Here is a 56,116-nt window from a genome sequence, read left to right on the forward strand (position 1 = left end):
CGTCTGGGCCGCAAAAAAACACTGATCATGGGCTACTCTCTCTACCTGGTGGCCACTGGTATTACGCTGTTAACTGACAGTATTCATGTGTTTATTGCTGCACGTTTTGCCCAAGCAGTTTTTGGCTGTTTTGGAACCGCTGTCGCCCGGATGATGGCCAGGGATTATTACCGTGATCAAATGGAAGTGAAAATGCTGGCCTATATTGGCGGCTGCCTGACCATTGCTCCAATGGCTGCTCCTATTGCTGGCGGTTATCTTCAGGAGTATGCAGGCTGGCAATACAGTTTTTATGCGATGGCAGCCATGGCAGTGATTGCGATGATCGCTCTGATGCTCTTACCTGAGAAAAAGCAGGAAAAGACAGCTGATACAGCTACTCATACCTCTGTCATTGCCGGTTATAAAGCAGTACTTACAGACTCTCGCTACCTGCGTTTCACCATTGCTGCCGGTGCTGCATTTGCAGGAGCCTTTGTATTCGTCGCCGGTGGTTCATTCGTGCTTATCGGCCAGCTGGGTATCTCACCAGCCATTTATGGTTACCTTTTTGCTGTCGCTATTGCCAGCTATCTGTTGAGTGCTTCCATTGGGCCTAAATTAACGGCAAGCATGAGCAGGAATCAGAGTACGTTGATGGCAGGAACGCTTCTGGTTGTTGGAGCCATGGTATCTCTGGGCAGCGGCTTATTAACTGACGGCCAGTCGATTACCGGTTATGTTGCTGGTATTGCCATTTACGAATTAGGCCTCGGTCTGTTCATGCCACTCTGCCAGGCCAGAGCGACTGAACATATGAAGGAGAATATGGGCACGGCGGCTGGCCTTATTTTCTTTATTGAAATGTTGCTGGCTACTCTGATCAGTGCCCTGATTAGCTTCCTGCCAGAAGCTGGTACCCTGTCGTTGTCTGCCATTACGCTGGTCGCCGTCGCCATCTCCGGTTTCTGTCTGATGAAAACCAATGATGTAGCAGAAGCCACTCCACAGGCAGCCTGAATCTGTTAATATCGAGATGGGTATGGCCCCTGCCATACCCGTTTTTTTATAGAACTGTTTCAGGTCCTTGTCATTTATGAGCGATACCGTTTACATGGAGATGGCCCACTCCCTGGCCAAATTATCAAAGTGTGTGCGCCTTCAGGTAGGCTGCCTGCTGGTAAAGAATGGACGGGTACTCTCTACCGGTGTTAATGGCACACCTTCCGGCTACATCAACTGCAATGAAGCCGAGTACGAAGAGCACCACCCCTGGTCTCTCAGACATGAAATCCACGCTGAACTCAATGCCGTAATATGGGCAGCAAGACTGGGTACACCTATCGAAGGTGCCACCGCTTATGTAACCCACAGCCCCTGTGATCAGTGCACCAAAAATCTACTGGCAGCGGGTATTGCACGTATCGTTTATGATGTGCAATACGATCGCAACCCTCAGGAAGAGCTGTCACAGTTCTGTCGTGAAAATGGTGTTGCGATCGAACAGGTTTCTATCGATAAATAGACAGATAAAGTACCCAGAGTCCAACCACTGAAGCTAGAACTTCCGTTCTGGCTTTCTAGGTACAAATCCCGACCTTTCTGATACCATTGCCGACCAGAACGAATAATCATTGGTCTGCTATCCATGCTGCAAGCTACGCCACAACAAATAAAAGCCCTCACTGAACTACAACAACATCTGAAAAGAAAGATTCTGATTCTTGATGGTGCAATGGGTACGATGATTCAGGGCTACAAACTGGGGGAGGCGGATTACCGTGGTGAACGCTTTGCCAGTCACGCGTGTGATGTAAAGGGAAACAACGACCTGCTGGTGCTGACCCGTCCGGATATCATTCAACAGATTCACCGAGATTATCTCGTAGCCGGTGCAGATATACTCGAAACTAACACCTTCAATGCCACCACCATTGCCATGGCGGATTACCAGATGGAAGATCTGGTGCCAGAAATCAACCGGGAAGCGGCACGTCTGGCCCGTGAAGTGGCTGATGAGTTCACCAGAGCCAACCCTGACAAGCCCCGTTTTGTTGCAGGTGTTTTAGGCCCAACCAACCGTACCGCCTCCATCTCACCCGATGTCAATAATCCCGGCTATCGCAATACCAGTTTTAATGAACTGGTGACGGCCTATCAGCAAGCAGCCATGGCACTGATTGAAGGTGGTTCTGATATTCTGTTGATTGAAACGATTTTTGACACGCTGAATGCAAAGGCAGCTATCTATGCGGTCAAAGATCTGTTTGATCAGCTGGGCTTCTCTCTTCCCATCATGATTTCCGGGACGATTACCGACGCCTCCGGACGAACACTTTCCGGTCAGACGACAGAGGCCTTCTGGAACTCGATAGAACACGCACAGCCCATCTCCGTTGGATTAAACTGCGCACTAGGTGCCACGGAATTACGTCCCTATCTGGAAGAGCTGTCGAATTGTGCAGGCACCTGGATCAGTGCACACCCCAATGCCGGACTACCCAACGCATTTGGTGAGTATGATCAGACGCCTGAAGAGATGGCCGATATTGTAGGGGAGTTTGCCCAAGCTGGGCTGGTCAATATTATTGGTGGCTGCTGTGGTACATCGCCAGCTCATATCAAGGCAATTGCTGACAAAGTAGCCGACATTTCTCCCCGTGTGATCCCTGAAATTCCTGTCGCTTGTCGTTTGAGTGGCCTGGAGCCTTTCAACATCGACAACAACTCTCTGTTCGTCAACGTGGGTGAACGGTGTAACGTTACCGGCTCGGCACGATTCAAGCGCCTGATTATTGAAGAAGATTACGACACCGCCCTGGATGTCGCGCGAGATCAGGTAGAAAACGGTGCCCAGGTCATCGATATCAATATGGATGAGGGGATGCTCGATGCCAAAAGCGCCATGGTCACATTCCTCAACCTGGTCACATCAGAGCCTGACATCTCCAAGGTGCCGGTGATGGTCGACTCATCCAAATGGGAAGTCATTGAAGCCGGCCTGCAGTGTATCCAAGGCAAGGGCATTGTAAATTCCATCAGCATTAAGGAAGGGGAAGAAACCTTCCGCAAACAGGCACGTCTATGTCGAAACTATGGTGCAGCTGTTGTAGTCATGGCATTCGATGAACAGGGTCAGGCCGATACCGAAGCCCGAAAGATTGAAATCTGCCAACGTTCATACGACATTCTGGTGAACGACATTGGATTTCCACCTCAGGACATTATCTTTGACCCTAATATCTTTGCCGTCGCAACGGGAATCGATGAACACAATAATTACGCCGTAGACTTCATCAATGCGGTGCAATTTATCCGTGACAACCTGCCTCATGCCATGAGTTCGGGCGGTGTCAGTAATGTCTCCTTCTCGTTCCGGGGCAATAATCCGGTGCGGGAAGCGATTCATGCCGTTTTTCTGTATCACGCCATTAAAGCTGGCCTGACCATGGGTATTGTTAATGCTGGCCTGCTGGAAATCGTCGAAGAAATACCCAAAGAGCTCAGAGATAAAGTTGAGGACGTTATCCTCAACCGCTCCAATGATGCGACGGAAGCGTTACTTGCCATTGCAGAAAATTACCGCGCAGGTGGCACAGCTGAGAAAAAGGCAGAAGATCTTGCCTGGCGTGAATGGCCGGTCACGAGGCGGCTTGAGCACGCACTGGTCAAAGGAATTACCACCTACATTATTGAAGATACCGAAGCAGCACGAATTGCAGCCCGCCGCCCCATTGAGGTGATTGAAGGGCCGTTGATGGATGGTATGAATGTCGTCGGCGACCTCTTTGGGGCCGGTAAGATGTTTCTACCTCAAGTGGTAAAAAGTGCTCGCGTTATGAAGCAGGCAGTCGCGCACCTAATCCCTTTTATTGAAGAAGAAAAAGGTGGGTCTGCCCGATCAAATGGCAAAATACTGATGGCTACAGTTAAGGGTGATGTACACGATATCGGCAAAAACATTGTTGGTGTGGTTCTGGCCTGTAACAACTTCGAAGTCATCGACCTCGGTGTCATGGTACCCTGCGAAACCATCCTGAAAACAGCCATTGAGGAAAAGGTCGATATTATTGGACTCAGTGGCTTGATTACCCCATCACTCGACGAGATGGTCCATGTAGCCAGTGAAATGCAGCGTCAGGGCATAAACCTGCCTTTGATGATTGGCGGCGCAACCACGTCCAGAGCCCATACGGCCGTTAAAATCGAACCAAAATTTCAAGACAATCTTGCCATCTACGTTACCGATGCATCCCGAAGCGTGGGTATCTCGACCCGTTTGATGAGTGATACGCTCAAACCAGTACTGGTTGAAGAAACGCGTTCAGAGTATGAGAAGATTCGTATTCGTCATGAAAAGCGAAGCAATAAACGAGCGTTGTTGACCTATGCAGAAGCCGTAGATAATGCTTTCCAACCAAACTGGAAAAGCTATGAGCCGCCGAAGCCAGCCTTTACTGGTGTAAAAGTCTTTGAAGACTACCCTCTGTCTGAGCTCGTTAATTATATTGATTGGACTCCGTTCTTTATCACCTGGGATCTGGCAGGTAAATTCCCAGCCATTTTAAAAGATGAAATCGTGGGAGATGCAGCCACCAGCCTCTTTAATGATGCCAGACAAATGCTGGATAAGCTGATCAATGAGAAACTGATCAGCGCCAGAGCTGTTATTGGTTTCTGGCCTGCTAACCAAGTCAATCATAATGACATCACTCTCTACACTGACGATACTCGAACCGAGGCCAAAGCACAGTTACACCATCTACGACAGCAGGCTCCCAAGCCGGAAGATAAGCCCAACTACAGCCTGTCCGATTTCGTGGCTCCGGAGTCATCCGGACTGGCAGACTACGTCGGAGGGTTTATCACCACGGCAGGGATTGGTGCGGAGGAACTAGCCAAAACGTATGAAAATGCAGGTGATGACTACAACAGCATTATGGTTAAGGCTCTGGCGGACCGGCTGGCCGAAGCCTTTGCCGAGTGCATGCATGAGAGAGTCAGGAAAGAATACTGGGCTTATGCCTCTAATGAACAGCTCAGCAATGATGAGCTGATTAAAGAGAAATACACTGGTATTCGCCCGGCACCCGGCTATCCCGCTTGCCCGGATCATACTGAAAAAGCAACGTTGTTTACTCTGCTCAATGGCGAAGCAAATGCAGGTGTTTCACTCACCGAACATTTTGCCATGATGCCCGCAGCCAGTGTCAGTGGCTGGTATTTCTCTCATCCGGATGCCAAGTATTTTGGCCTGGGTAAAATAGATAAAGATCAGCTGAAAGCCTATGCTGAACGAAAGGGCTGGTCATTGGAAGAAGCTGAACGATGGCTCCGTCCCAACCTCGCTGACTGATCCAGAAAGGGGCTGAAGAGCCCCTTTTTACTGCAAAAATGCCACAATTTTAGACATCATTACTATTTGACTCATGATCCTGTGCGGTGCGGCACTCTGCACTTATGCTGTTTGTATTTCCGGTAAAATACCGTTAAGTCACAGACAGAACCTAATAAAAATGCATACAATTCTTGCTATTCATCATGAAAATAGCGTACTGCTATATAGGTGAATACCCGATTTTATTTTTCTCAGCCCTCATTTGCGATTTAAGACTGTTAGAAATGATGGAGTCAGTTTGAAGCAAAGGCTTGCCACAATACTTCAGTTAGGGTTCCCCATCATGCTGGCCATGCTCTCCCAGAGCATGATCAATCTGGTGGATGCTGCCCTGGTGGGACCATTGGGAGAAAATGCACTGGCAGCTGTCGGTGCCGGCAGCTATGCAAATTTTGTCGCCCTATCCCTGATGACCGGACTTTCTGCTGCCATTCAGGCTCAGGTTGCGCGTCGTGTCGGGGCCGGTCGCCTTGATGAGTGTGCTATGCCTACTAACCACGGACTTATCATCGCTTTTTGCTTTGCCATGCCACTCAGCATAATCCTGATGATTGCAGCCCCCTGGTTACTTGAATTATTCGCTCAAAATTCCCCAACCTTTAAGGGAGAAGCAACCAACTATTTTCAAATAAGGGTCATGGCGCTCACTGCTGCTGCAATGAACCTTTCCTTCCGTGGTTTCTGGAACGGTATTGGTGAGCCAAAAGGCTTCCTTAAGCTCCTGGTCTTTACTCATATCTGCAATGTCATTCTCAGCTATCTGTTAATTTATGGAAAGCTGGGACTACCCGCCCTTGGGGTAAAGGGGGCTGCTTTTGGCACATTCATTTCCATGTACCTTGGCGCTTTTCTCAATCTCTGGATTTTGAATAAAAAAGCCAGAAAATACGGTTTCCTGACCCGTTGGAAAAATTGGGCTGCGTTAAAACGTCTGGTATTTCTTGCCATTCCAGACTCCCTACAACAGACGTTATTCGCTCTGGGCATGATGATGCTTTTTGCCATTGTCGCCCAGTTGGGCATTAGTGAAATGGCCATAGCCCATGTGCTACTCAACATCTCACTGATGCTCATATTACCCGGCTTGGGACTGGGTATGGCGGCCAACACTCTGGTCAGTCAGAGCCTTGGAGCCCGTGAGCCGGAGGTTGCCTGGCGCTGGGGACAGGAAGTGATGTACACCGCCAGTGCAGTTTTACTGGTACTGAGCCTGCCTTTAATTTTTCTTCCAAAAGCAGTGCTTTCCCTGTTTCTCCACGATCCTGCACTACTGGCAATGGGCGCAATACCATTGCAATTGACAGGTATTGGTATCGTTCTGGATGCCCCATCGCTGGTATTTGTTCAGGCCTTGCTTGGAGCAGGAGCGAACCGAACGGTTCTGTGCATCCGATTCGTAGCCCAATGGCTCATCCTACTGCCACTCTGCTGGCTTATAGGCCCTATTCTTGGCCTAGGACTTACGGCTGTCTGGGCAGTGCCTACTCTTCAGCGAATCATTACCTCAGTCAGCTTTCTGGCCGTCTGGCATTCAAGGCGATGGAGTAAAATACAAGTGTAAGCTCACTATCAGATCGGCCTGCTTATGTCCTAGCCTTTGAAGATGCAGGGTTACTGGCTGAGTTCACTCATTGAATCGCCAGCTCGACCGGTCACATAGTTGATCCAAGCTCCCGGTACCCGAGGACATAAAGACTTCACTCTCTTGCCGCTTACCTGCACCTTCAAACTCTTTGGGGGATAGCGACATTACTGATATTAATAAATATCGAGGATGATCTTACAGGAGTCCGTTTCCAACCCTTTTTCACAGGTAATGACCACTGCTGACTCACAGGTTTGCAGTGTACCTGAGTACATAATGGTCAAAATATCATCCGAAGTACCCGGATTATCTTTCACAAGCTCTTCCTGAGTTTCACGAACACAGCGCTCATACGCATTCTGTACGGTGTCATTATCAGACATAATCGGAATTTCACCCAACACTACGCCTGGATCACTACCGCCGCAACCTGCCAGTGCAAGAGAAAGAACAAACAATCCAGTATAGGTAGACAGAGAATGGAAAGTAGGTTTATAGCATCGAGAAATGGATGATTTTTTTATTGTCATTTTTGCATGTCCCTGTATGCAACTCTTCCAACTTAAACTCCGATTGAAATGAAAAAACAAGATGACTAAGGCAACTTTGGACTGGAAGAGCATAAAAATAAAAAACAATATAATATCAGGCGGCACTTTGGGCAACATTTGATCAGTGCTTCCACTTAATCCTCAGTTAACCAGAAAAGTAAGTTCGCTTCTTTCTCCAGCCTCGATTTTTCGCCAATGCTCGTCAAAATTGATCAGGTCACGCAACGAATCACCGTCCTGCACCCTGGCAAGAACCAACCCTTCTTTGGCCTTGATATCTTCTGCAACAGGAATCAGACGGACAGCTTCTTCCAGGGTTAAAACCAGCAGGCCATCATCATCACCAAAAACTATCTCACCGGGGTGAACGGTTACCCCACCACACTCAACAATGACCTGGGTATGAAATGCCCTTTTTGATGTTCCAGACATCGGGGTAATAGAGTGCGCATAAACAGGAAAGTTAGTTTTCCTTACCGCAGCAGTGTCACGAACAGCGCCATCAATAACAAAGCCAGCAAGCCCCTTACGCATGGCCTCAGTTACAAATAACTCTCCAGCAACAGCCAGGCGACTGCCCTGTGTTTCAATAACAATGACATCACCAACATTTGCGTCATGAATGGATTTAAGAACAGTAAGGAAATCATTATGACAGTTTACTGTATAAGCACAGCCTATCAGCTTTAGGCCTGGCTGTACTGGCCGTATTGCCGAGCTGATAACTCTCAGGCGCTTATCCGCATCGGCAAGGTGAGCTGTACTCAAGTTGGCCAGCCGGGAACGTATCTCATTAATCTCCATGAAAAAAACCTCAGGCAATACCTGTCAGATGATTTTCTAAGAGCTTAGCCTGAATATGATAAATACCCATGAAATAGTATAAAAACTATTTAAAAACACAGTGCTTGGCAAAATCTGCAGCTTCGTTGGCAGTCCAATCCCCTTTTGGTTTCTCCTTCAAGTCATTACACCAGGCTTCACTGCCAACCTCAGGCGCACAGCCAACAATAAAAAGTGAGGTTAAAACCACCGCAAATAATCGCTTCATCGAACTCATCCTTTTCACGTATTACCAGTTACCTGAACAGAATACGCGTTATTAACAGCGGATTGCTAGGGCGTTTGTGGGCCACATTCAATATGATCCAGCACTAAAGGTGCCACCGGACCTAAAGACCCATGCGGTTGACCTTCCCGTGAGCTCTCGCGACGAAAAAAAGCCCGACATTCATCACGAAAATAAACCACGTATTCATCAAGGTTAATTGATTGAAGTCCTGAAGCCATAAGATCATTACTCTCAACAACTTCAAGCATGGCCTTCACATCGTTAATATTCTGATACTTCGGAGGAAGTGCCCCGACAGCCAGTACTCCGGCAGACATGAGCACCCCGGACAACAGAATGAGTGGCTTTTTCATAATCAAACTCCAGAAAAAAGAAAGCATCTACCAGCCTGGTTCCAAGCTGAGCCATCAAGACCGGGTAAAAAAACGCTCATCTTCCCGAACTGACATACTAAAAAGTAGACGTATTTTTCAAAGAGTCAGGCAGTACCGTTACAAAAACTGCCAGTCATGAAACATGGCAGCCTGACCATGGATATTTCCATCCAGATCAATCAGGTTCCAGACAATAGCGTCACTGATCAGGAAGCGCCGCCCCTTCGAGGAAATTCGAACCCCCGAGTAGTTATCTATAAAACCTTTATCAGATACTTCCTTTAACAACCTCTTGCGTTCATCCAGATGCAGTGGCTCTGCAGACTTTCTGGAAGGTAAGACGGTAAAGTCTTCCCATTCCATTTCAAACAATGCCAGGGCAATCTGATTTCCATAATTAAAAATTGGGTCATCATCAGTCCCATGGGAAACCAATGCAAAAGGCGCTTGATCAATAACACTGATAACCTCCTTATCAGGCACTGAAGTTAGCAATGGTTTTCCCGTAAGCCTGGCAAAACTCTGAAAAACAAGATCACCATGAGCAATATAGAACGGGTTTGACTGTATATCGGGACAACCGGTCATAACACTCCCTTAACCTGTAAATTCTAGTTTTTGAGCTTGAGTCAACAATACTTTATCTACCGAAGCTGTTCCTGCTCATCAATCACATATAGCTGAACGTGTCGAATGGCTTTTCTCTGCCACGTATAAACAATATGAATAATACCTTCAGAGTCCTCAATCACCGCTGGGTAAGAAAACTCACCATCTCCATCTTCAAGTATCATCACCTGTTGCCAGTCAATACCATCGTCACTCAGGGCCACCGCCAGAGGCGTTCGTCCAGCAACCACCGGATTGTATACTAATAAATGTTTACCACTGTGAAGAGTAATGGCATCAATACCCGAGTTCGGATTTGGCAGACCGGTTGGCTGCATCTCTGACCAGCTAAGGCCATGATCCAAAGACCAGGTCTCTGCAATAAGACCAGAGTGTGTTCGGCAAAGTGCCTGAACCCTGCCATCCGGATGAGTTAGGATTGCTGGCTGAATAGCCCCAAGAATTTGCGGATCATGAACATCTACACGCAGAGGCCCCTGGGGTTGCTGTAACTCGAAATGAACCTTCCACCCTTGATGTTCAGTGCTGGAAGGGTAAATCAGGCGCTCATCAGGCAAAATAACGGGTTTATTTCGAACAGGACCAAGAAAGCCATCTTGATGAGATTGGACAGATGACCAGCTCTTTCCCTGATCAGAGGACGTCATGTAAAAACCACGCCACAGCCTGGGTGATTCACCCATTCTAAAATGCAGGTTCAGCTCTTTTCCTGTATTAAAAAGCACAGGATTCCAGTGGGCCTCGTCACCAGTACCAGACGAGAAGTCAGTTAGCAGTACAGGCGCGCTCCACTGTCCCTGCTGATAATGTGCCCCCCATATACGCACATCTCTCTGCCCTTCCTGACTGCCTCCAAACCAGGCTGCCATGAGCCGCCCCGGAGCAACTTCCGTCAGAGTTGCTGCATGACAGGATCGGGTGGGTAGATCATCTGCTGATACAACATACGTTTTGCTATGCATTTTCAATAGATTTTCGTTGGCGCACGTCATTGTGAGGACCATTGCCGGGATAATAAAAGGGATAATATATCTGGTTAGCATAATAACTAAGCTGATCATTACTAAAGTTGCAGAGCTTAGGATCAATTGTCTATAAACTTTCTGAAATGCGGCAGATCTTTATATAGACGTTCTACTCTGAATGGCGAATGTCCAAGGCCATCAGCCTAACTCCCTATCAACGTTATCATCAGTCTTATAAAACCAACGATCATGTCCCTCACTATACTCCTTCTTCCCCCCCTGTTATTCCTACTGGTCAGCCTGTATCAGTTGAGATCCATTCGCAGTTTTGCAACCTTTGCCCTCGACAGGGATTCCTTTGGCACACTAACCATCTATTGCACTATCCTCGCCAGCGGTGTTGGCGCCGGTGTCATTATGGGGAATGCAGAGAAAGCCTATCAGGGTGAATGGTTTTACCCACTGGGCTGCCTTGGTTTTGCACTTCAGCTGTGGGTAACCGCGCGGCTAGCACCAAGGATTTATCAATGGCGGAACTGCCTCTCATCCGGTGAAATTCTTAGCAACGTCTATGGAGGAAAAGACATTCGCTTTATCAGTGGAGCACTCTGGCTGATATTCTGTATGGGCATTGTCGCTGCCCAGGTGATTGCTATTCAAAGAGTGGTGACCATGCTGATACCCGGCAGGGAAACCCCCGTTGCTGCATTTCTGATCATCAGTGTTATTCTTTACAGTAGTCTGGGTGGCATTCGTTCTGTAGTTACCACTGATGTCATCCAGGCAGTTATCCTGCTGCTATCGTTAATCGCACTGACTGTTTGGGGGATATGGTTTCTTGGAGGCATCGAATCAACCTATCAGCAATTACGCGTACAAAATATCCAGAGCAGTTTTACCGGGCAAATACCCACGCTGTTCATTGTATTTTTTGGATTCTTGCTCGGGGACGCCCTGATTCCAATATCCATCCAACGGGTAACCATGGCACGAAGTCATCAGGAAGCCAGTAAGGCAATGCAATTGACCGCAGCGGTTATCTTTGCCGTTATTCTGCTTTGTGGCCTGATTGGCCTGATTGCCAACCTGTTGGAGCCCGGTCAGGAAAGTCAGTACACCTTCAACATCTTACTGAGTGCACTGCCATTCTGGCTTAAACTGTTTGTCGTATCAGGCTTACTGGCGGCAATCATGTCTTCTTGTGACAGTTATCTGAACACTGCGGCCATTGCTTTTTCCAATGATATGCTGCCTGCGGTAACAAGCCCTTTGTCAGACCGAAAACAACTTATGTTGGGACGTATCGCCACCCTGGTTATCGGGACTGGTGCTGTCATTATTGCCCTACAGGTTAATGATATTTTGGATGTACTGCTGGGAACATTCGAGGCCTGGGGGCCAACTTTGCTCCCCCCCCTGTTCGTTGCACTGTTCTATCCCAGGCTGCCTAAACTGAACTTCTACCTGCCCTGTGTCGCAGGGCTTCTCACCCTTTTCCTCTGGAAGTGGCTGGCACCTGACTCAATCATCTCAACGGGTGGTCTATTGGCCGGTATCTCAGGCAATATGATTTTCACAGCATTGCTTCTATGGAAAAGAAAAGCAGAATAATAGCAACAATCACCCGCCTATAAATAAGGCAAACAACCCCCTACCCAATACATCTGTCACTCCAGGATTTATCTTATCTTTCAATAAATTAAGAGTTTTAAAACCAAAGCCTAACAACCGTATTTACTAATTAATACTATAATGGAACGTAGTATTTCATCGAGCAAGGAGGCAAAGATGCAAGTAGATAGCTCTTCAGGCAACAATCAGCTCCAAATTGACAGTCTGAAAAACAATTTAGAAAAGGTAAACAAAAAAATAAGAAACAATAAAAAACACTTAGATAGAGCAGTCAAAGTCGCCGTGGTGACATTCCCTCTCATGCCACTCTCCTTTATGCCCATGGCAGTTGCGTATGGACTTGATAAAAAGGCTTCCAGTCTCATATCTCAAAAAGATCTGCTTGAACGAAAAATTGATGCTTTAAAGTATCCTGTTAAAAACATTCCCACTGAAACTACTGTTTAAACTCACGCAGCCTGGTCTTTATTACCCTTCTTTTTTCAGGGCGGGAGTCCCGCATTCTCATATAACCTAAACTAAGACTGAATTGAAATAAATCACTCTGACTGGAATATCAGGCAATTCTTTCTGTACAATCCTACTATTCTGGTCTGACGAATAAGAACGTAGTAGCTGTATCGCGGTATAAATCCACCGAAATAGTCTATTTTACCTCCATAACAAACTATTCTTCTTATCGTCTGTCTATATGGGAATTCACCCTTTTTTATCTGGAGTCTGACACCAGTGAAGGTCAAGTGTCGTTATGAATCAGGCTGAAGTTGTTCAATATTCCAATAGTAATGAAAAACTCAGAGCCTTTCTCAAAGGTGCTGCAGCGATCATTCCTCTGACTGTCGCCGTCCTGCCATGGGGCATTCTGACCGGTTCTCTGGCCATTGAGTCTGGTTTTGATCCCATTCAAAGTCAGGCATTATCCGGCATTATCTTTGCCGGTGCCGTTCAGCTGGCTATCATGGGAATGATTCAGGCCGGAGTCGGATTGAGTAGCATCCTTATTTCTGCATTGCTGATCACATCCCGTCACTTCCTGTATTCCATGGTGATGCGCAAGAACATCAGCCCCCTGCCCCTCAGATGGCGTCTGACACTAGGCTTTCTGTTAACTGATGAACTGTTTGCCATTGCCAATCCTGGCCAGCTAAAGCGCTTTGACCGCTGGTATACTCTGGGTGGAGGGCTTTGCTTCTATCTTGGTTGGAACCTGGCCACTCTGGGCGGCATCGTTGCTGGAGAAAGCATTGAAAATCTGGATGCCCTAGGGCTTGATTTCGCCATTGCTGCAACATTTATTGCCCTTGTGATCCCAACCATTAAGAATGCTTCAGTGCTTGTCTGTGTACTCACGGCCCTGGTGACTTCTGTGATTTGTGAAACGATGCATATTCAGGCTGGACTACTTATTTCTGCACCTCTGGCTATGCTGACAGGGTTTGCATATGCCAAAGCAACCGCTAAAGGAGAGGATTAATGGATACCTGGGTTATTCTTCTAACTGTTGCGGCCCTGGTTTTTGGCAGCCGTTTTCTTCTGATGGAGCCTTGGTTGCCGCTGAAGCTTAGTGAGAATGTCCAGAAGATGTTGAGTTATTCTGCGCCAGCAGTGCTAACAGCGATTGCCGCGCCGATTGTTTTTATCCGGGATGACTATTTCACCCTGACTATGGATAATCATTACCTGGTTGCCGGCATTATTGTGGTCATTCTGGCTCTGTCCACAAGAAATACATTAATGACCGTTATTCTGGGTATGCTGTCATTTCTGGTGTTGAAGCATGTAATATGAATATTGTGAAGTGAAGCCATCTCTCCTAGCCTGCCCTCAGCGGAATACAATAAGCCCAGCATCATGCTAGACTGAATTTGAAGTATTTCATGGATGATACTTTTTTTGGGGGCATTCTCATGTACAAATTACTTTCTGCTGTTTTCCTTATTCTTCTTGCTGCCGGTGTTCTGGCGAGAAGTTTTGACCTCTCGGTGTACAAGGATGGTTACTATCTTCGCTACGAATTCCCACGCTACGCCAAAGAAACCTGGTTTGAAGTAACACTGGGGAAGCGTCAGGGGCTTGCAGGCATGATTGACGAGGTAAAAAATAAAGCCAGCAAATAATTGCTGGCTTTATTCAACCCATCATTTCAATGAAGAACTGACCATTATTTCTTTTGGGAACCCGTAATCGAACTCATCAGCTTCGTTACAGACTTCTTGAAATCATCAATGGCTGATACACCCAGCTTTTTGACATCAACAAAATGCGGTTCAGCCTTGTCTAGATATTCATCCAGGTGGTCAACTTCCTCATGCTGCATATCCTGCCGCTCAGCTTCCAGCTCTTTTTCAAGACGTTTTAACGTTGCCTTGACCTCTTTAATCTGAGCCTTCAGCTCCTTCTTGTGTGCCTTATATTCCTTAAGTGTTGTCATGATGATCTCCTCAGGCAGTAATAGCGATCAGGATAGCGGGTAGAATAAAAAAGACGCCCACCACATAGACCAGTACCATCCATTTATTCCGGCTTGCCACCTGGGCAAAACGGCGAGCCAGCCTGGGTGGAATATTACGAAGGAAAGGAATAGTGTAAATCAAAAGCACCGCTGAAACATTAAACAATAGGTGCACCAATGCTATCTGCAAAGCAAAGAAGCCCATCGCTCCTTGAACCGCAGTTGCTGCCAGCAACGCTGTAATCGTGGTACCGATATTGGAACCCAGGGTAAATGGATATATTTCTTTCAGTTTGAAAATGCCATTACCTGCTAAAGGAACAATCAAACTGGTGCAAGTTGAAGAAGATTGAACCGCAATGGTCATCATCATACCCGAGAAAATACCCGTTGCCGGCCCGCGCCCCACCGCTTTGTGAAGAATCTGCTTGGCTTTACCAACCATAAGGTGCTTTAACAACTTGCCCAGATAAATAATGGAGATAAAAATAAAAGCAAGCCCTGTCAGCGCCAGGCACACACCGGCCCAAAGATCAGGTAATGAACCATAAAGCCCTTTAAACAGATCCACTGTTGGAGCCGTTATTATTTTAACAAAGTTAAACCCTTTGATACTGACAGTATCACCGCCCACCAGCAGGTTTGCCAGAAGGTCAGAGCCTTTGGCCAGAAAGCCAGTCATGATTTCAAGCGGAAGAAAGATCATAACCGCCATCAGATTAAAAAAATCATGAACAGTGGCAGCCGAAAATGCACGACGGAACTCTTTCTTTTTACCAATATGCCCCATACTGACCAGAGTATTGGTAACTGTTGTACCAATATTGGCGCCCATAATCATGGGTATGGCCGTAGCTACCGGTAAGCCACCAGCAACAAGCCCGACAATAACAGAAGTCACGGTGCTGGATGATTGCACAACCGCCGTTGCCAGGGCGCCCGCCACCAGCCCCATTATGGGGTTTGTGGCAAAAGCAAATAACTGACGTGCTCCTTCAGCACCACCAGAAGCCCACTTAAAGCCAGACCCTATCATTCCGACAGCGACCAACAGTAGGTAGATCATCAGCGCAACAAAAAGCCACTGAACAACCAGACCTTTCGATTGCGTCGACTCGGTTGTATTACTGGGTTGCATTCGAACATCCTGCAAGGTGAAAAACATTGACTATCCAGCACTCATCAGACTGGAAATCTCGACATCAATCAGGGGAACCGAAAAAGAAACACAATCGTCCCATTGAAGGAGGATAAGCATAAAGAAAGCGTAAAGGAGTCTCAAGCCTGCAGCAGATGGAAATACTTTTCCCGGAACATGCCTGACGGGCTAAAAAGATATAAATACTGTTTACAGTATGGGAGTATGCCTGACTCAATAAAATCGACAGACTTACTCCCTTATACTTTAAACCTGCTCCCTGACCAGTAACACCATCCCCCGATGGCCAGTCACAGAAACTTTGCAACCCTGCGATATATTCCGGTCAGACTCCACTTTCCAGAGCGTATCGCCAATCTGAAGACGACTCTGACCAGCAGGTAGGTCATGCTCAAGCGTGATGGTTCGTCCAACCAATTGCAGGGCACGGTTATTCAGCTCAGGGCTATCGTTCTTATTATTAACGTTTCGGAACAGCTTCCAGTAGGCCAGCGTAAACAGCAAACTACCAATACCAAAAATCAACAGTTGGACAGGCCAGCCCATCTCCGGAACCAGCCAAAGCCAGAGAGAAACCACTGCCGCGGCAATGGCACTTCCCAGCAGAAAACCTCCTGCCCCAAGTGCTTCAGCACCCAGGAACAGGAAAACAAGAATAAGCCAATGCCATGGCTGCAGTGTAAAAGCTATATCCATCAGCTTGCCTTATTACTGGTTACTTCACCCACCAATTCCTTAATGCCGGCAATAGAACCAATGACGCTGCTGGCCTCCAAAGGCATCATGATAACCTTGCTGTTATCTGCAGATGCCACATCGGTCAGGGCCTCTACATATTTCTGGGCAACAAAATAGTTAATGGCGCGATGATCACCCTCAGCAATGGCTTTGGATACCATCGCAGTTGCCACGGCCTCAGCTTCAGCAAGACGCTCTCTGGCTTCAGCTTCACGCTTGGCAGCTTCCAACTCACCCTCAGCCTTCAGAATCTGAGCCTGTTTTTCACCTTCTGCAACCTTAATGGCTGCTTCACGGGCACCTTCTGCCTCGAGAATCTGAGCACGTTTTTCCCGCTCAGCCTTCATTTGTCTGGCCATTGCCTCTACGAGATCTGCTGGAGGTGCAATATCCAGCAACTCAATTCGAGTAACTTTAAGCCCCCAGGGATCAGTGGCTTCATCAACCTTGACCAGCAGCTGGCTGTTAATTCGATCGCGGTTGGACAGCATTTCATCCAATTCCATAGAACCTAAAACGGCACGAATATTGGTCATCACCAGATTTTTCATGGCTCTGTCCAAATCATTCACTTCGTAAGATGCTTTCACCGCATCCTGAACCAGATAAAAACAGACTGCATCCGTCGTCACCTGGGCATTGTCAGCACTGATAATTTCCTGGGGTGGAATATCCAGCACCTGCTCCATCATGTTAATTTTTTTCCCGATGGTATCAATCACGGGAACAATCACATGCAAACCTGGCCTCAGAGTCTTGGTGTATTTCCCAAAACGCTCCACCGTATAATTAAAACCCTGTGGCACCATCCGAACACCGGTCGTTATAAGAACCGCAATCAGTACTACAAAGGCGATTGCAGTGATTTCCATACCCATTAGGCAGCTCCCGCTTTTCAGTTTTTATCAGGAAGGGCTACCAGTCACTGTTGTGCTGAAAAAGCAGCCCTGTAATTTATACAATCAAACTAGTTCAAACCAAAACACTTCAAAATAAAGGCATAATTAAACGCCTCTTCATCGATCCACTCATAGCGCTTGCTGGCACCTGCATGCCCTGCATGCATATTCATGTTCAGCAGCAACAAATTATCATCGGTTTTCAAGGCTCTTAACCGTGCCACCATCTTGGCCGGCTCCCAGTAAGTCACCTGTTCATCCGAGATACCGGAATTAAACAGCATCGGCGGATAATCCATGGACTGGATATTGTCGTAGGGCGAGTACTTCATGATATAGGCAAAATCATCAGCACTGGCAACCGGATTCCCCCACTCTTCCCATTCTGGCGGGGTCAGTGGCAGAGAAGCATCACTGATAGTATTGATCACATCCACAAAAGGAACATCAGCAATCACACAGCCAAACAGATCTGGACGCAGGTTGGTCACAGCCCCCATTAATAGTCCACCGGCACTGCCACCATTGATGGCCACCTCCCCTTTACTGGTATAACCCTGCTCGATCAGATATTCCGTAGCATCAATAAAATCAGTAAACGTATTCATCTTATGGCGCATTTTGCCATTGAGATACCACTGATACCCTTTTTCATCACCACCACGAATATGAGCGGTTGCGTATACAAAGCCACGATCAACCAGACTGAACAGCTTTGAAGAAAAACCAGCCGTCATACCATAACCGTATGAACCATAACCGTACACCAGAGCCCGGTGAGAACCATCCTGAACAAGGTCTTTTTTATGAATAATAGTAACCGGTATCCGTTCACCGTCGCGGGCACTGGCGTACTCACGCTTAACCTCATATTTATCCGGGTCAAAATTAGGTGTCTCGCGGGTATATACCACTGTCGTTTGAACGGTTGACAGATCAAGCTCAAGAACGGTACTGGGCCTTACGGGAGAGGAATAATCCAGACGAACCCGGGTAGCGTTATGATCCCAGTCACCGGAAAAATCCAGTTCATAGGCCTCATCCGGCATGGATACACGATCTTTTTGCCCTGAGTCCATATCCTGAACCACGAGCTCATCAAGCGCTCTCTCGTTATTCTTCTGCTCGATAATCAGATAATGGCTGTAGAAATGAATATCGGTAAGGCTGATGCTGTCGCTCTCGGCCTGCATCAGCTGCCACTGTTTTTGATCCCACTGGTTTAACGGTGTTTTAAACAGTTGAAAATTATTGGCACCATCAAAGTTGGTCAGAATATAAAAATCATTTCTGAAGTGATCCAGATTAAAAACCACATCGTCCGTACCATGGGCGAAAAGCCGGAAGTCTATGGAAGAGCGAGGGGAAACATAAACAACCTGACTGGAGCCACTGTTAAGGTAAACCATGACATATTCATGATCTGTGGTTTCAGCGAGAGACAGAAACATCCCGTCAAACTCATCAGACTTGGAGAAAACCAGAACTTTATTTTCAGGCCCCTTATGAATGTTAATTTTGTAGACATGTTTACCGCGGGCCTGCTCATCACGCTCAACCACCAGCAGGTGCTCATCATCAATCCAGAGTATGGAGCCGGTGCTGTTTGGGAAGGTCCATTCACTGTCCTTCCCTGTCTTCAGGTTTCTAACCCGAATGGTACGCTCCATGGAACCGGTCAGGTTATAGCCATAAGCCAGAAAAGTGTTTGCACGATTGGTTATGGAAGGACCAAACATATAGAGGTCCTTACCTTCGGCCTCTTTGTTAACATCCATGTAAACTACTTCAGGTAAATCCATGGCGGCGTTACGGCGGCAGAGAATGGGGTAATTTTTACCCTTCTCTTCACGGTAGTAATAAAGGTACTCCCCCTTTCTCACCGGCCAGGACTGATAATCCTCCTTTATGCGGGACAGGATTTCCTGATAAAGGCTCTCCTGAACAGCTTTACTGTCCTTCATTTGAGCATCTTTATAAGCGCTTTCTGCGTGCAGATATGCCGGAACTTCAGGGTTTTTAAAATCCAGATCCCCAGCCACAATTTTCTGCCAATGCTCATCCCGCAACCAATGGTATTCATCAATACGGGTGTGGTCATGCTGAACAATAGAATATGGAATTTTTGGCGCGACCGGTGCTTTCAATCGGACTTCCTCAGAGGCAGACAATGTCAAAGAGAGTATCAGTAAACACAATAATAAACAGTTCTTCAGCATATCATGTGCGCCTATGGTGAAAAGGGCTCAATAATTAAGAGCATAGGCTTAACACAAAGTTCTGTTTATCTATCGCGTTATTTCAATATTCCACAAATGTGGGTTTTTCGCTATCCAGAAGCCTGCTAAGACACCGGCAATGAAACTAGCCCCACTCAACTGGCTAACTAATAGCTCAATTAGGTGAATTGTGTTTAATGAAGCGAGGAATATGATTGGATAATATAATTCAGAACCATGATAATATCTTATCATCATCCACACATAATGAGACAAAACGGTTATAGTCGATGACTTCAAAAGGTGCAGATACCTCTACCCCACGAGCCTTGGCATCCATATCCATAACACACACTGAACAGCCACCAGGTAAGACATTCAATCTCTGTGCTGATGACATCAGTTCATAAACCGCATCTTCAATCAACAGGACAGTATCGCCACTGGCAACAGCGCGAATACAGAGTTCCATCGCCTGCCTGGGCTTATTTACGATATGCAGCGTACTCATCAGAAATTAAACACCCTTGAATGCTGTTGGATAAACTGGGGTAACTCGCCCTCAGCAAGCATTGTCACCCCTTCCTGCAGAGCTTCCGGAGTGATGCCCCGCTCTTCCAGGGAAGCATGATCCACATGAATGGTTTCAATGCCATAAAGAGGCAGCACCTGCAGCATGGCTGAAATATTTTTACGGGGAATTTGACCAGAATCCTGCCCTTCCAATAACTGATAGACCCCATCCCCCATCAACAGGAGACTGGTCTCAATATCATAAGAGGCGGACACCAGTGCCGTATCCAAAGCCTCACGGGCAGCTTGACCACTGTAGGGTGCACGGGTCGAAATAACGCAGACAGAATGACTCATCTCAGGCTCCAAACGTTATGAATCGATCGGCCATCAGTGCTCCATCAAGCAGTTGCCCAAGACCAGAAAGCTCAAAGCAATCCCGGAGATTATGGCCGGGCAGGTTATATCGCCCGGCTTCAGCCTGATCAACAACACCCCGTCTTAATGCTGCAGCAATACACACCACCGCATCCAGTTGATTTTCCTGGATAAACGCCTGCCACTCACTGGGCAGATTGGACTCATCCTGAGGTGGCTGAGCGATCGCCGTCGCAGTATTCACGCCATCCTGATAAAAGAACAGTCTGACAATTTCATGCCCCTGGGCCACCACAGCCCTGGCAAAATGCAGCGCACTCTGGGGAGCCTGACTGTTGGCCGGGGCTCCGTATACGGCCAATGCAAACTTCATAAAGGTAACCTTTGATTAAGCCAATCTGGAACTGATTCATCTTAACAGAAAACATTATCAGCCAGATTTATGAAACCATAAAAAAGCCCCGCCAATGGCGGGGCCTGAGATAAGCCTGTTTAGCAATCAGTCGTCACTGGTAGCACCCAGCAGATGAAGGAGAGCAGTAAACAGATTATAAATATCCAGATAAAGCGATACAGTGGCACGAATGTAGTTAGTCTCACCACCGTGGATGATGCGGCTGGTGTCGAACAGGATAAAACCTGACATCAGCAGAACAATCAGAGCAGACAAAGCCATGCTTGCAGCTGGAACGTTGAAAAACATCAGGGCAATACTGGCAACTACAGCCACAATCAGGCCGACCATGAGGAAGCCGCCCATGAAAGAGAAGTCCTTACGCGTTGTCAGGACATAGGCAGACAAGGCAAAGAAGACAACAGCGGTACCACCTAGCGCTTGCATAATCAGAGAAGGGCCATTAGCCATACCCAGATAATGATTCAGCATTGGGCCCAATGCTGCACCAAGCACGCCGGTGAAGGCAAATACGGCCACAATACCCTTAGCAGAGTCGGCAGTCTTATTAACAACAAACAACAGGCCAAAACCTACCAGAGAGAGCACCAGTGCAGTCATCTGGCTGATTTGCAGAGCCATGGCAACGCCTGCAGTGGCAGCACTGAACAGCAAAGTCATGCCCAAAAGCATGTAGGTATTGCGAAGAACCTTATTGATTTCAACGCCTGCACCCAGGCTGGTAGAAGCAGCAGTCATCACGGGTTTGCGGTCCATCTTTGTCATTCCTCTATATAAATGTAATACCAATCATTATATCAGACCAATTTACTGGGGCTATAGTTTTAACAATTCCTGACATTTTCCATACCTGAAAGCCATCGGCTATATCGCCAAGCCTTGAGCTCGGAGCATAGAAAAAGATTACCAATTATCAAGACGTTGACAGAATTCTGATTTCAGGTACTATTTGCCACGTCGCGGAGGGATGGCTGAGCGGTTGAAAGCACCGGTCTTGAAAACCGGCGTGGGTTAATAGCCCACCCAGGGTTCGAATCCCTGTCCCTCCGCCATTTCAGCATGTATTCTTACGCGATCTGCGGTAGAGTAAAGTCCTGTGGAGGGATGGCTGAGCGGTTGAAAGCACCGGTCTTGAAAACCGGCGTAGGTTAATAGCCTACCCAGGGTTCGAATCCCTGTCCCTCCGCCATTTCAGCATGTATTCTTACGCAATCTGCGGTAGAGTAAAGTCCTGTGGAGGGATGGCTGAGCGGTTGAAAGCACTGGTCTTGAAAACCAGCGTAGGTTAATAGCCTACCCAGGGTTCGAATCCCTGTCCCTCCGCCAAAAAACCTCTCGGATTGTCATCATTAAATCACCCCATCTGAGAAGCTGCGATCACCTGTTCAAAAGCATTCATACTTATCGTTAAAACTTCACCAAGATTTACCTGTTAGCTTCTTTTTTACCCCTGCTCATTCAAGATAACTAATATAAAAGCCACTGCTCGCTGCTTAAAGAGACGGAACAGACTTCACCCCCTCATTTTCTGCAAAGTAATGCAGCCCGTCTCTTTAATAAAAACAGACTCTTCTCACAGTTTTTTTTCATTTTTACAATTGATCTAAAGGAATGTACAAAACGGGAGATGACTTGCAAGGGGCTTCTGATAAACCTCCCTCAGGCATAATATCTTGTACCGATTTCATCCTCTCAGCGGCTCCCAGATCACGCATAATCACCTGCTCAATCGTCCACTCCCGATACTTCTGATACCTGACTGCATACAATTCAGGGTCATACTGTTGGGAGTCAACAATAATTCCTGAATCAGAACAAGGAATTAGCACACCCATGCCCCCATGCCCTCTTGAATTATCTTGTTCAACAGCCTCAACAACCCTGGAAAAACTCTTTTCCTGATTCATATAAGCCTCTTTCGGCTCATGGGCAACAACCATAACGCTCTGAAGTATCGTATAGTTCTGCTTGGACTCAGGATCCCAAACAGTTTCATATTGATTACTACCTGTAGCCTTATTATTAACATTATTCACTGTTTGAAGTTGATATGGTCCCCATACACATTGAGACGAGCAAACATCGCGCCGATTAACTGAAGCAGAATATGAATTTACTTCCTTAACAGAGTTCGAACAGACACAAACTTCCAGCATAAAAAACCTTAAATAAAAATGAAGAATAGAAACAGAAGTAACAATGTAGCAGTTTAAAATGAGATCGCTAAATAGCTTTATATTAATTTCTACAACACTGACCTTTAAAACCAAAGCTAAATCAAACAGGCATTAAAACAAAAACCGGAAACCAACTGCAATAACAATTTAATAGTGCCAAACAAATTACATTTTCAAACGCCATCCTAATGAATAGAAATTAAAACACAGGTGAGTAATTAGCCAAAATTAATAATTTATGCAGACAAAGCAAGCACCTGCGTTAATTACGCAATATGTATGAAACACTTGAAATAACAGAGGCTGAGACTCAGATCTTTTGACAGACAAAAGAAAAACCCCGCATAGTGCGAGGGACCGTAGAGAACGAACGGGGTCGTTGGGGTTTCCAGGGCATCCTGCTGGTTTTTCGGGCATCCATTGGCTCACATCGTAGTGAAGCCATCATAGTGCCTTCATCCCTGAAGGCCTGTTTCACTCAACGAGAGGTCTCAGCCTGTTTGTTGAGGTTACTATCTTACGGATTATGTGCCGCAGGCGCATTCGGTGTGATACCTAACCCTGTGAAAGCAGCCCCACACCAAAAACAGAAACCCCGTAAAAACGGGGTTGGAGTGCTGTCAGACAGCGCAGAGCGATTTTTATTGTTATTGGAGTGGTATATATTCTTTATCCTTTAGCAGCAAAGGGATTCCTGCCCTGCCTGTTCGTATTTTTAGCTGCTTATCCATTTCGGCAACCCGCTAAAGGAGTGACTACAGAGTACGTATTTCCCGAAAACAATGAATTGACCCAGATCAATAAATATAAGTTTTGTCGTATAAATTCCACCTACTATTCACCCCGTAAACACTCAATAGTACGGTCACAATGGGCAGTGGCCGACAACCGGGAAAAACCTGTACAATCCCCCAACGTAAAATAGAATCCTGAGCTACCAGGCCCCTGCTCCACCAAGTCAATATAAAGGACTATGGTAAACCGACGGGCGGTAGCGTACTTGCTCTATGGCCGGATCTTACCCTCAGTGCTGAGCCACTATGTCATGCCAACACTGTATCAGTAGATAGACTTCTCACAGAAAACAAACAAGGCACCCCCCTATGTCTCAATTCAACGATGTCTCCGTGGACCTGAAAGCCAATGTCTATTTCGATGGCCAAGTAACCAGCCGTGGCGTCACCTTTCCCGATGGCAGTCGTAAAACGCTGGGCCTGATGTTGCCAGGTGACTATGAGTTCGGTACCTCAGAACGGGAACTGATGGAGATCACAGCCGGTCACCTGGAAGTTCAATTACCCGGCGAAGAAGTGCAAACAATTAAAGGTGGCGACAACTTTAAGGTGCCGGCCAATGCTTCTTTTAAAGTGAAAGTACTGGAAGTAACCGACTATTGCTGCAGTTACTTTGCCGATTGAGTATTAGCAGTAGCCGTCAGCACTTTAGAGTGCGAAACGGCTACTGCTTCCCTTCTGACGAACTTAACGCTGCATTGAAAGCTATTGATAGAGGGCTTCATCAAAGAGGATAGGAAAATGGAAATCACATTGAATCACACGATTATTCCTGCCCGAAACAATGTGAAATCAGCAAGGCTTTACGAAAAGATATTTGGCTTCGAATACATCAAAGAGTGGGGGGCTTTTGCAGTGATTAAAGTAAATGAAAGCCTTACGTTCGATTTCATGAACAAGGATAACTTCATTCCATTACATTATGCCTTTAAAGTCACAGACAAACAGTTTGATAATATTTTTGCCCGGGTAAAAAGTGAAGGTTTGGAGTTTGGAAGTGGCCCAGATAAACTGACTGATGGTGAGATTAACCATAACTATGGTGGCCGTGGAGTCTATTTCACTGATCTAGATGGTCATGTCTTAGAAATTATCACAACAGATTATGTACTGGATTAATGTACATACACTCACGACACTGTTAATTGTCAGAAAATCGGTAAAATAAGCACCATTTTTTCTACCGTTGAGATGGGCCTGAGCTTCCAACTAACATCGAGATTTGCGTATGAAAAAGGTACTTATTAGCGCCTGCTTACTAGGTAATAAAGTTCGCTATGATGGCGGATCGTTGGCTGGTTCAGGCAAGCTTATCAGCGAATGGATTGCTGAGGGCAGAGTAATATCAATTTGCCCTGAAGTAAGCGCGGGAATGAGTATTCCAAGAGCTCCAGCTGAAATATCAGGTGGAGAAGGAGGCCAGGTACTTTCTGGAAAAGTGACTGTCATTGATAATAATGGAGAAGATGTTACTGAAATGTTTCTGACTGGTGCCAATAATGCTTTGTCCCTATGTAAAGTGCACGGTATTGAAGTGGCAATTTTAGCAGAGCTGAGTCCATCATGTGGAAGCTCATCTATTTATAATGGTGATTTCTCCGGCACCAAAATAGACGGTACTGGTGTTACCGCTGCATTATTAATATCTAACGGCATTAAAGTGTTTAGCCAATATCAACTAGCTGAAGCTAGTCAGTTACTGCAACAATGATTGCACTCCTCCCACCTTAGTGGACACTAAAATTCAAATTAAACGTTTTTCGATTAATAGATACAGCCAACAAAAGGATAAACAATGATCGGCTACATCACCTTAGGTTCAAATGACCTCCAAACCTCCGCTACTTTCTACGATCAGATTTTCAGTGAACTCAGTGCATCCAGATTATTTGATACACCTTCGTTTATCGCCTGGGGGAAAGGCGATGGCTCTCCTTTTTTTGCCATCACAACCCCCTTCAATAAAGACACTGCCACCACTGGTAACGGTGTGATGATTGCTATTCAGGCACCAGATACCGGGGTTGTTGATTTAATTCATGATAAAGCCCTTGAGCTGGGTGCAGAAGATGAAGGCGCTCCTGGCAAACGACCCGCTGGCTTTTACTGTGCCTATTTCAGAGATCTGGACGGTAACAAGCTGAACGTATACTGCACGCCTCAATGACAGCAATACCGAAAAAGCCCTATCACCCTCCCATCGGAGTCATCCGATAAGTATTAGTAGATCCCAATTGGTATAACCATGAGATGAAAACAAAAATTTTTGCCGTTATTGTTTCACTGCTGTTGGGAGCCTGCGCAACAGCCCCAGAAAGTGCACCCAAATATCATGAAGCTGATATTGGGGCTCCTGATAATAATAAAGCGGTTCTTGTTATCTATCGCCAGCTAGTTCCACCGGTTGCCTATAAAGTAAAAGCCAAAGTGAATGATAATGTCATCAGCTCGCTTCCAAATCAGGCATTTACGTGGACTTATCTTGAACCCGGACACTATGACATCGATATAAGCTGGCCACTTTTTGCGCTGATACCAGGTGAAAGCCGTGAGATAACTGTCAATGCCGGTCATTACTATTTTATCGAATTCTCAGGTGACATGATGGTTGCCGGCGGAACAACATTAACACCATATTCCATCAATGATCTTGACGTTATTGCCCCGAAAAAGGCCATCGAAGTTTTGAAAAACTGCTGCCAATATATACCTTCGAGCCTCTGAAAAACCTCTAATGCTTCCTGGGAACGTTAATCACCATGGCTGCCAAAGTCCGACACAGCGAAATTTAAAGATATTCGGCAGGTTCGAGCCCTGTATGCAGAGAAGAGTGCCTACAACAACACACTGCAACTTCCCTATCCGTCTATGGAAAAATGGCAAAACTTACTGAGTAAGGAGCATCCAAACTTTACCAGCCTGGTCGCCGTTAATGATGATGAGGTGCTGGGCCAAATTGGTATGGAAGTGTTTGCCACACCACGGCGTAAACACGTCGCCAATATTGGTAGGCAGTGCGTTCTGATGCCCAGGGGCAAGGTATTGGAAGTCAGTTGCTCGAGGCGGCTATTGAGCTGGCCGAGCACTGGCTGGCAATTACCCGTATTGAGCTGGAAGTATATACCGATAATGAAGCAGCCGTTGCCCTCTACCGTAAATTCGGGTTTGAGGTTGAAGGGACAGCCCGAGGCTATGCGTTTCGCAATGGTGAGTTAGCGGATGTTTATCTGATGGCCAGAGTGAAAGGTTAGAGTTAGTCGCCCATACTTTTTTACCGCAGAGGCGCAAAGAAAGGGACTTGTCTTTGCCCTATCATTGCCAACAGATTCTTTTGTTACCGTTTAAGGAATGATTATGAGCGATAAAGTCTACAAAGTACTGACGCAAGTAGAATGGTCTGTCCTGGAAGATGAAGGTGAATTCGCCGGCTCCAAAGATGATCAGGATGATGGCTTTATTCATCTTTCAACAAAAGACCAGTACAGAGGTGTGATTGCTCGACATTTTAAGGGGATCAAGCCGCTCTATATTGTCGAGTTTTCTACCGCGGGCTTTGGTGATGCGCTGAAATGGGAAACGGCCAAATCAGGCGAGTTGTTTCCGCATTTATATCATCGGTCGTTACTGAGAACCGCCGTTACTGGTATTGAGATTCAAGACTAAAACCATTGCCCAGCCCTCCTCTACTTCAGGTAAATACCCCCTTTGCACGATTTTTTATATCCTATAGTAGAACCTTAAAAGATCTGACCGTGGAGCATCCCTTTGAAGGCACTTATCAGCATTGTACTTTTTTCACTACTGATCACCGGATGTGCGTTCAAACCGAGAAATGATAATTATCAGGTAATCCATGAGGGGAAAATATCCGGCTATGCCTACCACGATTATGCATTGAAGCTGGCCAGGCATGATCGGTTGACGGTCGATATTAATACCCGCCAGCTCGATGTCATTATTATTTCGCCCATTGAAGTGCCCCTTGAGAACAATCAACCCTTCACTGTTCAATCCGATGACGAGTATACCCTGCGGGTTCTGATGCCCAGGGCACTGGCCCGTCGGAATGAAACTCACCAATACCAGCTATCCATTACGGTTGACCGGAACTGATTCGTAATCCACTTCATAACGATGCCCCCAATCCTGGGTGTCGTTTTTTGTGTCTGGTAATTGCCCTGATTCTCCTGTTTTTCCATTGGCGATATCATCCTGTTTTCATTTACCGAGTGTTTTTATGTCCGCCCCTATGTACAGCCAGTATGCCAATGAGTATGCACAGGCGATTACCAATAATGTTTATAATGCACTGCTTGAACGCCCTTCGATGCTGGCAATGCTGCCTGAGCTGCAGGGCAAGTCGATTCTGGACCTGGGGTGCGGACCGGGAGCCTATGTTGAGCATTTCCTGAGTCAAGGGGCCCGTGTTACCGCCAGCGATGTTTCACCGGAAATGGTGCAGATAGTTCAAAAGAAGTTTGGTGATCAGGTCACTGCATATGTTGCTGATTTGAGCCATGGCCTCCCAGATGAACAGGATTCATCCTATGATCTGATCGTCTGCCCACTGACCATTCACTATATTGAGGATCTTAGTCCTCTGTTCAATGATGCCCGGCGGGTACTCAATGGTGGTGGTTCATTTTTCTTTTCGACCCATCACCCGATTGTTGACTTTGAAGTGTCTCCATCGGGTAATTACTTCTCCCGCGAGCTGATTATTGAAGAGTGGGACACCATTGGTCATCCGGTTCAGGTTCAGTTTTACCGACGCTCCCTGACAGAGCTGTTTAATGCTATCGCCAACGCGGGTCTTTATGTAGCGGCACTGAGCGAAGGCTGCCCTGCTGAAGCCATGAAGGACATTTCGCCAGAGTCATACAACCACCTGTTGAATAATCCGAATTTTTTGTTTGTCGAGTGTAAATCCTTTACCTGACGGTGCTTTTTCAGGCATGAATCAGCAATAAACCGATCAACACGGAGCAGTCATCTTTGGAAGCTATTGTCACCGCAGTCAGTCGCAGTGCCGAACACAACTTCAGTAAACAGAACCAGCCATCCATTACGCTGATCGAAGGTGTGGGCGTTGAAGGGGATGCCCATGCGGGCAAAACCATCAAGCACCTTTATCTGTTAAAGAAAGACCCATCGCGCCCCAACCTGAGACAGGTTCACCTGATTCAGACTGAACTGTTTGATGAGTTACTGGAAAAGGGCTTTACGGTTAAGGCCGGAGAACTGGGTGAGAATATCAATACCCGGGGTATCAATCTGCTCGGCCTGCCCACTGGTACCCGCCTGTCTATTGGAGAGAACGTCATTATTGAACTGACAGCGTTGCGCAATCCCTGTGTCCAGATCGATACTTTTCAGAAAGGGCTTTTAAAGGCTGTGATTGACCGGAACGAAGATGGCAAGGTGATCCGCAAAACCGGTGTTATGGGGGTTGTTATCGCTGGCGGAAAGGTTGTACCAGAAGATAGCATTCGAATTGAACTCCCTGCGGAGCCCCACCAGCCACTGGAATATGTCTGGTAACAATGATTAACTTCACAGATGAGGTGACCTCTTCTCACCTGTATGATTGGTTACAGAGCCCATGGATTGGGCTTAAAGCAATGAGTTAACTGAAAATAATGAAACCATTTATAGAAATTCTGAAAGAGTCACTGTTTTTCTTCAACAGCAATGTTCGCAGCATCTGTGCCATCGTACTGCCTTTGATTATTCCTCTGGAGATATTCTATGGAATCTGCGATGCGCTCTATCAGGACGACAATGATTCTGCTTTATGGTTAGCCTCAGGCGTTGGTCTATTGCTGACACCATTCTACCAAGGTGCTTTGATCCTCTTTCTGGCTTCAGTACTGACGGACGAATATCTTCCTGTTAAAACCTGCTACCAGCGGGCACTGAAGTTCTGGTTACCGCTCATTGCTGTCTACATTCTGTCATCACTGGCCACCGCGGCCGGGTTTATGCTGCTGATTATTCCCGGCCTGATTGTTTTGGGCCGACTGGCTTTTGCGGAGTTCTACTGCCTGTTTCACCATAAGAGTGGTTATGAAGCATTATTGGCCAGTTGGAAAAGCAGCCGCAACGAACAATGGCAGTTAGTCGCTGGATTACTCCTTATTCCTGTCGCCATCACCGTTCCGTTATTGCTACTTGAATCATTTCTGGATCTGTTAGGGCTTGCCGGGCCGGTATTCACGTTTGTTTCCGGTGTTGTGAGTTCTGTTCTTTTCACCTTATCGACGATCTTTGCATTCAGAATGTATACCCTTGATCCGGACCGGTATGCCGGCTCCGAACTGCCTGCGAATACAGAAGATTCCGCTGAATGATGAAAAGAAAGCATCTTTCACTGACGTTTACCGTTCTTATCTCATTGACTGCTTTTGGCAGCGAGTTGAAACCTTTTATCAGTGATGGCTGCAGCCTTTTTCCAGATGGCTGGATTGGCAAACAAGATGAATGGCTGCATTGCTGCATTGAGCACGACTTTGCTTACTGGCGAGGTGGAACGTCAGAAGAACGGCTTTATTCAGACCGGGCGCTGAGACAGTGTGTCAGTGAAACAGGGCACCCCCTGATTGGGATGCTGATGCTGGGAGGCGTTCGTCTGGGCGGCAGCCCATTGTGGCCAACACCTTTCCGTTGGGGGTTCGGCTGGGGCTACCCTCGCTTTTATGCCCCCCTGTCAACAGAAGAGCTGGAGCAGATCCAGACATACACCAGTGGGGAAGTCTTAGGTACTGATGTTACTGAGACACCTGCCAAGTCATCATTCTGAACTATTTAATATTATTTGGGTGCGTAAGAATGGTGGCGGTGGCGAATTAGCCAGTCTCCATTATGTTTTTCCAGAAATAAAGTCAGTCGTTTCTCTGGTTCACCACGGCTTTCCAGCTTATGGGTCAGACACAGGCAAGCCGCATCACCGTATACATATACCGTGTAATGCTCGTCACTTTGTAACGTTGATTCATGATCTTTGAAATAGTCAACCCAGTGCTGTTCAAGCTCTGATTTACTGTTGATGTCCGCATAAAAGCCAAAGCTGGTAATATCATCGTCGTCCACGAATTTTGTCATGGCCCTGCCGATATCCTTCTCTTTAAATGCCTGCCCGATCTCCTGGATCAGCTGCTTGAAAGGAGCCAGAGCTTCCCCGGTAACCTGTGACGTCATCTTAATTTCTTCCACTGCAGTAAAATTGGCGATTACAGTATAGGTGAGATATTTTCTAGGAGCCTGTCGGACTTAGCCGACCATAGCGAGAAAAAGTCCGGTTTGAGACAGTTTTTATGCTGATTTGAGGCGAATAGCGGGGCTATTCAACGAAAAGCAGCATAAAAAATGGCCAAATCCGGCTTTTTCGCAGTAGGTCAGTGGTAAGTCCGACAGGCTCCTAGCGGGTGCAAAGATAAGCAGGGGCTGGGGTAACACTCTTTGCTGGCCTGATGAATAAAAGCCGGCCTCCCCCCTTTATAAAGCAGGGAGAAATTGCGTGAAACTAACCAGAACAAAACTTCAGGATGCCGCCAGACAACATATTATTTCTGCCGAGCAGGCGGATACGCTGTATGAATTTCTGAAAAGTCACCCCGGGAACGAACCCACCTTCGATCTCACCCATGTGCTCTATTACCTGGGAGGCCTTATCGCTATTGGTGCCATGACCTTATTCATGAACCTTGGCTGGGAGTCTTTTGGTGGCACTGGCATTGTCGGTATTTCACTGATTTACGCCGCTATAGGATTCAAGTTCACCACATCTTTCGATAGCAGAGGTTATATTGTTCCTGCTGGCATGTGTGCCACCTTTGTTATCGCGTTAACCCCCCTGTTTATCTATGGGCTGCAGCAGGCACTCGGCCTCTGGCCCGATGACAGCACATATCAGGACTATCATCGATATATCCAGTGGCACTGGTTGTATATGGAACTGGGCACATTAGCAGTGGGTGTAGCACTGGCCTGGAAGTTCAAATACCCCTTTATGGTCATGCCCATTGCCGTAACGCTCTGGTATATGACCATGGATCTTTCAGCAATGATTTCCGTTGGAGATATGGACTGGGAACTGCGTAAGCTGGTTTCCATGTATACCGGTTTATTAATGATCGGACTCGCCTTGTGGGTGGATATCCGCTCCCGCTCCAAAGCGGACTATGCCTTCTGGCTCTACCTGTTTGGTGTTATTGCCTTCTGGGGAGGGCTTTCTCTTCAGAATTCCGACAGCGAACTCGCCAAGTTTATTTATCTTTGCATCAACCTTTTGATGATTGGCATTGGTGTTCTGCTGATCCGGAGAGTCTTTGTGGTGTTTGGTGCCCTAGGCTCCTGTGGTTACCTTGCCCATCTGGCTGACGATGTTTTCCGCGACAGCTGGCTGTTTCCCATCGCTCTGACAGCTATTGGGCTGGCTATTATTTACCTGGGTATTCTCTGGCAAAAGAATGAGCTGTTGATTACAGAGAAAGCCCGTCTCATTCTGCCACCAGCGCTGCGTAAGCTATTAGACAGTCGCTAGGAGCCAGTCGGACTTACCACTGACCTACCGGCAACTGCTCCTTGCGTTGCACTAGCTCCTGCATCCATGCTGTCGTGCGAAAAAGCCGAATTTGGCCATTTTTTATGCTGCTTTTCGTTGAATAGTGCGCTCTGAGAATAGATAGCCTGCAAAGTTTGTCTTTTACCGGAATTCAACTATAAAAAAGCTTGTGACCCGATCCAGTGGCAGGCTGTCATGAAGATAACAAGATTTCTGCTCTTCTTAATTCCCTGCATCGTTTCAACGCCAATGGCTGTTGCTCAGAACTGCAGTAACCCCATCGGTATATGGAAGACCAGTTCTGGTGCCAGGCTGGATATCCGAGAGATAAATCCTGACACCGGTCAAATTGTCGTTAGTTTCAAGTCACCTGAGAATCTGTTTCAGGATGGTCCTCATATGGGCACAGGTTATCTGGGAAATGCCTCTCTGCCAGCCACTTCAGGAAGCGAACTACCTGCGAGCACCCTTTCATTCACTGTGAAATGGCCTGATCAATCGATCTCATCCTGGAACGGCTATTGTGAGTTAAAAAAAGAGGTTCCCACAATTACCAGCTTATGGTTGTGGGTCAGACCTGATGTGAATAAATTCATTGAGCACTTTAATACCGGGCATACTATTTTTACACCATACAGAGAGAATCGAGGGAAAGAACCCAGCCCATCACCCGGAAAATGATGGTAAGCCTCTGATCGTGTCAATATAATAGCCTATTTAGATTTCCTCAATATCAGTGGTAGCATGGGCTTCAGGAATAAAAATTAATCAGGGATGCATCATGATGAAAATGAAAAAGCACTGTCAGCAATGCCAGGCTAAAACCGATGAAGCCGATCTTGCGTTTATTTGTTCCTTTGAGTGTACATTCTGCTCTACATGCGCCGACCATCAAGACTTTATTTGTCCAAACTGCAATGGTGAGCTACTTCAGCGACCAAGAAGAACCAGAACTCCTTTAGATGTCAGCCTTACTCAGATGAAACGGAAGCTCTTTGGAAAATAGATCATTCCGTCTGTATAGGCGGCTCAGGACAAAAGTTTAAGCAGCTTTTTATCTATACCTACCGCCTTTTTAAATAAGGGCTGAACTAGCCACGTCACATAGTAATTTCAAACACCATTGTCCAATTTGTCTGGATAAACGACAATCCCCTTCAAATCTCTAATTTCAACTGTAACGGATAATCTCCACATAACTTATGGCTACAGAAAAACAGAAGCTTGGCGATCTCAGTGAGTCATTGGTTGCCAAACACTGTCCCTGCGCTAAATGTAAACGAGAAAATACACTTAAATTGCTCCCCAAAAACTTTAAGTGTGCAGATGTTGTTTGTGATTTCTGTGGCTATCTAGCCCAGGTTAAAAGTAAGACGGTCAAAAACATTGACTTGATTCCCAAGCAAGTTCTTGGAGCAGCCTGGCAACCCCAGAAAGAGCGAATGGATGCCGGAATTTACTTCCCGCTATTTCTTGTTCTGGTCAATGAGCAGTCATTCGCCATCTATTATCTTTCTGCCGACCTTCAGACTCCGGATATGTTTATTGCCAGAAAGCCTCTTTCAGAAAATGCGAAAAGGGCTGGCTGGCAGGGATTCTATTACGATATGCAGCAGGTGCCATCAGGTGCTGTGGTCAGGCTGAAATAACAGCCTTTTAGAATGGTACCGGGTATTTACGGAAAACAATATTGATATCCGCCAGTACCTCCTGTGACAACTGGAGATGATAGGCTTCAATATCTTCCTTTAGCTGGGAAAGAGAGGTTGCACCAATGATTGTGGAAGTAACGCCTTCGGTCTGGTAGACCCAGGCCAGAGCCATTTGAGTCAGTGAAAGCCCATGGCGTTCTGCCACAGTGGCGTAGGCCTCAATAGCCTCATGAGTCATCGGTGTATCACGAAAAAGGCCATTTCTCTGCCCAATGGACCATCTTGACCCTTTAGGCACCTGACCATTCCGATATTTGCCTGAGAGTACTCCGCCCGCCAGTGGGGACCAGGGAAGGTAAGCAACATCATTCAACACACAGGATTCCAGCAGGTAGGGGGAATCCTTGGCATGTATCAGATTGAATTCATTCTGTATAGACACCATTCTGGGCAGGTCATACTTTTCACTCAGGCGAACATACTCGCCGATTCCCCAGGGAGTATCATCGGACAAACCACAATGACGTATCTTCCCTGCCTTGATGCACTCAGCCAACCCACCCAGAATATCCAGCATTTCCGCTTCCTGCTGGGCCCGATCCACTTGCGTATGGGGAACCATTCCCGGCCAATGCTTAGCAAAATGTGGTGAGATCCGGTTTGGCCAGTGCAACTGATAAAGATCAATACAGTCTGTATTCAAGCGTTGCAGCGAGCCTTCCACTGCTTCTTTGATCGTACTACCACTGATTGGACTGGCATTTCGAATCCAAGGTAACCCCACACCCGCAATTTTTGTCGCTATCACCAGATCATCACGTTTGCCGGGGTTGGCACGAATCCATTCACCAATGAAACGTTCAGTCTCTCCACTGGTTTCTGCGTTGGGAGGAACCGGATACATCTCTGCAGTGTCAATAAAGTTAATACCCTGGTCCAGCGCATAGTCAATCTGCTCAAAAGCCTCTGCCAGAGAGTTCTGCAGCCCCCAGGTCATTGACCCCAGACAGACTTCCGTCACTTCCAGCTCACTGCATCCTAATTTAATTCTTTTCACTGCCTAGCTCCCAAGTCATTCTCTCAAGGGTTTAAAGTGTTATCTTTTGAATAGTCACATAATAGAAAAACACAATTAAAGAAATAATCAAATCACCAATCGCATACTGACCGGTAACTGGCATAAATAATAACTGATAGGCTTTATTGTTCAGCAATTTGGTATAAATGCTTAATAAAGGTGTCCATAGTCGTCTGGCTGGTTGATTCAAGCCCAAATTTGTTATGAAAATAGATAGTCAGCAAGCAATCCCGATTACTCAGCGTAACCGTGTAGCCATCATCCATTGACCTGGCAGTGATACCATCGAGTAAGTAGCTGTCTTCGAGTCGTTCGCCTTTTTCCAATATACGGGCGAATGCTACAAGGCATTTTTGAATATCTACGTGATGATCCATGAATGTCTACCACCCAAATTTTTTACAATCGCTTTTACGTAATTCTTAAAGATGCATAGAGAAAACAGTGCAATATAAAGACAACCAGCGTCACAATCGCTCTCATGGAAAGGTAGGATTTTACACGGCCTGCGGGAAGTGGTTCCGTATGGATACACTCAACCACCAGCGTGATCAGGTAACATATCGACAGTAGCACCAGCATTTGCCGATCCATCAACCCAGCTAAAAGGCCACCGAATACCCCAAGTGCAATCACATTACTGGTCACGACCTTGATAATACTTCTGGAGCGATTATCACTATAGACAGCCTGCCCCCATAAAGTACCTGCCATAAAACAGCAAATAATGACTGAGTAGATAATAAAAATCTGCTCTCCACTGAAACCAAAGAGCGACTGCTCCCTGACTGATAGTGCAAGGGTAATAATAAAAGGTGATATCCCAAACCAAGCAAATGCACTCATTAACCGCTGGAAATTATCCACGCTCTCCCCCTTCCAGATAACAAACCGCTCAGATACTCTTCTATCATGTTAAAAGCCGCCTTCAGCATTTTGAGTCACAGCAGCGACCTTCTCGCTTCAGGCGCCGTCGAGTCATTGCGTCGTACCCCCAGGTCAGCCCATGCCTAACCCCAGGCAACGAGACCAAAAAGCCTAGCCACCACCAACGAGGGAGATGGCACAATAAGAAACTGTAGCTATTCATACTGGTCAGAATGGCACCATCATCACAAAGAATATGTAGCTGCTCTATTGCCCTTTGAGGGTTGATCCCTTTTGCGACGAGCACATCATCCTGTCCGGTAATATCAAACCATTCAATATCGCAGGTATAGGCTTTATCACGCCATCGAGATAGCGCTTTAAGACAGATTGGGCATTCTCCATCGTAAAAAACAGTCACTTTCATCGATAATCACCTGATAAATAACGGCTTAGGCTCTGTTTGATCAAATGTGTATCCCGTATGTAATTGAACTATTTCAAGCTTAGCTGTAGGCATTCCATACTAAAGACTGATTACTTTTATACTTATTCGATGTATACGTAAAAATCGGGCTAAACAGATCCTAACCGTAAGGGTGGGTTTATTATTGGTAAATGAATGTGTTAGCCTGAAATGGATAAAAATCAGAATAACAGAGCCGATAAATTGTTTAACCGATCGACCTTATCAGGTCGGAGTGGCCAATCTCATACTTTCACTGGTCGACTCAGCCACTGAAAAAATCAGTTAGGGATATGGCCTGCCAGGTTGACCTTTATCAGGGATTGATAAATGGGAGCCTCTGTCGTGTATATTCTGCGATTGAATACTGCTGGCCAGCCTGTTGAATGGCTGACGTGGCAGGAAACAGTATGCCTTTATTCCAGAGAATTGGTACGCTGGAGTCTTGGGGACGTTATTTACCGAATTCATGGGGGTTATAATCGATGGCTTGAAGATCGAACGATTATCGAGCTGCCAAGTATTGTTGCCTGCGGTGGTAAACGCCTGTTCCCCTGTCGAAACAACCCTGCCCTCACCAATTATTCGCTGTTTGAGCGAGACAATCACCAATGTATGTACTGTGGTCACTTTTATAAACGCCGGGAGCTGACGCGAGACCATATATTACCTAAATCAAGAGGAGGTGCGGACGACTGGATGAATGTTGTAGCGGCCTGCCGGCGCTGTAACCAGTTTAAAGGTGATAAGCTGTTGGAAAATATAGATATGTCATTAATCGCCCTGCCTTATCGTCCCAATGCTGCGGAATACCTCGCGCTGGTGAACAGTCAGCGAATCCTGCCCGATCAGGCGGATTATCTCAGCACTCAGTTTTCCAAAAACTGTCGTTGGAAAAGTCGAAACCGCAATCAAACCATGGGTATTTTACAGCCTCATTGATGTATGAGCTATTCACTTCCCCCTGTTAAGCCACAGGGTCGAAGTGGCTACCCAGGAATAACATGGTAAGAAAAGAGCACCCTCTTAAAGCAAAATATAAATAGCTCAGGACTTATGGAAACAGGTGATAGCTCACTCAGCACAGTGTATTCTCGAACAGCCTCCTGATGTAGAATCGCCGCCTATCAATTTATACCGGAATAAGCAATGCCCCTAACTCTCGACAATGATGGTTATCTGGCCAATCTTGACGACTGGAATACTGATCTAGCCAATCAACTGGCGACCCTTGAGGGTATTGTTCTCACTGAGGCTCACTGGGAAGTCATCCATGCACTCAGGGCTTTCTATCAACAGTATGAACTGGCGCCCAGCCAACGTCCCTTTGTTAAGCATATTGCCAACACCCTGGGAAAAGACAAAGGTAATAGCATCTACCTGATGACGCTCTTTCCTGAAAGTCCTGCAAGGGTTGCAGCACGGATAGCTGGGCTGCCAAGACCCACTAATTGCTTCTGAGCCTGATAAACAATCGGTAAGTTCAGCCGAGAAATAAAAACAATACCCTCATCAGGAATCTGGGCAGATGGACATCCCGAAACTCAGCAGGATACTCCTTGTTGAAGACAGTTATCACATCCGTGCACTCATCAATATGACCCTGACAGTACTCAATGACTATCAGGTGTTCCCTTTTGACTGTGGTGAATCTGCCCTGGAAAAAGCGGATGAACTGGAACCTCAACTTGTCATTCTGGATGTAATGATGCCCGGCATGGATGGTCCGGCTGTCATGAAAAAGCTGAAAGCACTCCCTGACTACAGTGACCTGCCTTTTTTTTTCCTGACTTCCAAGGTTCACAGCGACGATATTGTTGAGTTTGAGCGGCTCGGTATTTCTGGCGTGATTGCCAAACCATTTGAGCCAACTGAACTGGCCTCCATGATTGAAGCCCTCTGGACTCGATATCATCAGAGTCGAAGCGATCTCTATATCGACCAGTTTACTGACCTGCAGGAAGATTACCTGGAGAACCTTCACAGCAGTATTGAGTTACTTAAGCAGCATCTGAATGGACTGAGCCAGGAAAACGGCTACTCGTCAGACCAGCTGAATGAGCTAAGAGTACTGGTGCATGACCTCTGTGGCTCCGGAAAAAGCTATGGCTTTTCAGACATCTCCAGCTCTGCTCAAGTGCTTACAAACTTCCTGAAAAGTATCGAAACAGAACAGCAAGAAACTCTGATCACAGAGCGTGACGCCTCCCGTATCACAGCATTAATTCTTGGCCTGATTACCATTATTGAAAAAACCTGCGAAGACTCTGAAACACCAGAACGGCTGAAAGGCAGTATCGGTTTTACCAATAAAAGATAATTAACCTGGTTAACAAAACAGGTTATTTTATCTCTCTGGCCAGTGGAAGCTCAAAATAAAAGCAGGCACCTGCAGGCGTGCAATTTCTGACACCAATAGAACCACTGTGTTTTTCAATAATGGATTTTGAGATGCTCAAACCAAGACCGGTACCAGAGACTTTTCTTGTCATATGCGATTCAGCCTGAGTAAAAGGCTGGAATAATTTATCCCTGAATTCACTGGAAATGCCTGGCCCTTCATCTTCAACAGATAGAAGCACCATTCCGTTATCCTCTAACAAATCAATCTGTACGATAACGTTGGTATTTTCAGGTGAGAACTTAATAGCATTAGAAAGGAGATTCGTAATTACCTGTTCAATGCGAAGCTTATCTGCGGTCACATTGAATGTTCGAGATGGGGGTATGAATGTCAGGGACACATGATGCTGAGTTGCAAAAGGCTGGCACTCCTCAATACTTTTTCTGGTAAGTGCTACGAGGTCTAGATCCACAAACTCAAAAGCCATATCACCTGAGTTAATTTTTTGGAGGTCCAAAATATCATTGACAATCTTAATGATTCTATGCGTATTGTTCTCAGATATATCCAGAAGTTTTCTGGAGTTTTCATTAAGCTCATCACCACCAACCTTTTTAATTAACTGGATACTGCCAAGAATTGAGGTTAAGGGGGTGCGCAGTTCATGATTAACTGTTGAGATAAACTCGTCTTTGATCTTCTCATTATTCTTTCTCTCTGAAATATCATGCAGCAGCCCTATAAAAACAACCTCCCCATTTACTTTTGCCTTACTCACCCCAAGCCGAAGAGGTATCTTTACGCCATTCTTTCTCACCCCTTCAACATCCCGACCAGTACCAATGATTTTGGGTGGCTTGCCACCAAGATAATTCTTTAAGTATGAGTCATGCTCCATTTTGACAGGCTCAGGAGTAATCATTTTTACATTCTGACCTATCATCTCATCACTTGAGTAACCAAACATTATTAAGCCCGCTTTATTAACAGACTGAATAATTCCTTTGTGATTTATTGTAATAATTCCATCAATGGTATTATCTAAAACTGCCTGTAACCGCTCACTTAATGACTGATACCGAATATGAGCCTCTCTGCTCCTGTATGCATGGCGAATTTTTGAATAGAAATACATTACCATCAATAACATTACCGCCAACAGAAGCAAAGAAACAAGCCAAGCCAAGTATTCTGCGTCTTTATGAATAATGGGTATGACTGGCTTAATCACCAAAGCCCATTGACGATCAGCAATATCGATGGTTGATACATTAACAAGACTGTTATCTCCACTGGTCAGCTCCTCAATTGTTGGCAGAGCATCCCGAGATATTTCACCACCCAGAGATGTCAGTGGGTATAGGTTGCTTTCATCATCAAGATCATAAACGTAGATATTCAGATCAGGGTGAGATCCATCAGAAAAAACGCTGGCCAACATATCCCTTATCCGAAAAACCCCCAGTAGAAGACTGCCTTCATCTACGCGATTTTGATTATTAACCGGTAAAAAAATCAGGACTCCCTGTTGCTCCCCCTTATCCTGAACCAATCTAACGCCTTCACTGGCAATAGCCCTGTTGGTTTTCAGACTTTTTAAAAGCGCTTCCCTCCTCGGAGTACTGGAAGCCAGGTCAAGACCTAAAGCTGCTTCATTGCCGGCAACCGGCTCAATATAGTAAACAGGATAATAATGCGTTTTCTCAGGGGAGAGAGTGACCTCTCCGGAACCACTGATAGCCTTAAAGCTAAAATTGGCAATACCATCTGCCAGAGCTTCCTCTTCATAAACTCTACGCTCCTCATGCACCACACGAGGAATCCACTCCAATGCGTGAATACCTTCATTTCTCGAGAGAATGGATTTGGCAATCATGCTGAACTCAAATCGAGTTAACGCTCTGCCCTTTAACCGGAAAACATCTCTCATTTCAAAAAGGCTTTCGATCTCTTTATCAATATGATTCTGAATAGTGAAAGAAGCTCTGATGGACTTTTCCCGAAAATCCTCGAATTCAGCATGAGAATGCTCAGCCATGATTTGAACATAGCGGCTGGTACCATAAATAATCAGACAGGAAAAAACCAACACCATGGCAGCGAGGAAGAGTTTAGCCCTGTTATTTTTTAGTTTCATTATGATAAATCATCCAGGATGATGACCTGTATGGTATTGATTCCAGATGGCAGTCAACTGATCCGCAAGGGTTATGGGATCAAAAGGTTTTACAATAACATCGATGGCCCCAAGTGCTTTAAACTGCTCGATTTCATGCTTTTGCACTTTGGCAGTCATTAATACAATGGGCACATTCTGAAAATCTTCCCGCTGTTTAAGTGCCTTCAAAACAGTAATGCCATCCACATCAGGCATCATGACATCCAGCAACACCATGTCAGGTGAGCTTTTATCAGCCATTTTTATAGCTTCTCCCCCACCATTACAAATAATCAGCCTGAAATCTGAGAAATTCTGCAGTGTTATTTCCACAATACTGCGAATATCTTCATCATCCTCAGCATAGAGAATGGTCACTAATGGAGGAGAGGCTGTCCCCATAGCCATGGCTATCCTGTCACAGAAATACTGCTCTCTATATCGACTGCACAGCACAGCACTTAACGCGAAAGAGTATTGTCTCTTTGGCTACGGTGGCAAATGGACAGTAATGATTACCGCCCTTCCAGGCACTCTCTTTGTCGAAAGCTGCTTTGCTGATTTAATCGTATTTTTCATATTATTCTTTGCTGTTTGGCTTTAGAAGCTGTTCATGATCTTTTGCGAATGGCGAAAGCGGCAAAAAATGTTCCTGTTTTTCAGTTTTTTAAGGCCATAGTGACGCTATGCAAAGAAGAAAAGTGAAAAGCAAGGGTGTTTTATCGACGTCAGCAGCCCGCAGAAAGATTATGAACAGCTTCTTAAATCAAGGTAAATCAAAAACAGCCGCGCATCGAACTCCAGCTGGTGATAATCCGGCTCCATGTGACAACAAAGCTGGTAAAAAGATTTGTTGTGGTCTCTCTCTCGGAGGTGCGCAAGCTCATGAACGACCAACATACGCAACAAAGGCTCAGGGGCCTCTTTAAACACACTTGAAATGCGAATTTCATTCTTTGACTTCAGTTTTCCACCATGATTGCGGCTAATCACACTGTGTAGACCCAGTGCGTTATTGATCAGATGGATTTTGTTATCATAGCCAACTTTGCTGACCGGAGCGGTCTTTTTCATGAATTGATTTTTGATCAGCATTACGTATTCAAACAGTGCTTTTTCACTTTTAATTTGATGTTTGAGAGGGTAACGCTGTTCAAACCATGGGATCAACTTCCCGTTGTCCACCAGTGACTTGACTTGTTCGACAATATGTTGCGGATAACCTTGAATGTATCGAAGTGAAGGGTGCATAGATGTTGTGTCTTACTTTATACGTCTGGTAAGTACCCAGCCATATGAAATCAGATTTTCTAACGCATTGTAGCAACTGCACAATGAGTCAGAAATATTCTGATTCCATATGGCCGAGTACTTATGATGAAAATGAAAGACGTACAATATATAGGAAGGTATTTCTAAAATCACAGAATAAAAGTGGAAAAGGTCAATTTATCCATCATCTCTCGTTAATGACTCATCAACCGATACGATGAGCTCAGAGAGCATAGCTCTGATACGCTTAAGGTTTTGCTCATCAACCGACATGCCTTGATAGCCTTGCTCAAGGTCGGTCAATAAACGATCCAGAGGTGTTGCAGCTTCACTGATGGGCTTGAAACCAAAGGTGCCAGCAGAACCATGAAGGTTATGAGCGATCGTTTTCATCTCAGAAAATGCCTGACTGTCGGTAAAACAAAGTGAAGGATCCTCGTAAAGCATCTTCATTTTGTCGGATATAACCTCAAGCTTGTTCAGAAAGTCTCGACGAATCTCAGCCAACATCTGGTCGTACTTTTCTAAATTATCCATTTGCAGGCACACTCTGCTGTCATTATTCACCTGTTCGGCAGAGGACTGAGAAACTGAAGGCTACAGATAGCGTATAGCCTTTGGCCAACGGAGCCGCAACTCGGGCAAGCCTACACCCTTTTCCGCCTATTACTTATTGATCATAACGACTGAACCTCATAAAGTGCCTGCCCTTCTCATGAATAGAACGGAAATTTCATGAGTTGTATCATCAGTCACCGGGGTCCTTAATGAAGCAAACCAACCATTTTGTCGCTGTAGAAGCCAACATTGCTGCAGGCAAATCAACTCTTCTGCCAAAACTTGCGGCCGAGCTTGGCTGGGATGCCATTCAGGAACCCGTGAATGACCCGGAATTTACGCGACTGCTTCAGGACTTCACCGACCATCCTGCCGATGCATTGAAACGTATTCAGTTTCAGGAATACATTACCAATCGCAGGGCCCGAATTGTGCAAGAGTTGCCCACTGATCGTAACTATCTGATTGAACGTTCACTGTATTCAGATTTGATATTTACCCAGGCAAATTTTCTCGGGATGGCGGCACCCGATGAGCGCTATATGCTGCACTACTGTGAAATACAGCGAAGGCTGAACGATTATCCAGTGATCAGTGCTGTAGTTTATCTGAGAACGGCACCAGAAACGGCCCATAGCCGTCTGGTTGAAAGAGCAAGAACGGCAGAAGATGGAACGCCTCTGACTTACCTCTGCGATATTCATAATTATCATGAGGCCATTCTTCCACAGATTTGTCGATCAATGGGAACACCGCTAATTACTGTGGACTGGGATGATTTTGGTTGTGAAAAGAGGCTTGCACAGCAATTACTGGATCATATTCCCACATTAGTGGAATAGTCGAGAACACAAGATATTTACCCAGATAACTCATATTGTCTCTATGACACGTCCATTACTATTGACTCATAAATACGGCACCAATTGGGTGCCGTAAGAGATTGAAGACTTCAGTAGACAATTAATTCATGAGCTGAGTATCTTCCTGCATCAGGTCATCGTAGCGGTCATTCTCGGTTTCCTGCCACATCTGATTTAGCACTTCAAACTCATACTGACCAACACCCTCTCTCCATAAGGCGATATAATCATTTTCATTCGGTCGATTCTGACACTGACCTTCATAGCGCCGCCCGGTTACGCCTTCCAAGAACGCATTGTCAGTATCACAAAAATAATCAAGACCGGTTAAATAACCTGAGTAATATTCGCTGATAGCTTTATCCGTAACTGTACTCAATATGTTCAATTCATCAGCTGTTCGCTGTAGATTACCAGCACGACCGTCTTGATAACCTAGCATTTCCCACTGGTTTTCATTCGCCAGCTGTAAGGCACTAGGCGTAGCAGTGCAGCCTACCAATAAAGAAGAGAATATTAAAAAGCTTAACTTTATTTTGGAGATATTCATTATACCGCTCCCCTTATTTTTTATTACAAGACCTTCCTGACTATCAATATTACTCTGCGGAGAAAATAAATAAAGAGCATTTAAGTCATCATTACAAAGATAAAATAATAATAACTTTATTAAGAGAAACGATAAAATGAAATAATCATTAATTAAATTCAAAGCAATAAAAACGTATAAATAAAAATAAATATTCGTTTCATTTTTTATTAATATAGAAATAAGTTCAAAAAACAATAAAGGAAAGCTGCCATAGCATGGCAGCTATAGCAGATTAAAGGTCATGCAATGGGTTTTGGGACCACGGAGAACTGAAAAGGTCATTCAGTGATTGATCATCAACCAACCCCACCTTCTCGAATTTCCACTGAGGATTTTTGTCCTTATCAACCAGTAGCGAGCGGACACCTTCACAAAAATCGCCATGTAGAACAGCATTAACAGAGAGCACAAGTTCACTCTGAAAAGCTTCTTTAAGCGACATATGACGAGCCTGTTGCAACTGTCGATAACCAATGGCTGAAGACAAGGGTGACCCATGCAAAGCCGTTTTACGAGCGGCCAGAAGCCAATCATCCTCCGTCTCAAGATTCTCAAGTGCAGACATGACATCCACCAATGAGGGCTGATCCATCAATGCCGCAATTAAGTCTCTATGCTCCCGCACTTTTGAATAAGGCAGCCAACCTGCACTTTTTTCCCTGTACTTCTGAAGAACACCGTATACGACAGTATTGGCATCACTGCCTGTCCAGTCAGCCTCCTGCATAGACTCAATAACATTGTCCCGAAAAGCATGGTCTATAAACCGGTTCGCCAGGCCAACGTAGATTGCATCAGCCGCGTTCAATCGGCACCCGGTCAATGCCATAAACAGGCCGATTTTTGCAGGTAAATGGCTGAGTATCCAGCTACCGGCAACATCAGGATAGAGTCCAATACTGATTTCAGGCATTGCCAGCATCGATGTGTCTGTTACGACTCTGAAGTCAGCACCCGCCATCAGGCCGATCCCTCCGCCCATTACTATGCCATTACCCCAGCATACAACGGGTTTAGGGTAAGAATGTATCATGTAATCAACACGATACTCTGTCTCAAAGAAATGCTGGGGAACCTCTGGATTACCATCAATGACAGCCTGCCTCAATGCACGCACATCACCACCAGCACAAAATGCCTTTTCACCACTTCCCTCCATGAAAACAGCAACGATATCATTGTCATCACGCCAATCAGAAAGCTGGTTGAAAAGCAGGTCAATCATGGCTTGATTTAATGCATTCAATGCCTTTTCAGCGTTCAGCGTGATCAGACCAATTTTTTTATTATCATGGGCAGTCAGTTCGGAAAACAGAACGTCAGTGGCCATATAAATTACCCCTTCATATCCGTTGGGAAAAAGCATATGTAACTGAGCAGTGATTATCAATGAAAATACCACAAAGAGTACAAATCATGGTGAAAATTAATTATGCAACAAACTATCATCCACCAAAAAGACTAGACCTAATAGATTAAATATCCATTTGAAGGATACGTTACCTATCCAGCATAAGTATCGCTAAGATAGAATATTTATCGTAGAACTCTTTTAAACACTTACTGCTAATAGCTGACAAAGATAAAATAAAAATTCAATCATAAGTAGGTACTTGCTTTTTAAAATACATCTCGGATGGTAATGAGAATAGACAGTAGGGATTAAGCACAAATTCCTGTCAAGAATTTATAGGAAGATAAAGACCAGGGCAGCTGATAGCTACCCTGAACTCGATGCTGAACTATCGACTGAGAGGCAGGTCATTCAAACAGTTAATACTGTTACATTCAGTACGTTTAGCTTCACTTTTATACGCTTTTTTATGTGGGCCACCAAAAGAGCGGATAACCAGCTTTCCTCTGTTTTCCATAAGCCTTTTCAGTGCAGACTCCATATCAGCTGGTTTCAGCTTACGAATTTCATCTGCAATTTTAAGGCGATTATCAAAATCAAGCTCGTCACTGGCAATCCCCTGCCAGAAGCGGGCATTACGCTCATCCATATTGTCGTCTTTCTTGAGAAGATCGCCTATCAACCCCTGTCGGTACTGCTCAAGCTCCTGATCGGTCAGCTGACCCAAAGCATTCACCTGATCACTCAGAAACTGATCAACACGAGCCTCTATACCGATCGGGTCCAATTTCGGTGACTGAACGACAAAAATTACGCCAGGGTGTTTTTCAAAGGGGCGAGGGCCAGCAAATACCACATACCCTAACTGCTGTTCAGTACGCAGGCTGTTAAAGAAGGGGTTGGCTAACAAGCGCCCTAACAGCGCATACCGCGCACGCTCAAGGTTATTGGTCTCAGGTAGCTGGTAATAGCTGATCAGCATTGAATCATCATGTTCAACATCCATATTAAGCACACGATCCATTTCACCCAACAAGTGAAAAGGCAGATCGAATCGGTCTCGGCGATTATGGTCATTCAGCAATACTGACTCGACCATTGCTGCCAGTTTCAGCACTTCAGACTTGCTGTGGTTGCCATATACCAGCATTTCTACATGAATCTGGCTATAGAAATTGCGGGCATAATTCAGCAAATCATGATATGTCACCTTCTCTGCAGCTTTAAGCAATACTTCATCCTCAGGGTACGAAGGATAAGTCGCCTGATTTAACGCATCCATTCCTAACCGATAAGGCGCATGGAACTTCTTGTTTTTCAGACCTCGAATGAGTACCGCTTTTTCCTGCTCAAAAGCGCTCTTCTCTGGCTTAAAGGTTTCAACCGCTTTGAGAATATCTTCCAGGAGAACAGCCTGCTTATCCTGATATCCAGCAAGGCTGATCAAAAGTCCACGCCGACCTGCTGTAATGCTGTAATTAAGGCCCGCTTCCTTGGCGGGGTAACCATACTCATTGAGACTTCTTGATAACAATGATTTGTAGAGCTGGATCAGTACATTGTCGTCTGGCGTTGCTGAAGCCGCAGGTGTCGAAATCATAGCCCGCACATTACCTCGGGGCATATTAAAGCTGGTATCGGTCAGGCCCCATACCCGCAAACCTGGCTTCTCCATAATAACCGAAGGCTCAGTTGCTTTACTGCTTTCCTGAAGCTTCAGGTTGCTGGCAATAAATGGATTCGGCTCTGGAATCGTCAAAAACTCGCGGGCCACAGGTGTCTTAAGCCTTTTCACCAGCTCATCAGATAACCCCTGCACGCTGTACTTGGTTTCAAAGTAAGGCTCAACCCTGTTGGTCGGCAAGTTCTGGGCAATAACGACCTGACGAAGGTTTTCAACCGTCATCCTGTTTAAATAACCGATAATCAGCTCAGGATCATAAGCTTCATAGAGGTAGTTAGCCTCCAAAAGGTGTTCCGCTGGCAGATAGTGCATTCTCGCAGCCAACCCGGAAGCAGTCTGTTGCGGATTCCGGTCCTCCTGATAACGAAAGCCCAGGTCAGCTATTTGCTTGCTCTCCTGATACAACCAGGGTTGCAGCCCCTTTCTTCGAATGAGTTCAAGATAATCAAAAACAGTCGCTGTAATTTCATCGACCTGAGTCAGCCCTTCAGGCGTTAACTCCATTCTAACCGTGAATTCACTGTACTCATTGGGAAGGTCACTGCTATAAGCTGCCAGAGAGTCGATCAGGCCACGATCCTTCAACAAACTGTGTAAACTGCCTTTTCCTTCATAGCCAATAATTCTGGCAAGATAACCCAGTGGCTTTATGTGATAAAACGGCTGAGCACTGGGCATTGGGAAGCTTAACGATAAAACCCGGGTATCCTTTAATGGCACGATGTTAATTCGAGCCTGTAATTCATCCCTGGTATACGGTTGTTTGCCTATTGTTAAATCAGGCTTGGCCCCTGATGGAACCCCGGCAAATGATGTTTTTACCCATTTTTCCAGGGTATCAAGGTTTTCTCTGCCATAGACAACAACCCCCATATTGGGAGCAACGTAATATTGGTCGTGGAAATCTTTGAGGGATTGCCAGAGCTTGCCGTCCTTGTCATTCAATGTATCCAGACTGCCAATATTGAACCGACTTTTAGGGTGATCCGGGTTAGACGTTGCATTCAGAGCCATAAACAGGCGCCAGCCGTCTTCTCTGGCATGCAGGCGATACTCTGAATCTACCGCATTCTTTTCACGCTCAACGTAATTTGGATCCAGCTTCGGAGCAATAAAGAACTGGGCAAGCCGATCCAGTGCCGGCTGCAGCTGATCGCTGTTAATGTCAAAATAGTAATTGGTTCTCACGTCTGCCGTATAGGCGTTACTACTGCCGCCATTAGCACGGATAAATTCAGAATAGCTGTCGACATCCGGGTACTTTTCTGTCCCCATAAACAACATATGTTCAAGAAAGTGTGCAAGCCCAAGTCGGTCGTCGGGATCCTGATAACTGCCAACGTTAACATCGACTGCGGCTGCAGACTTATCAGTATCCGGGTCTGAAATAAGGAGAACCTTAAGTCCATTTTCTAAAGTGACATAGCGGTAATCTCGATCATCAGCAGGACTTTTTATCACTTCTTCCGGGGTCACAAGGGCTTCTCTCTCCGTCGTCATTGAACAACCTGCTATTGAAACCATGGTTAATACTCCAGCAACCATTGACACCAGTTTTTTATACATATCAGCTTTCACTGTGCAAAACATCATACAATCTTTTGATTTATCCTATTTTATTCCGCTTGCTGGCATCCTGTTACGTAAAAAAGTCTTTCACAGGAATAAGCCACCATAAGAGCTAACTCTGATTGATTAAATCAAAGGCACCACCTCTGCACCCTGAATCAATATTAGAGGCTTGGCAAATTATCCGTTTCTGCATATTTCATATCACGAAATAAGCTCACTAAATGCCAGCATGGCTCATCTTCATGTGAACTACAACTGTAATACCATATTCTCGGCCCAATCCGCTTCAGCCGTGACCAAACTTAAACATTCTCTAAATTGATGACACAGCTAATTCATGTCATAAAAAACAGTGCATGAGTAGTAACTTTAACTTGCTTTACGCTCATTCAGCCTTAGATTGTGGCAAATCAGATGATGGTGCAAGTAAGCTTGGCAATGTATTCACAACTGGTACGCTGAGCCCGTTTTAACAACCTATACCCAGCCACAAAGGCGAAGGGCATTAGGGGGCATTCTCAATTAGCCATAAGAACAGTTGATCACACAAGCACTAAGGCAATACCCAAAGGGCATAAAGCCGAACGGCGCAGGTAATGGGTTCCATGTTCAAGCTATTCAACGCGGCATGAGTGCTTGTATGATCAACCCGAAGGGCACCCCCTAGAGATTAAACTGGTTTTGAGGCCTCTTTTCATGAATAATCAGTCTCCCTTCCTAATACTTCATTCTCTTTGTTTTCATGAAATTCCCCGGCCGTCGAAAGATTAAGCATTACTTCCCGGTCAATACCCACAATCGCTTTGATATGGAAAGCTCTGTGTTTGGCCAGGCCAACACCTATATCTGTGGTATTGATCAAAACCTGGTGGACATTACAGCCCGAGTCGACAACTCGGTTCTCAACGATTTCGGACTGGATAAAGGCGCCTCACAGTGGCTGGATAATGACCAGGCCAATCGTCTCTATCAGTTTCTCAAGCAACACCAGCTCATTGAAGACCAGTTTGCCGGTGGCACAATTGGTAATACACTTCACAATTATTCCGTACTGGCGGATGACCGCTCTGTTCAGTTTGGCGTCATGAGCCAGAATATTCAGGTTGGCGATTACGCTTACCGCTATCTTTGTAACACCAGTAGCAAAGTCGATCTCACTTGGCTTCAACCCGTGGATGGCCCCATTGGCCGTTGTTTCGCTCTTATCACAGAAGATGGTGAACGCACTTTCGGGATCAGCCCAGGTTTCATGAACCAGCTCAGCCCAGAGTTTATTAATGAAACCATTATTGCCGAGTCATCAGGCCTGATTCTTTGTGCTTATACACTGGCCGATCCCACCCTGCCAATCTACCACTCCATGGTAAAAGCAGCACAATTAGCCAAGAAGTATGAAGTACCGGTTATTTTGACCTTGGGGACACGCGGTCTGGTCAATGCCATTAAGCAACCACTGATCGAGTTTCTCAACGATTATGTAACCATCGCTGCAATGAACGAAGAGGAAGCAGAAGCATTGACGGATGAGCAAGATCCGTTAAAGGCTTCTGAGTACATGCTGCAGTGGGTAGATATGGTGCTATTAACTGCGGGTGCTGAAGGCCTCTACTTAAGCGGTTATACAGAGAATTCAATGGCCCGGGAGACCGAAAACCCCATTCGCTCCGGAAGCATCAGTGATTTCAACCGTTATGAATTCAGTCGGCCACTGCTTCGCTCTCACTGCGATGAGCCACTGAAAATATACTCACACATCAGCCCTTATCTGGGAGGCCCCAAAAATATTAAAAATACCAATGGTGCTGGTGATGGTGCATTGGCAGCACTTATTCATGATATGGCGGCTAATTACTATCATCGCCAAATGTTACCGACATCCAGCAAACATAATAAGTCATGGGTTACATACTCCTCCCTAGCACAGGTATGTAAATACGCCAACCGTGTCAGCTTTGAGGTGTTAGCCCAAAGCTCTCCCCGCCTTTCACGGGCACTACCAGAGCGCGAAATGAGCCTGGAGGACAGTTACTGGGATCAATAAACAACAATTTCCCTATATACTCATAAGGCTTGGAGTCGAAATCTCCGGTAAGTCTGAACAACTTTTAAGCTCTCGCCCCGGGAGCTTAAAACTATCTATGACTGGACCTGACTGGCGAACAGTGAACGAGTGCTGTCAACGACTTTAGTAACCCCAAAGACTCCGGGCATAGCAAAACCTCTTAAACTGACCTCGTTATTCTCCCCGGTTGTAAACAGTCAGCTGCTATAGTTGTTTGATCCACATTTGCTAGAGAAGCTTCAATGAAGGATCGTGTCGTCTTTTATGGTGCCAGTGTAACCAGCCGATCAAAGACTCAGGCACGGGAAATTATTGACCGTGCGATACATATCTGTGAGTTGCTCAGAAAGCATGGTTTTCAATGTCATACAGATGTTGTGCTGGATGATAAACTGCATAGCCGATCATCAGCGTCTATAACCAATATTCCTGAAAAGTTTCTTAAGCTCAGCACAGAAGAGCAGGTGAATAAACTGAAGTCATCTCGAGTATCTGAGCCTCAAGAACTTCATAAAGAAGTAGCCTGCTACTACTGGGGTCTGGACAGTTTAAGAAATGCCCATTTCTGCCTTTGGGATTTGACTTACCCATCAACCGGGGCGGGCTTTGAACTCGCAACCGCTCTGACCCTGGGCAAGAAGTGCTTCTGTTTCTCAGAAAACACACGGATTTCATCCACTGTCTGTGGCTACCCGCTTAACTCTCTGACAGTTGCCAACTATGGAGAAAAGTTTGAAAAGAAACTTTTTGAGTTTCTTAAAAACAGCGACCGGAAGTACAACCCGGATATGACATAAACGAGCAACTGTTCCCACTAGCCCCATGCTGCTTGAAGAATGCTTCGGTAAATCCAGCATAGTAAACAACAATAAGCAGCATCACTCTCTTTATCACAACCTCAGATGCTTTTTATCATTCAAGGCGCTATGATTTCCGAAACATTAATCAAAACAATAAGAATACTGACGTATTCATGAGTATCCTCCAGCGCATAAACCACGAAGCCATTGAAGGTATTCGTTGTGGCAGAAAAAACAATGTTAACACCTCCTTCATTGTCTACCGTTTTGGTGACACCGTGATTGATACCGCTCCTTCTAACCAGTGGCGTTATATAAAACCGTTTTTCCAGGAAAAAAGTATTCGCCAGATCCTGCTAACTCACCATCATGAAGATCACAGCGGCAACGCAGCAAATCTTGAAAAATTAACCGGAATAACCCCATTAGCAGAGGAAGGTACGCGCACCATCATGGAGAAAGGGTTTTCCATTCCATTAGTCCAGCGATACCTCTGGGGCAGCAGTCCAGCGATTAATCTATTACCTCTCCCTGACACTATCGAGCTGGACGATGGCAGCCTGCTGGAGCCAGTTTTAACCCCCGGACATGCGGAAGATATGGTTTGTTATTACTCTTCGCAGCACGGTTTTATTTTCACAGCAGACCTGTATATTTCACGCACGATACGTTACATGCGTGACGATGAAAATCTCACGGTGCTGATCAAGAGTATAAGAAAGGTTCTGGCCAGAGATTTTGAAACGGTGCTGTGTCCTCATCGAGGTGTTGTTTTGCAGGGTAAACAGGCTCTACAGGAAAAGTTGAACAATCTGCTTGAATTATGTGAGCGTACCCAGAACCTCCACCAGCAGGGGCAATCCATCAAGGAAATCACCCGCAACCTGCTGGGCAGTGAGGATGGCATCAGCTACCTGACAGGCTTTGGTTTTTCGAAGCGGAACCTGATTAGAGAGTCTTTGAAGGTAGCACTGTAAACAAGGGCCTGTCGCAGTTAAAATTATGCTTCATTCAGCCTTAAAGAGCCGTCATGGACATCAGTCACCTAAGAGAAGAGTACACCCAAGCAGGCCTTAGTCGGGAAACCATGGAAAACAGCCCGTTTAAACAGTTTGAAATCTGGTTTAAACAGGCTCAGGAAGCTCAGCTGGCAGAACCCAACGCAATGAGTCTGGCCACGGTATCAGCTTCTGGCATGCCATCCCTGAGAACGGTACTTCTGAAGTATTTTGACGAGTCGGGCTTTGTTTTTTTCACCAATTACAACAGCAATAAAGCCAAAGATATTGCCAGTAACCCTCAGGTAGCCATCATGTTTCCATGGGTTTCCCTTGAGCGACAGGTCATTATTCAGGGAAAAACAGAAAAAATCTCCACTTCAGAATCACTTCGCTATTTCACCAGTCGCCCGGCCACCAGCCAATTGGGAGCATGGGTATCACAGCAAAGTTCCGTAATTACCGGGCGAAAAGTATTGGAGTTAAAACTTGAAGAGATGAAGCGTAAATTCAAGGAAGGAAAAATTCCATTACCTGACTTCTGGGGAGGCTATCGCGTAGTACCGGAGAAAGTTGAGTTCTGGCAAGGTCGCCCAAGCCGGCTTCATGACCGTTTTCAATATTCACACCCGTCGGCTGATAATAACAACCAATGGCAAATAGACAGGCTCTCTCCTTGAAAAGCACCTTGAAAACCACCTTGAGAACTTTTTGATGAGCAAGGAAACTGCTGCACGAATTGCTGTGAGGGATGCCCTAATTCAACTGGTGGAGCTTAATCGCTCATTTCGAGAATCGGTTGAAAGTGATCATGGCTTACCTATCTGGATCATGGAAACCGACCCTGAGCCTGACAAGAGACGCTCACTGGCCGCCAGTGTTGCAACGCGGCTGACCTATATCGAAGAGCAGAATAAACAGGAAACTGCACGTTCAACGGGACTTGTGGGTGTTTCTGAAAACACTTTACATCTGGGACAAGCGCTGAATCTTTGCCGTGACCAATTTAAAACAGCGATTTCCAATTTCCGAAAATTGTTTGGCGATAGCATTGAAGCCATTGAGCAAGCATCAGATGACTTAAGAGATGGTTTATTAGGCGGCCTGCAAATTAAACATTTGCATTTTGTGCAGTGTTACCGACAACTTAAACTCTTTGCAGAGCCTCCAAAGCGGGTTGGGTTCAGCTGGGCAGCCTGTCACAGCGGCACTGTCCGGCTGACAGCAGAAGAAGCAATAGGTCACTTCCGGAAGAAATACATAGCTTCAGTTGCCGTCAATGAAGACATTCGCCTTCTGGAAGCAATGCCATCAGAAGAAGTGGTGGTCATCAAACGAATACTCGCTCCGCACCTCAGAGCAAATATTACCTGGCCCGAAGAAATAAAGGCTCTCAGGCAAGCTGACCCGGAGCTTAAAAAGCAGTATCCAGCCCAGATTAACTCTCCCCTTCCCCTGTTTATTCAGCTGAAACCAGGAGAACCCTTACCTGAATTCAACCGGATTCGGCCTTATGACGCCTCGGCCAGACAGGAAAGGCTGCAGCGCAGTGATGCCCGTCTGGTCAAGATTAACGACAACCCCCACTCAAGGATTTACCGCTACGCTTAAGAAGCCCTCCAGAAGTCTGGCCGAGAATAGCGCCCGTAGTGAGGATGGCAGAAATTTTTAGACCAGTTTGCTGCCACCACTGCAGGGCAGTCTCTTTCTGGACAGGCTCCAGGAAGAGACTCAGGAATCCTTTTCTGCCAGATAGGATTCCAAGTCTGTATAACCACCAACGTATTGCTGACCATGAAAAATCTGTGGAACTGTCTCTACGTCCTTTCCGACGGTCTTGGAAAGGTCAGCTTTACTGATACCTTCTTCATAGATATCAACGTATTTAAAAGGCAAACCTTTCATCTCCAGCAGCTGCTTGGCACGAACACAAAATCCGCAGCCCGGACGACCAAATACGGTATACCTATCCATTATTTATGCTCCATCAGATTCATAAAAAACACATATCGGATGCCGTATTCTGTTGATCCAGGCAATCCAATCAATATGTAATACCAATCGTGCTGTCTAACTCTCGTTATGAGCATTAAGATTTGAGCCTTAACGCAAGGCGGCGCGAGGAATCATAACCATAGCGACGATCAGCAACTCAGGATTATGGCTCAAATATTCAGCACAATAGAGAGCTAGGAAATTCGATTGATATAACGCGCACTATAACGCTAACTGGCCGACAAGTGCAGTCTGTTTTCACTATTCCTGGCCTGTCAAAACCAGAAATTTGCCTGAATGTATTTGAGAGCGAACCAACTCTCTCAGGCGTTGCCGAGCCTGCTTCTCTCCAGACAACGTGCAAACTTCTACAACCTTAGACCAAGGATGGTTTTGTATAACACGGCTGACAAGGAGTTGTACTTCAGCACTGCCTATTTCACCGTTGCCCAGTATTCGAAAAGCCGCTTTTTTCACGACATCAATACAATTTTCGTATTGCCGCAGCCCCTCAGCAAAAGAAATTAACTCCCGCTGGTCATCCATGGACAGTGAGTAAGACTCATGGGTATTAATCATCGGCCACATCATAGAAAAAATTGCGAAAACCACCTCCACAGCCAGCCCCTTCAGCTCACCCATCAGCAGCCACTGTAGCTGGTTAAGGCATTTCTTATGAGCCTGCCCAACCAGTTTCTCTGCAGCCAATGATAACGGCTTGAGCATCATAACCGAGTGCGTACCACTGGCTGCATCTCTGGAAAGACCAAGCCTCACCGGCACATATGAAGAGTCACCCCAAAACGTCAAAAGGTCATCAGTAGCACCAAACAACGTTCCCAGGTAATCAACATCTTTAACTGCAACGTACTTCTGTAATTGAGCCAGCATGGTTCTACCCAACCCCATCCGATGGCAGTCAGGATGAACTGCTATCCGAATAACTCTCAGCCCGTTCAGTAATATGGCATCCGGCAGCCCGAGGTGATTACTTAATGACTGGGGAAGTAAGTGCCCTCGCACTCGGCGTCTGCCCAGCCAGATATCATCAACCAAGTCTGCTTCAATCTTACCTTCCCGTGCAGTCAGAAGTACGGATAACAGATGATTTTGCTCATCAAAAAGACCATAGATTTCCATATTACCGCCATCCAGCAGATGGCGCAGGTCAAATGGCCGTGTCTGATAATGTGCCAACACCAGCAGTCCAAACAGTTCATTCAAGAGTTGCTCATCAGAAAGTAATTCATCAGGCAGAATCTCCCTGAAAACACAATCTTCTGTACGACGACTTTCCGGCTGTTCCAT

General features: G+C 45.9%; 64 protein-coding genes and 3 tRNA genes (2 of these 67 only partly in view). 37 read left to right on the forward strand and 30 right to left on the reverse strand.

Annotated features, from left to right (window positions below; all coding sequences use genetic code 11):
• From GV64_RS14200 to GV64_RS14215, 4 genes are all read left to right on the forward strand, one after another.
• Positions 1–999, forward strand: partial view of a multidrug effflux MFS transporter gene (locus GV64_RS14200; RefSeq protein ID WP_020583596.1) — the 3' portion only. It extends 216 nt beyond the left edge of the window; the window shows 999 of its 1,215 coding nt (coding positions 217–1,215); its start codon lies off the left edge, out of view; the stop codon is at positions 997–999.
• A 76-nt stretch (positions 1,000–1,075) separates the two neighbouring features.
• Complete coding sequence (locus GV64_RS14205; protein ID WP_020583597.1) at positions 1,076–1,504, forward strand: deoxycytidylate deaminase; 429 nt, start codon at positions 1,076–1,078, stop codon at positions 1,502–1,504.
• A gap of 123 nt (positions 1,505–1,627) precedes the next feature.
• Positions 1,628–5,335: a methionine synthase gene (gene metH, locus GV64_RS14210; RefSeq protein ID WP_020583598.1), complete on the forward strand. Its 3,708-nt coding sequence runs from the start codon at positions 1,628–1,630 to the stop codon at positions 5,333–5,335.
• 280 nt (positions 5,336–5,615) lie between these two features.
• Positions 5,616–6,938, forward strand: a complete 1,323-nt coding sequence (locus GV64_RS14215; RefSeq protein ID WP_033403294.1) for an MATE family efflux transporter — start codon at positions 5,616–5,618, stop codon at positions 6,936–6,938.
• A 197-nt stretch (positions 6,939–7,135) separates the two neighbouring features.
• On the opposite strand, the gene GV64_RS14220 is transcribed toward GV64_RS14215, so the two are convergent.
• The 6 genes from GV64_RS14220 to GV64_RS14240 form a co-directional block, all read right to left on the reverse strand.
• On the reverse strand, positions 7,136–7,492 hold the full coding sequence (locus GV64_RS14220; RefSeq protein ID WP_020583600.1) for a hypothetical protein: 357 nt from the start codon (positions 7,490–7,492) through the stop codon (positions 7,136–7,138).
• A gap of 162 nt (positions 7,493–7,654) precedes the next feature.
• Entirely contained in the window at positions 7,655–8,317 is a 663-nt protein-coding gene (locus GV64_RS14225; RefSeq protein ID WP_020583601.1) for an RraA family protein, read from the reverse strand.
• Positions 8,318–8,402: 85 nt separating this feature from the next.
• Positions 8,403–8,564 carry a DUF3012 domain-containing protein gene (locus GV64_RS24270; RefSeq protein ID WP_020583602.1) on the reverse strand — a complete coding sequence of 54 codons (162 nt, stop codon included), beginning with the start codon at positions 8,562–8,564 and terminating at the stop codon, positions 8,403–8,405.
• A 65-nt stretch (positions 8,565–8,629) separates the two neighbouring features.
• The gene (locus GV64_RS14230) at positions 8,630–8,938 is read right to left on the reverse strand and encodes a hypothetical protein (RefSeq protein ID WP_152554067.1); all 309 of its coding nucleotides are present in this window, start codon (positions 8,936–8,938) and stop codon (positions 8,630–8,632) included.
• Between the two features lie 138 nt (positions 8,939–9,076).
• Positions 9,077–9,547 (reverse strand): MEKHLA domain-containing protein, encoded by a 471-nt coding sequence (locus GV64_RS14235; protein WP_020583604.1) that lies wholly within the window; start codon positions 9,545–9,547, stop codon positions 9,077–9,079.
• Positions 9,548–9,603: 56 nt separating this feature from the next.
• Positions 9,604–10,551: a sialidase family protein gene (locus tag GV64_RS14240; RefSeq protein WP_160171796.1), complete on the reverse strand. Its 948-nt coding sequence runs from the start codon at positions 10,549–10,551 to the stop codon at positions 9,604–9,606.
• Between the two features lie 252 nt (positions 10,552–10,803).
• Here GV64_RS14240 and GV64_RS14245 point away from each other — a divergent pair, with 252 nt between their 5' ends.
• The 5 genes from GV64_RS14245 to GV64_RS14265 all read left to right on the forward strand — a co-directional run bounded on the left by GV64_RS14245 (position 10,804) and on the right by GV64_RS14265 (position 14,303).
• Positions 10,804–12,165 (forward strand): sodium:solute symporter family protein, encoded by a 1,362-nt coding sequence (locus GV64_RS14245; protein ID WP_026258407.1) that lies wholly within the window; start codon positions 10,804–10,806, stop codon positions 12,163–12,165.
• 177 nt (positions 12,166–12,342) lie between these two features.
• Positions 12,343–12,633 carry a hypothetical protein gene (locus GV64_RS14250; protein ID WP_020583607.1) on the forward strand — a complete coding sequence of 97 codons (291 nt, stop codon included), beginning with the start codon at positions 12,343–12,345 and terminating at the stop codon, positions 12,631–12,633.
• Between the two features lie 301 nt (positions 12,634–12,934).
• Complete coding sequence (locus tag GV64_RS14255; RefSeq protein WP_020583608.1) at positions 12,935–13,660, forward strand: AzlC family ABC transporter permease; 726 nt, start codon at positions 12,935–12,937, stop codon at positions 13,658–13,660.
• Positions 13,660–13,974 (forward strand): AzlD domain-containing protein, encoded by a 315-nt coding sequence (locus GV64_RS14260; protein ID WP_020583609.1) that lies wholly within the window; start codon positions 13,660–13,662, stop codon positions 13,972–13,974. The genes GV64_RS14255 and GV64_RS14260 overlap by 1 nt, the downstream gene beginning before the upstream one ends.
• Before the next feature lie 89 nt (positions 13,975–14,063).
• Entirely contained in the window at positions 14,064–14,303 is a 240-nt protein-coding gene (locus GV64_RS14265) for a hypothetical protein (RefSeq protein ID WP_020583610.1), read from the forward strand.
• Between the two features lie 44 nt (positions 14,304–14,347).
• Here the strand turns inward: GV64_RS14265 and GV64_RS14270 are convergent, their stop codons facing one another.
• The 9 genes from GV64_RS14270 to GV64_RS14310 all read right to left on the reverse strand — a co-directional run bounded on the left by GV64_RS14270 (position 14,348) and on the right by GV64_RS14310 (position 21,715).
• Positions 14,348–14,617 (reverse strand): hypothetical protein, encoded by a 270-nt coding sequence (locus GV64_RS14270; RefSeq protein ID WP_020583611.1) that lies wholly within the window; start codon positions 14,615–14,617, stop codon positions 14,348–14,350.
• A 10-nt stretch (positions 14,618–14,627) separates the two neighbouring features.
• On the reverse strand, positions 14,628–15,776 hold the full coding sequence (locus tag GV64_RS14275) for a Na/Pi symporter (protein ID WP_026258408.1): 1,149 nt from the start codon (positions 15,774–15,776) through the stop codon (positions 14,628–14,630).
• A gap of 267 nt (positions 15,777–16,043) precedes the next feature.
• A complete protein-coding gene (locus GV64_RS14280) occupies positions 16,044–16,493 on the reverse strand; it encodes an NfeD family protein (RefSeq protein ID WP_020583613.1) in 450 nt (149 codons plus the stop codon).
• On the reverse strand, positions 16,493–17,413 hold the full coding sequence (locus GV64_RS14285; protein WP_020583614.1) for an SPFH domain-containing protein: 921 nt from the start codon (positions 17,411–17,413) through the stop codon (positions 16,493–16,495). The genes GV64_RS14280 and GV64_RS14285 overlap by 1 nt, the downstream gene beginning before the upstream one ends.
• A gap of 89 nt (positions 17,414–17,502) precedes the next feature.
• On the reverse strand, positions 17,503–19,581 hold the full coding sequence (locus GV64_RS14290) for a S9 family peptidase (RefSeq protein WP_020583615.1): 2,079 nt from the start codon (positions 19,579–19,581) through the stop codon (positions 17,503–17,505).
• 301 nt (positions 19,582–19,882) lie between these two features.
• The gene (tusB, locus tag GV64_RS14295) at positions 19,883–20,164 is read right to left on the reverse strand and encodes a sulfurtransferase complex subunit TusB (protein WP_020583616.1); all 282 of its coding nucleotides are present in this window, start codon (positions 20,162–20,164) and stop codon (positions 19,883–19,885) included.
• Positions 20,164–20,523 carry a sulfurtransferase complex subunit TusC gene (gene tusC, locus GV64_RS14300; RefSeq protein WP_026258410.1) on the reverse strand — a complete coding sequence of 120 codons (360 nt, stop codon included), beginning with the start codon at positions 20,521–20,523 and terminating at the stop codon, positions 20,164–20,166. The genes tusB and tusC overlap by 1 nt, the downstream gene beginning before the upstream one ends.
• Before the next feature lies 1 nt (position 20,524).
• Positions 20,525–20,917, reverse strand: a complete 393-nt coding sequence (gene tusD, locus GV64_RS14305; protein ID WP_020583618.1) for a sulfurtransferase complex subunit TusD — start codon at positions 20,915–20,917, stop codon at positions 20,525–20,527.
• A 126-nt stretch (positions 20,918–21,043) separates the two neighbouring features.
• Positions 21,044–21,715, reverse strand: a complete 672-nt coding sequence (locus tag GV64_RS14310; protein WP_020583619.1) for a Bax inhibitor-1/YccA family protein — start codon at positions 21,713–21,715, stop codon at positions 21,044–21,046.
• Between the two features lie 205 nt (positions 21,716–21,920).
• Between GV64_RS14310 and GV64_RS14315 the strand changes: the two genes are divergently transcribed.
• The 3 genes from GV64_RS14315 (at position 21,921) to GV64_RS14325 (ending at position 22,285) form a co-directional block, all read left to right on the forward strand.
• Positions 21,921–22,011, forward strand: a tRNA-Ser gene (locus GV64_RS14315).
• A gap of 46 nt (positions 22,012–22,057) precedes the next feature.
• Positions 22,058–22,148 (forward strand) — tRNA-Ser (locus GV64_RS14320).
• 46 nt (positions 22,149–22,194) lie between these two features.
• Positions 22,195–22,285, forward strand: a tRNA-Ser gene (locus GV64_RS14325).
• A gap of 266 nt (positions 22,286–22,551) precedes the next feature.
• Here the strand turns inward: GV64_RS14325 and GV64_RS14330 are convergent.
• Positions 22,552–23,115 (reverse strand): hypothetical protein, encoded by a 564-nt coding sequence (locus GV64_RS14330; RefSeq protein ID WP_152554068.1) that lies wholly within the window; start codon positions 23,113–23,115, stop codon positions 22,552–22,554.
• A 1,124-nt stretch (positions 23,116–24,239) separates the two neighbouring features.
• Here GV64_RS14330 and ppnP point away from each other — a divergent pair.
• From ppnP to GV64_RS14390, 12 genes are all read left to right on the forward strand, one after another.
• Positions 24,240–24,554 (forward strand): pyrimidine/purine nucleoside phosphorylase, encoded by a 315-nt coding sequence (gene ppnP, locus GV64_RS14335; protein WP_020583621.1) that lies wholly within the window; start codon positions 24,240–24,242, stop codon positions 24,552–24,554.
• A 117-nt stretch (positions 24,555–24,671) separates the two neighbouring features.
• Positions 24,672–25,049, forward strand: coding sequence for a VOC family protein (locus GV64_RS14340; protein WP_020583622.1), 378 nt, complete (start codon positions 24,672–24,674; stop codon positions 25,047–25,049).
• Positions 25,050–25,158: 109 nt separating this feature from the next.
• A complete protein-coding gene (locus GV64_RS14345; protein ID WP_020583623.1) occupies positions 25,159–25,641 on the forward strand; it encodes a DUF523 domain-containing protein in 483 nt (160 codons plus the stop codon).
• An 84-nt stretch (positions 25,642–25,725) separates the two neighbouring features.
• Entirely contained in the window at positions 25,726–26,097 is a 372-nt protein-coding gene (locus GV64_RS14350; protein WP_020583624.1) for a VOC family protein, read from the forward strand.
• An 83-nt stretch (positions 26,098–26,180) separates the two neighbouring features.
• On the forward strand, positions 26,181–26,654 hold the full coding sequence (locus GV64_RS14355) for a DUF2846 domain-containing protein (RefSeq protein WP_020583625.1): 474 nt from the start codon (positions 26,181–26,183) through the stop codon (positions 26,652–26,654).
• Between the two features lie 290 nt (positions 26,655–26,944).
• Positions 26,945–27,181 (forward strand): GNAT family N-acetyltransferase, encoded by a 237-nt coding sequence (locus tag GV64_RS25635; protein ID WP_020583626.1) that lies wholly within the window; start codon positions 26,945–26,947, stop codon positions 27,179–27,181.
• A 103-nt stretch (positions 27,182–27,284) separates the two neighbouring features.
• On the forward strand, positions 27,285–27,593 hold the full coding sequence (locus GV64_RS14365; protein ID WP_020583627.1) for a DUF952 domain-containing protein: 309 nt from the start codon (positions 27,285–27,287) through the stop codon (positions 27,591–27,593).
• Positions 27,594–27,695: 102 nt separating this feature from the next.
• Entirely contained in the window at positions 27,696–28,043 is a 348-nt protein-coding gene (locus GV64_RS14370) for a hypothetical protein (RefSeq protein ID WP_020583628.1), read from the forward strand.
• A 124-nt stretch (positions 28,044–28,167) separates the two neighbouring features.
• On the forward strand, positions 28,168–28,869 hold the full coding sequence (locus tag GV64_RS14375) for a class I SAM-dependent DNA methyltransferase (protein ID WP_020583629.1): 702 nt from the start codon (positions 28,168–28,170) through the stop codon (positions 28,867–28,869).
• 56 nt (positions 28,870–28,925) lie between these two features.
• Positions 28,926–29,471, forward strand: a complete 546-nt coding sequence (locus GV64_RS14380; protein ID WP_020583630.1) for an MOSC domain-containing protein — start codon at positions 28,926–28,928, stop codon at positions 29,469–29,471.
• Positions 29,472–29,569: 98 nt separating this feature from the next.
• Positions 29,570–30,280 (forward strand): hypothetical protein, encoded by a 711-nt coding sequence (locus GV64_RS14385; RefSeq protein ID WP_020583631.1) that lies wholly within the window; start codon positions 29,570–29,572, stop codon positions 30,278–30,280.
• The gene (locus GV64_RS14390) at positions 30,277–30,729 is read left to right on the forward strand and encodes a hypothetical protein (protein WP_020583632.1); all 453 of its coding nucleotides are present in this window, start codon (positions 30,277–30,279) and stop codon (positions 30,727–30,729) included. Before GV64_RS14385 ends, GV64_RS14390 begins: the two co-directional genes overlap by 4 nt.
• 11 nt (positions 30,730–30,740) lie before the next feature.
• On the opposite strand, the gene GV64_RS14395 is transcribed toward GV64_RS14390, so the two are convergent.
• Complete coding sequence (locus tag GV64_RS14395; protein WP_020583633.1) at positions 30,741–31,127, reverse strand: nuclear transport factor 2 family protein; 387 nt, start codon at positions 31,125–31,127, stop codon at positions 30,741–30,743.
• A 319-nt stretch (positions 31,128–31,446) separates the two neighbouring features.
• On the opposite strand from GV64_RS14395, the gene GV64_RS14400 reads away from it, so the two are divergent.
• The 4 genes from GV64_RS14400 to GV64_RS14415 all read left to right on the forward strand — a co-directional run bounded on the left by GV64_RS14400 (position 31,447) and on the right by GV64_RS14415 (position 34,142).
• A complete protein-coding gene (locus GV64_RS14400) occupies positions 31,447–32,472 on the forward strand; it encodes a hypothetical protein (protein ID WP_020583634.1) in 1,026 nt (341 codons plus the stop codon).
• Positions 32,473–32,688: 216 nt separating this feature from the next.
• Entirely contained in the window at positions 32,689–33,174 is a 486-nt protein-coding gene (locus tag GV64_RS14405) for an avidin/streptavidin family protein (RefSeq protein ID WP_081622174.1), read from the forward strand.
• A gap of 109 nt (positions 33,175–33,283) precedes the next feature.
• Positions 33,284–33,499, forward strand: a complete 216-nt coding sequence (locus GV64_RS14410; protein ID WP_236633001.1) for a DUF1272 domain-containing protein — start codon at positions 33,284–33,286, stop codon at positions 33,497–33,499.
• 196 nt (positions 33,500–33,695) lie between these two features.
• Complete coding sequence (locus tag GV64_RS14415; RefSeq protein ID WP_020583637.1) at positions 33,696–34,142, forward strand: DpnI domain-containing protein; 447 nt, start codon at positions 33,696–33,698, stop codon at positions 34,140–34,142.
• Between the two features lie 7 nt (positions 34,143–34,149).
• On the opposite strand, the gene GV64_RS14420 is transcribed toward GV64_RS14415, so the two are convergent.
• The 4 genes from GV64_RS14420 to GV64_RS14435 form a co-directional block, all read right to left on the reverse strand.
• Positions 34,150–35,202 carry an aldo/keto reductase gene (locus GV64_RS14420; protein WP_033403295.1) on the reverse strand — a complete coding sequence of 351 codons (1,053 nt, stop codon included), beginning with the start codon at positions 35,200–35,202 and terminating at the stop codon, positions 34,150–34,152.
• Between the two features lie 143 nt (positions 35,203–35,345).
• Entirely contained in the window at positions 35,346–35,600 is a 255-nt protein-coding gene (locus tag GV64_RS14425) for a DUF3081 family protein (protein ID WP_020583639.1), read from the reverse strand.
• A 34-nt stretch (positions 35,601–35,634) separates the two neighbouring features.
• Positions 35,635–36,090 carry a DUF3429 domain-containing protein gene (locus GV64_RS14430; protein ID WP_152554069.1) on the reverse strand — a complete coding sequence of 152 codons (456 nt, stop codon included), beginning with the start codon at positions 36,088–36,090 and terminating at the stop codon, positions 35,635–35,637.
• Positions 36,091–36,151: 61 nt separating this feature from the next.
• On the reverse strand, positions 36,152–36,517 hold the full coding sequence (locus GV64_RS14435) for a thiol-disulfide oxidoreductase DCC family protein (protein ID WP_020583641.1): 366 nt from the start codon (positions 36,515–36,517) through the stop codon (positions 36,152–36,154).
• 369 nt (positions 36,518–36,886) lie between these two features.
• Here GV64_RS14435 and GV64_RS14440 point away from each other — a divergent pair, with 369 nt between their 5' ends.
• The 3 genes from GV64_RS14440 (at position 36,887) to GV64_RS23860 (ending at position 38,876) form a co-directional block, all read left to right on the forward strand.
• Positions 36,887–37,498 (forward strand): HNH endonuclease, encoded by a 612-nt coding sequence (locus GV64_RS14440; RefSeq protein ID WP_020583642.1) that lies wholly within the window; start codon positions 36,887–36,889, stop codon positions 37,496–37,498.
• A gap of 207 nt (positions 37,499–37,705) precedes the next feature.
• Positions 37,706–38,017 (forward strand): TusE/DsrC/DsvC family sulfur relay protein, encoded by a 312-nt coding sequence (locus tag GV64_RS14445; protein WP_020583643.1) that lies wholly within the window; start codon positions 37,706–37,708, stop codon positions 38,015–38,017.
• Between the two features lie 67 nt (positions 38,018–38,084).
• Complete coding sequence (locus GV64_RS23860; protein WP_020583644.1) at positions 38,085–38,876, forward strand: response regulator; 792 nt, start codon at positions 38,085–38,087, stop codon at positions 38,874–38,876.
• Between the two features lie 22 nt (positions 38,877–38,898).
• Here the strand turns inward: GV64_RS23860 and GV64_RS23865 are convergent, their stop codons facing one another.
• The 4 genes from GV64_RS23865 to GV64_RS14475 all read right to left on the reverse strand — a co-directional run bounded on the left by GV64_RS23865 (position 38,899) and on the right by GV64_RS14475 (position 42,867).
• Positions 38,899–41,037 carry a CHASE domain-containing protein gene (locus tag GV64_RS23865; protein WP_020583645.1) on the reverse strand — a complete coding sequence of 713 codons (2,139 nt, stop codon included), beginning with the start codon at positions 41,035–41,037 and terminating at the stop codon, positions 38,899–38,901.
• 9 nt (positions 41,038–41,046) lie between these two features.
• Positions 41,047–41,466: a response regulator gene (locus GV64_RS14460; protein ID WP_020583646.1), complete on the reverse strand. Its 420-nt coding sequence runs from the start codon at positions 41,464–41,466 to the stop codon at positions 41,047–41,049.
• A 339-nt stretch (positions 41,467–41,805) separates the two neighbouring features.
• Complete coding sequence (locus tag GV64_RS14470) at positions 41,806–42,309, reverse strand: M48 metallopeptidase family protein (RefSeq protein WP_020583648.1); 504 nt, start codon at positions 42,307–42,309, stop codon at positions 41,806–41,808.
• A gap of 198 nt (positions 42,310–42,507) precedes the next feature.
• Positions 42,508–42,867 carry an Hpt domain-containing protein gene (locus tag GV64_RS14475; RefSeq protein WP_020583649.1) on the reverse strand — a complete coding sequence of 120 codons (360 nt, stop codon included), beginning with the start codon at positions 42,865–42,867 and terminating at the stop codon, positions 42,508–42,510.
• Between the two features lie 230 nt (positions 42,868–43,097).
• Between GV64_RS14475 and GV64_RS14480 the strand changes: the two genes are divergently transcribed.
• On the forward strand, positions 43,098–43,730 hold the full coding sequence (locus GV64_RS14480; RefSeq protein ID WP_020583650.1) for a deoxynucleoside kinase: 633 nt from the start codon (positions 43,098–43,100) through the stop codon (positions 43,728–43,730).
• A 121-nt stretch (positions 43,731–43,851) separates the two neighbouring features.
• Here GV64_RS14480 and GV64_RS14485 read toward each other — a convergent pair whose 3' ends face one another.
• The 3 genes from GV64_RS14485 to GV64_RS14495 form a co-directional block, all read right to left on the reverse strand.
• On the reverse strand, positions 43,852–44,538 hold the full coding sequence (locus tag GV64_RS14485; protein ID WP_152554070.1) for a DUF2799 domain-containing protein: 687 nt from the start codon (positions 44,536–44,538) through the stop codon (positions 43,852–43,854).
• 37 nt (positions 44,539–44,575) lie between these two features.
• Complete coding sequence (locus tag GV64_RS14490; RefSeq protein WP_020583652.1) at positions 44,576–45,673, reverse strand: enoyl-CoA hydratase/isomerase family protein; 1,098 nt, start codon at positions 45,671–45,673, stop codon at positions 44,576–44,578.
• Between the two features lie 412 nt (positions 45,674–46,085).
• Positions 46,086–48,947, reverse strand: a complete 2,862-nt coding sequence (locus GV64_RS14495; RefSeq protein WP_236632955.1) for an insulinase family protein — start codon at positions 48,945–48,947, stop codon at positions 46,086–46,088.
• Positions 48,948–49,695: 748 nt separating this feature from the next.
• On the opposite strand from GV64_RS14495, the gene GV64_RS14500 reads away from it, so the two are divergent.
• The 5 genes from GV64_RS14500 (at position 49,696) to GV64_RS14520 (ending at position 54,424) form a co-directional block, all read left to right on the forward strand.
• Positions 49,696–50,994 (forward strand): inosine/guanosine kinase, encoded by a 1,299-nt coding sequence (locus GV64_RS14500; protein WP_020583654.1) that lies wholly within the window; start codon positions 49,696–49,698, stop codon positions 50,992–50,994.
• A gap of 263 nt (positions 50,995–51,257) precedes the next feature.
• Positions 51,258–51,812: a hypothetical protein gene (locus GV64_RS14505; RefSeq protein ID WP_020583655.1), complete on the forward strand. Its 555-nt coding sequence runs from the start codon at positions 51,258–51,260 to the stop codon at positions 51,810–51,812.
• Positions 51,813–51,988: 176 nt separating this feature from the next.
• Entirely contained in the window at positions 51,989–52,792 is an 804-nt protein-coding gene (locus GV64_RS14510) for an MBL fold metallo-hydrolase (protein WP_020583656.1), read from the forward strand.
• A 53-nt stretch (positions 52,793–52,845) separates the two neighbouring features.
• Positions 52,846–53,493, forward strand: coding sequence for a pyridoxamine 5'-phosphate oxidase (pdxH, locus tag GV64_RS14515; protein ID WP_020583657.1), 648 nt, complete (start codon positions 52,846–52,848; stop codon positions 53,491–53,493).
• Positions 53,494–53,527: 34 nt separating this feature from the next.
• Positions 53,528–54,424: a DNA replication terminus site-binding protein gene (locus tag GV64_RS14520; RefSeq protein WP_020583658.1), complete on the forward strand. Its 897-nt coding sequence runs from the start codon at positions 53,528–53,530 to the stop codon at positions 54,422–54,424.
• A 120-nt stretch (positions 54,425–54,544) separates the two neighbouring features.
• On the opposite strand, the gene GV64_RS14525 is transcribed toward GV64_RS14520, so the two are convergent.
• Together GV64_RS14525 and GV64_RS14530 are read right to left on the reverse strand one after the other, a co-directional pair.
• Positions 54,545–54,787 (reverse strand): GrxA family glutaredoxin, encoded by a 243-nt coding sequence (locus GV64_RS14525; RefSeq protein ID WP_020583659.1) that lies wholly within the window; start codon positions 54,785–54,787, stop codon positions 54,545–54,547.
• A gap of 282 nt (positions 54,788–55,069) precedes the next feature.
• Positions 55,070–56,116: the 3' portion of a tRNA(Met) cytidine acetyltransferase TmcA gene (locus tag GV64_RS14530; protein ID WP_020583660.1), read on the reverse strand. The gene runs 1,152 nt beyond the window's last position; 1,047 of the gene's 2,199 nt are visible here — the last part of the coding sequence; its start codon lies off the right edge, out of view; the stop codon is at positions 55,070–55,072.

This window comes from Endozoicomonas elysicola (assembly GCF_000710775.1).
GTDB lineage: Bacteria > Pseudomonadota > Gammaproteobacteria > Pseudomonadales > Endozoicomonadaceae > Endozoicomonas > Endozoicomonas elysicola.

What these genes read in the sequence shown, in the direction of transcription:
- GV64_RS14505 (WP_020583655.1), top strand. Translation starts at nt 51,258, where the DNA reads ATGAAGGATCGTGTCGTCTTTTATGGTGCCAGTGTAACCAGCCGATCA.
- GV64_RS23865 (WP_020583645.1), bottom strand. Translation starts at nt 41,037, where the DNA reads ATGAAACTAAAAAATAACAGGGCTAAACTCTTCCTCGCTGCCATGGTG.
- GV64_RS14330 (WP_152554068.1), bottom strand. Translation starts at nt 23,115, where the DNA reads ATGCTGGAAGTTTGTGTCTGTTCGAACTCTGTTAAGGAAGTAAATTCA.
- pdxH (WP_020583657.1), top strand. Translation starts at nt 52,846, where the DNA reads ATGGACATCAGTCACCTAAGAGAAGAGTACACCCAAGCAGGCCTTAGT.
- tusC (WP_026258410.1), bottom strand. Translation starts at nt 20,523, where the DNA reads ATGAGTCATTCTGTCTGCGTTATTTCGACCCGTGCACCCTACAGTGGT.
- GV64_RS14225 (WP_020583601.1), bottom strand. Translation starts at nt 8,317, where the DNA reads ATGGAGATTAATGAGATACGTTCCCGGCTGGCCAACTTGAGTACAGCT.
- GV64_RS14440 (WP_020583642.1), top strand. Translation starts at nt 36,887, where the DNA reads ATGGGAGCCTCTGTCGTGTATATTCTGCGATTGAATACTGCTGGCCAG.
- GV64_RS14265 (WP_020583610.1), top strand. Translation starts at nt 14,064, where the DNA reads ATGGATGATACTTTTTTTGGGGGCATTCTCATGTACAAATTACTTTCT.
- GV64_RS14425 (WP_020583639.1), bottom strand. Translation starts at nt 35,600, where the DNA reads ATGGATCATCACGTAGATATTCAAAAATGCCTTGTAGCATTCGCCCGT.
- GV64_RS14410 (WP_236633001.1), top strand. Translation starts at nt 33,284, where the DNA reads ATGAAAAAGCACTGTCAGCAATGCCAGGCTAAAACCGATGAAGCCGAT.
- GV64_RS14490 (WP_020583652.1), bottom strand. Translation starts at nt 45,673, where the DNA reads ATGGCCACTGACGTTCTGTTTTCCGAACTGACTGCCCATGATAATAAA.
- GV64_RS14220 (WP_020583600.1), bottom strand. Translation starts at nt 7,492, where the DNA reads ATGACAATAAAAAAATCATCCATTTCTCGATGCTATAAACCTACTTTC.
- GV64_RS14310 (WP_020583619.1), bottom strand. Translation starts at nt 21,715, where the DNA reads ATGGACCGCAAACCCGTGATGACTGCTGCTTCTACCAGCCTGGGTGCA.
- GV64_RS14240 (WP_160171796.1), bottom strand. Translation starts at nt 10,551, where the DNA reads ATGCATAGCAAAACGTATGTTGTATCAGCAGATGATCTACCCACCCGA.
- GV64_RS14385 (WP_020583631.1), top strand. Translation starts at nt 29,570, where the DNA reads ATGAAACCATTTATAGAAATTCTGAAAGAGTCACTGTTTTTCTTCAAC.
- GV64_RS14475 (WP_020583649.1), bottom strand. Translation starts at nt 42,867, where the DNA reads ATGGATAATTTAGAAAAGTACGACCAGATGTTGGCTGAGATTCGTCGA.
- GV64_RS14280 (WP_020583613.1), bottom strand. Translation starts at nt 16,493, where the DNA reads ATGGATATAGCTTTTACACTGCAGCCATGGCATTGGCTTATTCTTGTT.
- GV64_RS14350 (WP_020583624.1), top strand. Translation starts at nt 25,726, where the DNA reads ATGATCGGCTACATCACCTTAGGTTCAAATGACCTCCAAACCTCCGCT.
- GV64_RS14395 (WP_020583633.1), bottom strand. Translation starts at nt 31,127, where the DNA reads ATGACGTCACAGGTTACCGGGGAAGCTCTGGCTCCTTTCAAGCAGCTG.
- GV64_RS14375 (WP_020583629.1), top strand. Translation starts at nt 28,168, where the DNA reads ATGTCCGCCCCTATGTACAGCCAGTATGCCAATGAGTATGCACAGGCG.
- GV64_RS14365 (WP_020583627.1), top strand. Translation starts at nt 27,285, where the DNA reads ATGAGCGATAAAGTCTACAAAGTACTGACGCAAGTAGAATGGTCTGTC.
- GV64_RS14495 (WP_236632955.1), bottom strand. Translation starts at nt 48,947, where the DNA reads ATGTATAAAAAACTGGTGTCAATGGTTGCTGGAGTATTAACCATGGTT.
- GV64_RS24270 (WP_020583602.1), bottom strand. Translation starts at nt 8,564, where the DNA reads ATGAAGCGATTATTTGCGGTGGTTTTAACCTCACTTTTTATTGTTGGC.
- GV64_RS14525 (WP_020583659.1), bottom strand. Translation starts at nt 54,787, where the DNA reads ATGGATAGGTATACCGTATTTGGTCGTCCGGGCTGCGGATTTTGTGTT.
- GV64_RS14345 (WP_020583623.1), top strand. Translation starts at nt 25,159, where the DNA reads ATGAAAAAGGTACTTATTAGCGCCTGCTTACTAGGTAATAAAGTTCGC.
- GV64_RS14235 (WP_020583604.1), bottom strand. Translation starts at nt 9,547, where the DNA reads ATGACCGGTTGTCCCGATATACAGTCAAACCCGTTCTATATTGCTCAT.
- GV64_RS14285 (WP_020583614.1), bottom strand. Translation starts at nt 17,413, where the DNA reads ATGGGTATGGAAATCACTGCAATCGCCTTTGTAGTACTGATTGCGGTT.
- GV64_RS14270 (WP_020583611.1), bottom strand. Translation starts at nt 14,617, where the DNA reads ATGACAACACTTAAGGAATATAAGGCACACAAGAAGGAGCTGAAGGCT.
- GV64_RS14250 (WP_020583607.1), top strand. Translation starts at nt 12,343, where the DNA reads ATGCAAGTAGATAGCTCTTCAGGCAACAATCAGCTCCAAATTGACAGT.
- GV64_RS23860 (WP_020583644.1), top strand. Translation starts at nt 38,085, where the DNA reads ATGGACATCCCGAAACTCAGCAGGATACTCCTTGTTGAAGACAGTTAT.
- GV64_RS14340 (WP_020583622.1), top strand. Translation starts at nt 24,672, where the DNA reads ATGGAAATCACATTGAATCACACGATTATTCCTGCCCGAAACAATGTG.
- GV64_RS14230 (WP_152554067.1), bottom strand. Translation starts at nt 8,938, where the DNA reads ATGAAAAAGCCACTCATTCTGTTGTCCGGGGTGCTCATGTCTGCCGGA.
- GV64_RS14520 (WP_020583658.1), top strand. Translation starts at nt 53,528, where the DNA reads ATGAGCAAGGAAACTGCTGCACGAATTGCTGTGAGGGATGCCCTAATT.
- GV64_RS14480 (WP_020583650.1), top strand. Translation starts at nt 43,098, where the DNA reads ATGAAGCAAACCAACCATTTTGTCGCTGTAGAAGCCAACATTGCTGCA.
- GV64_RS14245 (WP_026258407.1), top strand. Translation starts at nt 10,804, where the DNA reads ATGTCCCTCACTATACTCCTTCTTCCCCCCCTGTTATTCCTACTGGTC.
- ppnP (WP_020583621.1), top strand. Translation starts at nt 24,240, where the DNA reads ATGTCTCAATTCAACGATGTCTCCGTGGACCTGAAAGCCAATGTCTAT.
- GV64_RS14510 (WP_020583656.1), top strand. Translation starts at nt 51,989, where the DNA reads ATGAGTATCCTCCAGCGCATAAACCACGAAGCCATTGAAGGTATTCGT.
- GV64_RS14500 (WP_020583654.1), top strand. Translation starts at nt 49,696, where the DNA reads ATGAAATTCCCCGGCCGTCGAAAGATTAAGCATTACTTCCCGGTCAAT.
- GV64_RS14355 (WP_020583625.1), top strand. Translation starts at nt 26,181, where the DNA reads ATGAAAACAAAAATTTTTGCCGTTATTGTTTCACTGCTGTTGGGAGCC.
- GV64_RS14415 (WP_020583637.1), top strand. Translation starts at nt 33,696, where the DNA reads ATGGCTACAGAAAAACAGAAGCTTGGCGATCTCAGTGAGTCATTGGTT.
- GV64_RS14435 (WP_020583641.1), bottom strand. Translation starts at nt 36,517, where the DNA reads ATGAAAGTGACTGTTTTTTACGATGGAGAATGCCCAATCTGTCTTAAA.
- GV64_RS14460 (WP_020583646.1), bottom strand. Translation starts at nt 41,466, where the DNA reads ATGGCTATGGGGACAGCCTCTCCTCCATTAGTGACCATTCTCTATGCT.
- metH (WP_020583598.1), top strand. Translation starts at nt 1,628, where the DNA reads ATGCTGCAAGCTACGCCACAACAAATAAAAGCCCTCACTGAACTACAA.
- tusB (WP_020583616.1), bottom strand. Translation starts at nt 20,164, where the DNA reads ATGAGTACGCTGCATATCGTAAATAAGCCCAGGCAGGCGATGGAACTC.
- tusD (WP_020583618.1), bottom strand. Translation starts at nt 20,917, where the DNA reads ATGAAGTTTGCATTGGCCGTATACGGAGCCCCGGCCAACAGTCAGGCT.
- GV64_RS14260 (WP_020583609.1), top strand. Translation starts at nt 13,660, where the DNA reads ATGGATACCTGGGTTATTCTTCTAACTGTTGCGGCCCTGGTTTTTGGC.
- GV64_RS14205 (WP_020583597.1), top strand. Translation starts at nt 1,076, where the DNA reads ATGAGCGATACCGTTTACATGGAGATGGCCCACTCCCTGGCCAAATTA.
- GV64_RS14470 (WP_020583648.1), bottom strand. Translation starts at nt 42,309, where the DNA reads ATGCACCCTTCACTTCGATACATTCAAGGTTATCCGCAACATATTGTC.
- GV64_RS14445 (WP_020583643.1), top strand. Translation starts at nt 37,706, where the DNA reads ATGCCCCTAACTCTCGACAATGATGGTTATCTGGCCAATCTTGACGAC.
- GV64_RS14405 (WP_081622174.1), top strand. Translation starts at nt 32,689, where the DNA reads ATGAAGATAACAAGATTTCTGCTCTTCTTAATTCCCTGCATCGTTTCA.
- GV64_RS14275 (WP_026258408.1), bottom strand. Translation starts at nt 15,776, where the DNA reads ATGCAACCCAGTAATACAACCGAGTCGACGCAATCGAAAGGTCTGGTT.
- GV64_RS14255 (WP_020583608.1), top strand. Translation starts at nt 12,935, where the DNA reads ATGAATCAGGCTGAAGTTGTTCAATATTCCAATAGTAATGAAAAACTC.
- GV64_RS14390 (WP_020583632.1), top strand. Translation starts at nt 30,277, where the DNA reads ATGATGAAAAGAAAGCATCTTTCACTGACGTTTACCGTTCTTATCTCA.